Genomic DNA, 46,036 nt, shown 5'->3' on the forward strand with positions numbered 1-46,036 from the left:
GAGCGCGTGGGCGACCGATGCGGGGCCGGCCCGCCGCGGGCGTGACGATTCGGGCGATGTGCCGCAACCCGATACCGTGCCGTTCACGGCGCGCAAGATCACGCTCGGCCAGCGAACCGGCGGGGCGGGGCGCGCCTGCACGGCAGCGCATGACGATGGCGCGGACGGCATCGGTTTCGACGACAACGGCGCAACTGGCGGCTGCGATCCGGCCGCGCCACGCGATGCAACGGCGGATGACGCCCCGGCCGGTGGCGTGGTCCACGCCGACCGGATGCCGTACGAACTGCATCCGATCGACCCGTCGCGGCTGCCCGACCTGCCGGCCGCCGAGGCGCCGCCATTGCTGACGCAGCTGATGGGCGACGACCGCAACATGGTCGGCCTCGGCTGGCACTTCATCGGCACGACCGGCCGATCGACGCCCGTGACGACGCACACGGACGCCCTCGGGCTGAACAGCTTCCAGAACCAGGGTTCGAGCCTGTCGCTCAGCAATACGAACACGCTGGCTTTCACGTTCACCCACTTTTTCTCGGAGAACTGGGCGGCGGAAGTCGGTGGAGGCATTCCACCGGTGCTGACGCTGCGCGGGCACGGCAGCATCGCGCTGCCGCTCGACCGGATTTTTTCCGGCGTCCAGGGCCGCTTTCCGCTGATCGATCTCGCGAACACGCAAAGCAACCCGCTCGCGACCACGCGCGCATGGCTCGGCTCTGTCGTATTCAAGTATTACCTCGGCGAGCGCGACGATCGTTTCCGACCGTTCGCGGGCGTCGGCATCAGCTATACGCGCTTCACGAACACGAACCTGAATCCCGTGTTCCAGCGCAAGCTCGCGTCGCTCGGCGGGCTGCTCGCGGCGGGTGCGGACATCGGCAGCCTGCAGTCGCTGCTGCTCGACCCGTCGCTGTTCCAGCGCATCTGGGATGCCGGCGGCGACCTGCTGCTGTCGGGCAAGACCAACGTGTCGGCCAAGGTGAAGAGTGTGTGGGAGCCGGTGTTCACCGTCGGCGCGAGCTACCAGATCACGCGCCGGTTCTGGATCACCGGCATGGTGACCTATATCCCGTTACGTACGAAGATTACGCTGGACATCGACCAGCCGAACCGGCAGCTCGCGTCGAACACGTTCGATATTTCCGCGAACCCCGTGCTGGCCAGCGTACTGCTCGCATTCCGCTTCTGACCGGCGCGCCGGCCCTTTTTTCATGAATTTGACGCGCGACACTGGGATAATGTCGGAGTTTGGCTGCGTCAATGATGGAAGGAGGCCCCATGGGCGACAACGATACCCGCACCGAGACCGACGATCGCACCGATATGGAATCGATGGAGGCGCGCCAGCGCCGCTTCGAGGAAGATCTGGTCGACGCCTACGACGAAGAGCTCGAGATGGAGCTCGACGATCGCCGCTTCGACGACAGTGACGACCTGCTGTTTTCGCAGGAGCGCCGCGAGGCGCGCAAGGAGTATTTCCGCGAGCTGTTCCGGCTGCAGGGCGAGCTCGTGAAGCTGCAGGACTGGGTCGTGAGCACGGGGCACCGGCTCGTCGTCATTTTCGAGGGGCGCGATGCGGCCGGCAAGGGCGGTGCGATCAAGCGCATCACGCAGCGGCTGAACCCGCGCGTATGCCGGGTTGCCGCGCTGCCGGCGCCGAGCAACCGCGAGCGCACGCAATGGTATTTCCAGCGCTATGTCGCGCATCTGCCGGCTGGCGGCGAGATCGTGCTGTTCGACCGCAGCTGGTACAACCGCGCGGGCGTCGAGCGCGTGATGAACTTCTGTACCGACGAGGAATACGAGGAGTTTTTCCGTTCGGTGCCCGAGTTCGAGAAGATGCTGGTGCGCAGCGGGATCCAGATCGTCAAGTACTGGTTCTCGATCACCGATCACGAGCAGGAAGTGCGGTTCCAGAGCCGGATCGAGGATCCGCTCAAGCAGTGGAAGCTGAGCCCGATGGATCTCGAGAGCCGCCGCCGCTGGGAAGCCTATACGGCCGCGAAGGAAGAGATGCTGCTGCGTACGCACATCGAGGAAGCGCCGTGGTGGGTCGTGCAGGCCGTCGACAAGAAGCGCGCGCGGCTGAACTGTATTCACCACCTGCTCCAGCAGGTGCCGTATCACGAGGTGCCGCACGCACCGATCGACCTGCCGCCGCGCGAGCATCACGAGGACTACATCCGCCGGCCGGTGCCGGACAACATGATCGTGCCGGACACTTACTGAGCGGCCAGCGCGGATTCGATGCGATGAAGGGGCGCGCCGCGCAAGGCGGCGCGCGTGACTCCCGGATCAGGGATGCGGTGCGGTCGCGCCCGACGATCCAGGCGGGTGCGCGGCCGCGCCCGTTTGCAGGCACCGGGCGCGACGGGGCGGGCGGTTGCCGCGCGTCACAGATCGGGAAAGCCTGATCGCCCTTGCGTCAGGTCGAACAACTCGGTCCGCGCATTCGCGTCGGCGGTCTCGGGCAGCTTGATCACGAGCTTGACCGTCATCCCGTACGCGCTGTCCACCAGTTCATAACCCGCCTGTTCGATCCAGCGGCGCACGCGCGCCTCCTCCGGATAGCCGATCTCGATTGCGAGCCGCGTGTAGCGGATGCGCTCGATGCGCTCGGCATCGAGCAGCGCCGACGCGATTGCATCGGTGTATGCGCGCACCAAGCCGCCCGCGCCGAGCTTCACGCCACCGTAGTAACGCACGACCGCACCCAGCACGCCGTCGAGATCGTGATGGCGCAGCACTTCCAGGATCGGCCGGCCCGCCGTGCCCGACGGCTCTCCGTCATCCGACATGCCCGATTGGCCGCCCGCCAGCAACGCCCAGCACACATGCGTGGCCGTCGGGTGTTCTTCGCGCAGGCGCTGCAGCGCCTGCATCGCGGCGTCGCGGTCGTCGACGGGAATCGCGTACCCGATGAAGCGGCTCTTGCGGATCTCGAGTTCGCGGATGTAGGTGGTGGCGAGCGAGTACATCATGCGTCGCGACGGGGAAAGTGTAAGGAAATCAAGATGATGGTGGCGTGTCGGTACTTTGGGTGCTGGCCCGGGCAGGCATGGGGCGGCTGCATGGGCGGGATGAAGACAGAATTTTACCGTGGTGCGCGTCGATGCATTTCGATGCGACCTGAACGACGCGCAGACGATCTGCCAGGACGCGAAAGCGCCTGGGTTGGGATTGAGGGTTACCTCAGTTGGTGTGCGCGCACGGTGGTGAAAGGTTGAAGGCGGACCCGACCGCAGAATTCGCGGTCGGGTCCAGCCATGCCCGTCATCGCTGTATCGACGGGCAACGAGGTGGCTTCAGGTGTGCGATCAGGAGCAGCGCGGAACGGGCGGTCGAGCATTGACCTGAACCAAGCGCCATGCCCGACGCGCGCCGGCCAACGAGTCAGCGTGCGCGGCCGGGTGCCGACGCGTCGTCATTGGGGGCGGGTAGCGGCGAGTCGGGTGCCGCGAGCGCGCTGTGAAGGACATGCAGACTACCGAGCGCGGTTTGAAGGTGGGGCGCCGCCGGGCGAACCGCATCGGTGGTTCGCATCGTCCTTTGCAAGGTGGCGATGGCAATCCGTACCGCATGCGTGGCGGCGGTGCTGGCCTTCGGCGTCGGCGACTCGAACAGCATTCGAATCGCGCGGCACGCGGACGTGCAGTCGTCGAGCCATGCCGGCGCGGCCCGTGCTGTGTCGCCGGCCATCGCGCCGCGCAGGTCCACGACGGCCGAGCCGATCTCGATGACGGACAGAAACCATTCGACGGACTCGCCGTTTGCTGCCGGGTCGTCACGCGATATCGACCGAACCTGATACATGAGGTCGCGCGTGCGGCTTTCGAAGCGTGCGCGCAGCGTCGCGGCCGACTCGGTGCATGCGAACACGACCTGTCGGCGCAGGTCGGCCAGCAGGTGCTTGCGCAACCCGCGCATCGTCGGCGGCAGGAACAACTCGAACGCGACCGACGCCATCAGCATGGACAGGACCAGCGCGATCGCGTCGTTCATGAAGGACGTCGGATCATAGGCGACGACATTGTCGGGGCCTGTCAGGAAGCAGAAGTAGATGCAGTATCCGATGCCGTAGCCGGCCAGCGACGGGCGTGTCGTCATCCAGCATCCCAATGCGAGCGGCGCGGCGAGTACCACGCACAGCAGCGGGAAGCCGTCGATGACCGGGTAGACGACGAACATGACGATCAGCCCGATGACGGCCGCGAACGCCGTGCCGATCGCCATCTGGAACGCGGTGCGAGACGGGCGTGCCGAGGAGGCGACCAGTGCGCAGATGGCGCCGCCGTTCAGCACGAGCAGGGCGCCCGACGGCCACGCGGTCGCGATCCAGAACGTGCTCAGCACGAGCGTCAGCAGCATCGCGCGGATGCCGGCGACTGCCGCGATGAGCGGATTGGTGCGCGGTTCGTATGGCGGGGCCCACTGCTCGCGCTCGTGCGCGGCGACGTTCAGCGACAGATAAGTGCTCGTGTAGGCGATATAGCTGTCCAGGAACCGGTCGAGCAGGTCGACCGCCGTGTCGAAGTCGAGTGCGGTCGCGCTGCTGCCGAGCCGGTTGCGCGCCCGCTGCGCGCGGCCGGGCAGCGCTGCGCGACCGCGTTCCAGGGTGGCGGCCAGCGACGCGGCGAATGCGTCGACATCGTCGGTGTGCGCCGCATCCTGCCGTTCGTGTCGGAGCGGTGTCGCGATACCTGCCATCAGTGCGTCGATCTCCACCAGCACGACGTCGGCTCGCGCGGCACGCAGCCGGGCGATCAACTGACTCAAGGCGTGCAGGCGCGTCGACGTCGTCATGCGCTCCGCATTGAGACGCGTCAGGCGGCCGTTTCGCAAGCGTGTGTCGGGGCCTTCGAAAACCGCGGCGCTGCGAGCGGCTTCCGAGCTCACGGTTTCGTCGACGATGCGCACGCTCAGCGCTTCGAGAAACGCCCGGTCGATCCGGCCGGACAGAATCGCCAGCACGTCGTCCGCGAACGCGGTGAAGCGCGCCCGGTTCATGCGGCTGATCTGTTCGCTGACATGCTGGGGAAAGACGAGTGCGCTGACCGCGCCCGAACTCAGGATGCCGATCGTCACCTCCGTCACGCGCGTCATCGCCGAAATAAAGGCTGCGTCGGGATGCTGCCATGCAGGGATGCCGATGAGCGCGGCCGTGTAGCCGGCGAGCACGAAGCCATAGGTCCGGAAGTTGCGGTTTCGCGCGGCGCCTGCCGTGCAAATGCCGATCCAGAGCGCGGTTGCGCCGAGGAAGAGTTCCGGCGTTTGCCCGAACAGGCTGATCAGTACCAGCATCGCGAGCAGGCCCACGATCGTGCCGCAGATCCGGTACAGGCTTTTGGCGAGCACCATGCCGCTTTGCGGCTGCATCAGCACGAAGACCGTGGTCATCGCCGTGCGTGGCATCGGGAGTTCGAGCTTCATCGCCACGCCGAGCGCCAGAAGCGCGGCGAGGAGGGTCTTGAAGATGTACAGCCAGGTGACGCCGCTCGTGCCGGCCCAGTCGCGGGCGGCATTGGCGACGGCGACACTTGTTTTGGTATCCGAAATATATGACGTGAATCGGGAAGGCAACAGAGACATGATGGTGGTGGCGCGTAATGCGGGCGGGCGACGACAGGACGACCGTGATTGTATTTTCCGGCGGCGCGCTCGAGTGTTGCGCGTGGTGTTAAACGCTTTTACCGGATCAGGATCGACGTCGTCGCGTGACGGCCGGGCCCGGCCTGTTCAAGGAGATGGCAGGACTCGAAGGGCGCGCCGTGCGCCCGCATCGCGATCGTGACCGCGGGCGGCTGGACGACCGATCTTCCACACGTTTCGTGCTTGCGCGAGACTTGCACGAGACCAGCGGCGAACCACGCATGCGCCGCTGGGTGGGAGATCGCATCGTGCGTCAGGCGCGCGCGAGCATGTTCAACAGCGCCTGGGCGGCCGGTTCGGAGGACGCCGGATTCTGGCCGGTGATCAACAGGCCGTCGACGACCACATACGGTTGCCAGTCATCGGTTTTCGAATAGCGGCCACCCTTCGCCTTGAGTTCGTCCTCGACGAGGAACGGCACGACGTTCGTCAAACCGACCGCATCCTCTTCCGAATTCGAGAAGCCGGTGACGGTCTTGCCGGCGACGAGCGGCTTGCCGTCCGGCCCCTTCGCATGGCGCAGCACGCCCGGTGCGTGGCAGACGGCTGCGACGGGCTTGCCCAGTGCAATGGCCTGCTCGATCAGCGAGATCGACCGTGCATCTTCCGCGAGATCCCAGAGCGGACCGTGGCCGCCCGGATAGAAAACCGCGTCGAACGCGTCGACGGCAACGTCGGACAGCTTCTGCGTGGCCGCGAGCGCGGCCCGCGCGTCACGATCCGCTTCGAAGCGGCGCGTGGCGTCGGTCTGGAACGCGGGGTCCGCGCTTTTCGGATCGAGCGGCGGCTGGCCGCCGGCCGGCGATGCAAGCGTGATGTCGGCGCCTGCGTCTTTCAGCGTGAAATAGGGGGCAGCGAATTCCTCGAGCCAGAAGCCGGTTTTCTCGCCGGTCGAACCGAGGGTGTCGTGGGAGGTCAGGACGAACAGAAGTTTCATGATGTCTATGGATGAAGATGAATGATGGATGCGCGAATCCGCTTCACGCAGCGGCTTCGGCGACGCGCACGACCACCTTGCCGAAGTTCTTTCCCGCGAGCAGGCCGATGAGTGCGTCCGGGGCGTTTTCGAGGCCGTCGGTGACGTCCTCGCGTGGGATGATCTTGCCGGCCTTGATCCATCCGCCCATTTCGACCAGGAACGCCTGATAGCCGGTCGCATAGTGATCGAGGATGATGAAGCCCTCCATGCGGATCCGTTTCTTCAGCAGCGTGTCGGTCAGGAGCGGAAGCCGGTCGGGGCCGGGCGCCGGTTCGCTATCGTTGTATTGCGAGATCAGGCCGCAGAGCGGCACGCGCGCGCCGACGTTGAGGAGCGGCAGCACGGCGTCGAAAATCGCACCGCCGACGTTCTCGAAGTAGACGTCGATGCCGTCGGGGCAGGCTTGCGCGAGCTGTCGTGCAAGATCGGGCGCGCGCCGATCGATGCACACGTCGAAGCTGAGCGTCTCGGTGACATACCGGCATTTCTCCGCGTCTCCCGCAATGCCGACGACGCGGCAGCCCTTCAGTTTCGCGATCTGGCCGACGACGGCACCGACCGCACCGCTCGCGGCTGCGATGACGACGGTTTCGCCCGGCTTCGGTTGCCCGATGTGCAGCAGGCCCGTGTAGGCGGTGAAGCCCGGCATGCCAAGCACGCCGAGCGCATGGGACGGGTGGTCGAGATCCGAGCCGAGCGGCATGAGATCCGCGCCGTCGGAGCGCGCGTAGTCCTGCCAGCCGCTGTCGCCAAGCACCAGCTCGCCAACCGCAAATGCGGCATGCTTCGAGGCGATGACGCGGCTGACGGTGCCGCCGACCATCGCGTCGCCGAGCGCAACGGGCGGCGCGTAGGACGGCGCGTCGCTCATGCGCCACCGCATGTAGGGATCAAGCGACAGGTACAGCGTCTGCAGCAGGACTTCGCCTTCGGCGGGCGTCGGCACTGCCGTGGTTTCAAGCCGGAAGTTGTGTGCTGCCGGCGCGCCGACGGGGCGGCTGGCCAGGACGACCCGGCGATTGACGGAAGGGGACTGCGACATGAGTGACCTCGGTATGACGGTTTCGCCGCCCGGACAGGGCCGGTTGGCGGCGGTTTTTGCATGACGGTCGCGATGCGCGGGACAACGTGCCGGTGCACGTCCCACGATTAAGTAGACCAGTCGTCTAGTGCCTGGGCGCTTGCGGACAACGTCGCAGGGCTTGACCTGCGAAGGTGCGCCGGGGGCGCCAGGCATCGCATGAATGCGAAGGCCGACCACGAGGTCGAACCGTGAGGCGGATCATACGATCGAGTAGACCAGTCGTCTAGTAAGCGTGCGGCGCGATTCCGCACTTCGCGATCGGTTCCGTCTGCGGTTGACCGGGGCCGCACGGTCATGGCGAGACGGGCCTCCGTTCGCTGTAAGGGCCGTGTCATAAGGCGCTCGCCGGGATCGGGCGTTGCGGTGAATGACGCCATGCGAGCGCTGCCGAAACGCGTCGGCGATACGGTCCGCCTCCCCATTCGGGGGGGCGTGTCGGCTGCGTGAAACGCCGTAAGGTAGTCGACAAGGAGCCGTCCGAATCGATCCGGCCGGCGCAGTCATCATGTACGGAGCGGGAGGGAGCATGACCAAGACGGTGCTGATAACCGGTGCGGGGTCCGGATTCGGGCGAGGGGTCGCGTTCGCGCTTGCCGAACGCGGACATCGCGTGATCGCGGGTGGCCAGATCTGGCCGCAGGTCTGGGCGCTGCGGCAGGAGGCCAAGGCGCGCGGGGTAGACCTGCAGGTCATCAAGTTCGATGTGACGAACGAGATCGATCGTGCGCATGCATTGACCCACGACGTCGATGTCCTGCTGAACAACGCGGCCATCATGGAATCCGGCCCGCTCGTGGAGATGCCGATATCCGTGTTTCGTTCGGTGTTCGAAACGAATGTCTTCGCGGCGCTCGAAGTCGCGCAAGGATTCGCGCGCAGGATGGTCGTGCGCGGGCATGGCCGGATCGTCTGGATGTCGTCGGTCGCGGGGCTCGTCAAGGTGCCGTTCGACGGCGCCTACGCCGCGTCGAAACATGCGGTCGAAGGCATCTGCTCCGCGATGGAGGAGGAACTGAAGCCTTACGGAGTCGAAGTCGTGACGATCAACCCCGGCGCCTATCGCACCGGCTTCAACGATACCGGCATGGAAAGCATGGATCAGTGGTGGGACCAGGGCGAGCGCGTGGTCGCTCACTGGCCGACGCGTGAACTGAATCGGCAACACGATCCCGCGGAAATGATCGACGCCATCGTCACGGTGATCGAGGCGGAGGCGCCGCCGTATCGTACGGTCAAGCCCGCGTCCGCCGAGCAGCTCGTGCGCGATGAACAGGCAGCCGTATGGCAGCGGACGGCAGGCGGCAAGCCGTGAAACGCGCGAACGACAGCAACACCTGGCCGGATTGCCCGACACGCATGGACGTGCGTCGCCGGCGGCCCAGATGCGGCGCCGCTAGACGAAGCGGAGCAGCGAGATCGTGATCGTCAGGGTCACCGCTGACAGGAGGCTCGACGCGACCAGCGTCGCGCCCGCGGTCGGATCGTCGACGTCGTAGCCGAGCCCGAACAGGATGCCGAACGAACCGCACGGTATCGCCGCCAGCAGCACGAGCTGACCGGCCATCGGCGCCGGCACGGAGAAGAGGCGGACGCAGAACCACGCGAGCAGCGGCTGCACGATGTGGCCGAGCAACAGCTCGACGCCTACCTCGAGGTTCAGTCGGATCGGCAGCGCGGCCAGGATGAGGCCGGTGGAAAACAACGCGAGACCAGCCGTCGTTGCGCCGATGATGGCCAGCGATTGGGCGATCAGCGTCGGCAGGTGCCATCCGAGCACCGAGCAGGCCATGCCGCCGAGCGGTGCCAGGACCACCGGCTTCAGGAAGGTGTTGAGCAGCGCGCCGGCGAGAGGGGGCGCATTCGGCCGTCCGGGGCGTTCGGTGCCGCGAGCGCGTTCGAGCAGGATCAGGCACGCCGGCGACATCACGACCGACGCGATGGTGATCGCGAACGCGACCGTCAATGTGCTCGATTCGCCGTACACGGCGACGAGAAGCGGCAGGCCGATGGCCGCAAAGTTCGGCATGCCAACCGTGACCGCGCGCACGGCGGCACGACCCGGATCGACATGGAAGACATGTTTCGACAGCACGAGCGACGCGAAATACGGGACGAGCATGAAGATCACGATGACGGCGACGGGAACCAGATGGCTCACGAGTTCCGCACGCACCATCTTCGCCGTATAGACGAACAGCGCGAACGGCAGCGCGTAGTCGACCAGCATCTTGTTGATCGACCCGATCGGCATGTTTCCGGCATTGGTTTTTCCGGCGAAATAGCCCATTGCGATCGAAAAGAAAAACGGCACCAGGGCGGACGATAGTTGTGCAGTCATGGCAGTTCCAGAGCGGGGCGCGGGCGACACCGACGCGCCGAAACCAGCCGGCCCGCGAGTCGCAGCGTTGCCGCCAACATGAACGCCTTGCGGTCTTTTTTCACCCCCCCGTAGAGGGGGTAGAGCGGTCGGCTCGACAACGCTATCGTTGGCTCATCTTGACGACCGGCCGCAGCGATGCAGGCGGCGGGTCGCATCGAGCGGGGCCGTTGGGTGGTTCGATCCCGGAGCGAGGCCACGCGGCATGAAGCTGCGCGATCGTCCCGCGCCTGCCGTCACCTGCCGATGCGATCCCGCCTGGACAAAATGGCCAGGACTTCATGCCGAAGCGAGCATGCAGTCGTCGACGATCATCTCGCTTGACCGGACGCGTTCGTCTTTCCACGCGAGTCGGCAGCAGGGCAGCGCGCATGCGCGTGCCGCCCACCCGGAATGTCCGGCCCGGGACCGATGCCGGCATCGTGTCAATTGCACTGCGCGACTTTTCGCGTCGCGCGGAGAAACCCGCCATGATTTTTGAAATTGCCCAGATCGACATCCAGGAAAACGGCGAGCCGGGGTTTGAACGTGCGGTCGCCGAGGCGAAGCCGCTCATCGAACGCGCCCCCGGTTGCCATGGCTTGCGTCTGTATCGCGGTATCGAGCATCCGTCGCGCTATCGCCTGATGGTGCAATGGGAAAGCGTCGAGCTGCACGACGCGTTTCGCCGGACAGCCGATTTTCAGCGTTGGCGCGAACTGGCCGGCCCGTTCTTCGTGAGCCCGCCGTCGGTCGAGCACGTGCGCGAAGTCTGACGAAGCCTGCGTGCGAGGCCCGGTGCAATGCCGCATCCGTGCGGCGTTGCCCGGCCAGCATCGCCGGCCCCCCGGTTTTTTGCAAGGAGCGAGAGGCTGTGAGGTTCTCCACGATCAGCACGCAGATTCAACTGGCGAGGCGGCCGAACGGTCAGCCCGTTGCGGACGATTTCCTGACGGTCGGGGTGCCGCTGCCGGTGTTGTCGGACGGCGAGGTGCGCGTACGCAACGAATACATTTCGGTCGATCCGTATATGCGCGGTCGAATGGACGACCGGCCGTCGTATGTCGAGCCGTTCAGGCTGCATGAAACGATGACCGGCGCCGCCGTCGGCCGCGTGACCGACAGCGCGTCGAGCGCATTCGTACCCGGCGATCTCGTGGTGCACCGTTACGGCTGGCGCGATATCGCCCAGGGCGCGGCGGAGGAGTTCACCCGCGTCACGGACTTGCCGCACCTGTCGAGCAGCGTGCATCTCGGCGTCATGGGCGCAACCGGCATGACGGCGTATGTCGGATTGCTCGTGGTGGCAGGCATGCGCGAGGATGAAGTCGTATTCGTCTCCGCGGCGGCGGGCGCGGTCGGCTCGCTCGTCGGCCAGATCGCGCGACTCAAGGGGGCCGCGCATGTGATCGGCTCGGCCGGGAGCGACGAGAAGGTTGCCGCCATTCGCGAACGCTACGGATACGATGCGGCGTTCAACTACCGGCGCGCACCGGTGCTCGAGCAACTGGAGGCCGTGGCCCCCGCGGGCATCGACGTCTATTTCGACAACGTGGGCGGCGATCATCTCGAGGCTGCGTTGTCGACCTTCAATTACGGCGGACGTGCGGCGATCTGCGGTGCGATTTCGCAGTACGACCGCGTCGGCGTATCGCCGGGGCCGCGGTTCATGGAAAACATCGTCTATCGCAGCCTGACGTTGACGGGCTTCCTGCTGCACGACTATCGGCAGTATCGCGATGCGTTCGTCGACGAGATGACGGAGTGGCTGAGGGGCGGACAGATCGTGCATGACGAAACGATCGTCGACGGTATCGCGCGCGCGCCGGCGGCCTTTATCGGGCTGATGAACGGGACCAACACCGGCAAGATGCTGGTCAGGATCACGTGACCGATTGAACACGCGCGGTCGACCGGGCCAGGGTTCGACCGCGCCGCTTGCGAGTGGGACATGCCTGATGCGACTGTACGACCGGACGACGGGCTGCGCGTGGGTTCCGCCCGCGAGTTCGCGGGTGCCCAGGTGACGGTGCTGGAATGCGACGGAAGCGTGCTGGTGGTGCGTTGGGTCGAGCCCGGCGTCCGGCATTTCGGCGAGCAGCGCTGGCGGCGCGCCACCGCATCCCGCCGCGGCACCTGTGTGCTGTCGCATTTGCCCATCGCCCCCGGTGACACCGTGTTTCGTCCGGCGGAGCGGCCTAGACCGACCAATGCCGGCGCGATGATCCTCGCAAGCGATGCGCTGGGTATGCAGCCTGCCTGAATGCGTGCCGGCGTGAGCAGCGCCGGCACGACCGCATCACGATTGCGCGACGGTGTTCCGGAGTACGCCGATCCCTTCGATCTCGACCTCGCACACGTCGCCGGCGCGCATCCAGAGCTGGGGATTGCGCGCCATGCCGATGCCCGACGGCGTGCCGGTCGCGATCACGTCGCCGGGCTCGAGCGTCATGACTTCGCTGATGGTGGCGATCAGCGTGGCGATGTCGAAGATCATGTCGTTCGTATTGGCTTCCTGGACGACGACACCGTTGAGCCGGGTCCGCAGCGTGAGACCGGCCGCGCCCGCCGGCAGTTCGTCGACGGTCACCAGCTCGGGGCCCAGTGCGCCCGTTTCGTCGAAATTCTTGCCGACCGTCCATTGCGGCGTCTTGAACTGGTAGTCCCGCAGGGTCGCGTCGTTGAAGACCGTATAGCCGGCCACATGGCTCAACGCATCGCTTCGCCCGATGCGTCGGCCGCCGCGGCCGATGATCACCGCCAGCTCGCCTTCGTAATCGAGCTGCTCCGATTCCGTCGGCATGCGGATTGCGGCGCCGTGCGCGGTCAGGCTGCTGCGAAAGCGCGCGAACAGCGTCGGATAGGACGGGACCTCGTATCCCGCCTCTTGCGAGTGCTCGGCATAGTTGAGCCCGACGCAGATGATCTTCGCCGGCCGTGTCACGGGCGGGAGCAGCGTGCAGTCGGCCAGATCGAGCGGCCGGCCGGTCAGCAGGATGCGCTGGCTCGCTTGCGCCAGCGCGGAAGGACCGGCGGAGACGAGGGTGTCGAGATCGCCGGGATAGTCGGGATCGCTACGCGTCAGGGCGAGATAGCGGCCGTCGCCGGCCCGGATGGCGAGGCCGGTGGCGCCGTCGCGTACGAAGCTGATGAATCGCATGATGGTTTTCCGATAATCAAGTCAAACAAGCCGGAAGGCGTGCGGCCGTGCCGCGCAGCCTTTCGATCGCGTGCGGGAGGGTGAGTCCCGCGTGATGCGGTCAGGCGCCCGATGTCATTTGCCGGTCGGGCCGGGTGCGCCGTCGTCGGTCACTTCGTTCGTGACCGCAGCGCGGATCCGTTTCAATTGCGCCGGATCGACCTGCTGCCGGACTTTCGCGACGTCGGCGGCGCTCACCGGGCTGCCACGATTGCCCCAGCTGCTGCGTACGAACGTCGCGAGTTCGGCGACCTGCGGGTCCGACAGCCGCCAGCCGAAGGCGGGCATGGCCAGCGGCGCCGGATCGGAGCGGGTCGACGGCATCCGCGAGCCGGTCAGGATCACGTGAATGACCGACGACGGATCGTCGGACGTGACCACCGCATTGCCGGCCAGCGCGGGAAACGCCTTCATCGCACCGCTGCCGTCCGAGCGGTGGCACGCATTGCAGTTGTCGAGGTACAGCAAGGCGCCGCCTGTCGGCGTGACGCCCGAGCGCAGCGCCGTGGTCGCATCCGGCTTGACGGGTGGTGCCGCCGGTGTCGGTGGTGCACGGTCGGGGTGGAGGCTGCCGAGGTAGTCGGCAACCGCGTGCAGGTCGGCGTCGCTGAAATACTGCGTGCTGTTCTCCACGACTTCGGACATGCCGCCGAACGTGGCGCTGCCGTGCGATCGTCCGGTTCGCAGCAGCTGGACGATGCTGTCCCGCGAGCGCTCGCCGGTGCCGTGCCCGGCGCGCAGGTCGGGCGCATGCCAGCCCGCGAGCGTGTAGCCGCTCAGGTACAGGTCCGTTCCGCGCGCGTCGAATGCCTTCTCCTCGCCCATCACGCCGTGCGGCGTATGGCATGCGCCGCAGTGCGCGAGCCCTTGAACAAGATAGGCGCCGCGATTCCACGCCGCGCCTTGCGCCGGATCTGCGCGATAGGCGCCAGCGGGGCGAAACAGCAGATTCCATCCGGTGAGCATGACACGCAGGTTGAACGGAAAGTGGAGCCGCGTCTGCGGATTCGGCTGGTCGATCGGGCGGACGCCGTGCATGAAGTACGCATAGAGCGCACGGGTATCGGTGTCGCTGACCTTCGAGAAGGACGGGTACGGCATCGCAGGGTAGAGCAGGTGCCCGTCCTTCGCGACGCCTTTGCGCAGCGCGTCCGCGAAGTCGTCGTAGCTGTAGCTGCCGATCCCGTGCCGGAGGTCGGGCGTGATGTTGGTCGAATAGATCGTGCCGAACGGCGTTTCCATCGGCAGCCCGCCGGCGAATGGCTGATCGCGGCGCGATGTATGACATGCGACACAATCGCCGACGCGCGCCAGATAGGCGCCACGCGCGATCTGGGCGGCCTCCTGCGCGTTCGCCGCGGCCGGTTGCAACCACGTGGCTAGCGTGGCGAAGGTCAATAGCAGACCGAATGAAGTCATGGCCGGTTTCGTGCGTTGCTTATCCATTGCAATTCCTATGTCGGCAGCAGTGGACCGGGATGCTTCAGGTACTGCTCGCGGATCGCGCGCGCCGCGAAATACGCTTGCGCGCCGACCATGCCTGTCGGGTTGTACGCCCAGTTCTGCGGAAACGCGCATGCGCCCGTCACGAATACGTTGTGCACGTCCCACGATTGCAGGTACTTGTTGACGACGCTCGTGTCCGGACGATCGCCGCAGACCGCACCGCCGGTCGTATGCGTGGTCTGGTACGGCCGCATGTCGAAGTGATCGCCGATCTTCCCGGCATGGACCGACATCGATTTCGGCTTCATCGCACGCGCGACTTGCTCGGCCTTGTCGGTGACGAAGCGCGTCATGCGCATCTCGTTGTCGTGCCAGTCGAAGGTCATGCGCAGCAGCGGGAGGCCGTATGCGTCGCGATAGGTCGGATCGAGATCCAGGTAGTTCGTGCGGTATGACATGACCGAGCCCGCCGTACCGATGGAAAACGAATGCAGATAGTTGTCCTTGAGCGCCTTCTTCCAGGCGGCCCCCCATTTGGGGGTGCCTTCCGGCAGCAGGGTCTGGCCGATCGGGCGGCCGCCGGTGACCATCGCGCTGATGTAGGCGCCGCCGACGAACCCCGCCGCGGAATGATCGAAGTGATCCGCGTTGAAGTCGTCGAATGCCTGCCCCCCCGAGCCGGCGCCGATGAACGGATCGATGTGGACATCCTTGTCGAAGAACAGCGAGACCGCGCTGTTCTTCTGATAGGCGAAGTTCCTGCCGACGGTTCCCGTTCCTGTCGCCGGATCGTACGGCGTTCCGATCCCGGACAGCAGCAGCAGGCGCACGTTGTGCATCTGGAATGCGCAAAGCAAGACGATGCGCGCCGGCTGAAATACTTCCCGGCCCTGCGCATCGAGATAGGTCACGCCGGTGGCGCGCTTGCCGGACGAATCGAGCTGTACACGCGTCACATGGGATCGGTCGCGCAACTCGAAATTGGGTTTGGCCAGCAACGCGGGCAGGATGCAGGCTTGCGGCGATGCCTTCGCATACATGTAGCAGCCGAAGCCTTCGCAATAGCCGCAGAAGTTGCACGGGCCGAGCTGCATCCCGTACGGATTCTGATAGGCGATCGACGCGTTGGACGCGGGAATCGGAAACGGATGGAAACCCACTTCGCTTGCGGCGTGCCTGAACAGCGTCGCCGGATAGTTGTCGGCGAGCGGCGGGCACGGATAGTCGCGCCGGCGCAAGGCCTCGAAGGGATTGCCGCCGTCGACGATCCGGCCGTGCAGGTTGCCTGCCTTGCCCGACGTGCCCATCACGGCCTCGATACGCTCGAAGTACGGTTCGAGTTCGTCCAGTGAGTAGGGCCAGTCCTGGATCGTCATGTCGCCGGGGATGAACCCGGCGCCATAGCGCTGCACGTAGTGCGAGCGGATCTTGAGGTCGGCGGCATTGGCGCGCCAGGTCGTGCCGTTCCAGTGCACGCCCGAGCCGCCCACCCCGGTACCCAGCAGGAACGCGCCGAGCTGCCGGTAGGGCAATGCGTCTTCGTTCGGCGCATGCCGGATCGTGACCGTCTCGCGCGCAAGATTCTGCATCAGCTTGCGCCGCTGAATGTAAGCGAGCTCGTCGGCGATGGCCGGATACGCGAACTCGGGGCTCGTATCGCGGTTTTCCCCGCGCTCGAGGCCGACGACGGTCAGGCCGGCCTCGGCCAGCTCCATCCCCATGATCGCCCCTGTCCATCCCATCCCGACGACGACAGCGTCCACTTCCGGTTTCGTGACTTGCGGCATATGCATTTCAACCCTGTTGACCTTCGATGCTGACGGGCCCGTACGGGTAGCGCTTGCCGGTCCCGACCCAGTCGAGGAAGTCCGCCCTGGCTCCCGGAAAGCCGATCATCTTCCAACTGCCCATCGACTTGTTGCCGCCGTGTATCGGATCCGACAGATAGCCTTCGCGGGTGTTCTCCAGCAGAAACGCGAAGAAATCCGTCGACGAGATCGCGTCGAACGCCATCGCGCCGGACTCCAGGCGTGCGAGCACGTCGGTCCGTTCCGCGATGGCGAGATCGGCAAAGCGCTTGCCGGCGAAGTCGCGCATGCATCGTTCGTTCGTCGCCTGGATGCCGGCTCGGTACACCTCGCGCGGCGTCAGCCTCGACTGATAGCCGAACAACGGCGAGGCGGCGCGAAACGGTCCCTGCATATACCAGTGCGCCGCGTAGCCGTAACCGGATTCCAGTTGCCTGTCGATGAAGACGGGTACGTTCAGGTCCAGCGCGCCGGGCCCTTCGTCGTCGTGCGGGATCAGGCGATCCACTGCCGCGAGCACGAAGTGCCATTCGTCGGGCGTGAAGAACACCGGGCGATAGGTGTCGAGCCGGACGCCGCCGTCGGCGCTTTGCGTCGCCGTCGGTGCCGGCGATGCGTCGTCACCTGGATGGCACGCACCCATCGCAACGGCGGCGGGAACGATGGCGACGCGTTTGAGGAATATGCGCCTGGTGGACTCCGGCGCGGGCGGCTTGTCGTCGTGTGACTGGGCTTTGCTCATGGACGGTTTTTCAGGCCATTTCGAGGTGTCGTTACATGCGCCGGGCACTGTCGCTACAGGCCGCTGACGATGCAGCGAGCGCGCGTCGGATTGCATTTCAATCGGCATGCGTCGTGCGGATGCTCCCGGATGGAAGCGCGCGTCATGCCATGCGTCGAAGGGTGATGGAAGCAAACAGTACCGACAGCCCCGTGCAATGGCAGCCCCCTGTTTGGGGAGGACGGGCCGGATCGACGATGGACGACGCAGGCAGCGACGTGGCCCGCGCTCCGTCCGAGGCGCCGTATCGGTGAAATGGTCGGGCTGACCCGGATGCGCGACAGGGCGCCCGAGTTACTGCAGGGGCGATCGGGCAGCACATTGTCTGGCGGGCGTGATGCGCGTTGCTGAAGCATGTGTGCACGACGAGGTCCGCATGGCAGCGCAACGTAGATCCGCATGCCCCCCACTTGGGGAGGAATCTTGCATATGTCGCGACGGTACGAGGATCATTGCGTTGGCGAAGTGCGCGTCTTAACGCAGACGAATTCGCTTCAACGATGCAGGAATTTTTTGCGCGGTTACTGCTATCCGAGGTGCCCGGGAGAAGCCGCGGCGCCGTTGGATGGCAACCGCATCACTCGACTCCGCAGCGAATTGCGCGCCGAGCGTGGCTTTGCGGACGCGCGATGAAACCAACCAGGGAGTTTTCCATGTCGACCTTCTCAAGACGTTCGTTCGTCCAGTCAATCGGTGCCGCGACACTCGCGCCCGGCGTGTTGCTCGCATCGGCGGAGGGTGGAGCTGCACCTGCAAAGTCCACGCCAACGCAGGGAGGTGGCGCGAACTATGCCGATTACAAGCATATCCAGGTCACCCAGGACAGCGGTGTCGCCACGGTGACGTTGAACTACCCGCCGCTCAACCTGCTCGACGAGGTACTGTCGGAGGAGTTCGACTCGCTGACCCGACAACTTGAACAGGATACGAACGTACGAGTCGTCGTGCTGCAGAGCGCCGTGCCGAAGTTCTTCATTGCGCATTCGGGCCTGCATCGTGTCGGCTCCGCGCCGAAAACGACCTCGAATACCCGGACCTTCCGCCTGACACAGATGCTCGGCGAGCGTTTGCGCAACATGCCCAAGGCCGTGATTGCCAAGGTCGAAGGCATCGCGCGCGGCGGCGGCTGCGAGATCGCGCTGGCCGCCGACATGTGTTTCGCCGCGATCGGCGAAGCGGTGTTCGGCCAGCCGGAGGTCGTCTGCGGACTTGTCCCGGGCGGCGGCAACACGCAGCGCCTGCCGAGGCGGATGGGGCGCGCCCGCGCGCTCGAGGTGCTGCTGGCCGGAGAGGACTTCTCCGCGGAACTGGCCGACCACTACGGCTACATCAATCGCGCGCTGCCGGCCAGGGAGCTGGGGCCATTCGTGGACAAGCTCGCACGCCGCATCGCGACCTTTCCGCCCACCACGATCGCCCACCTGAAACGGTCCGTGGACATGGGATCCGACGTTTCCTTCTCCGAAGGCCTGTTGGTGGAAGCCCATGAGGCCGATCTCTGCGTAGCCAATGAAGCGATCCAGGCGCGTGTGAAAGCGATACTCGCGGCCGGCGCCGAGACCTACGAAGGTGAGCTCCGCTTTCCCGACCTCTCCGCGAACCTGCCGCCTGCCGATTGAGCGGTGTTCTTGCTTCCGGAAGCGGGGCAGAACCGAACCCGGGCGATGTACCGCATCGACGGGAGGGGGGCGGTATTGGCGAATGTGCGGTCGCACGCGGTGGCGAGCAAGCGATACCTGCCGATGCGCGGCGAGCAAGTCGGGCGCGCCTCGCGCCGACAGGTTGTCGTCTGCACCACCGGAAAGCGTGGCCGCCTCCGAATGAGTCGGGGGCGGCCATTCGAACGTTTCAGGCCGGTCACGATTGCCGTGACGCGACGGACCCGGGGTCGGCATGAAGCGCGTAGAGCTCGGACACGCTTACCGCCTTGCGGCTGCTGTGTTCCACCGATCCTTCTTTCGTCCACAGAAACGGATAGAAGCTGAAGCATTGATCCGTCGTCAGATGCTCGACATCCGCTTGCCAGCCGGGCCAGCGCAAGCTTGCATAGAAGTCATCCAGCTTTTCGCTGAGCGACCACCGCACGAAGTCGCTGTATCCGATATCAAGCGGCTCCCATCTCAGTGTGTCGGGAGCAAAGTAGTACACCGAACCGGTGTCGTCCCCAAATGCGCCTCCGTTCAATGCGAAGAATCCGCCGACGGTATCGTCCGCAATCAATAGAAAGCCGGACGATCGCCCATCATTCCAGCCAACGATGTCTCTAGGCAGCCTGGAATGGCCCGAGCCGAGCAGACGGAGGTAGCCTCCGTCCACCAGGATGCCGCCGGTCGAATAGGCGATTGCTCCCAGGGTCGATCGGGTGGATACCTGAAGCGCTGAAAGCACTTCGCCACTTCGATCGGATGGCGGCAGTATTTCGCAACGTTGGCCGGCTGCGGCAGCCCACTCGACTAAAGTCGGGAGCGCCGACTCGCGTTCGTTGATCAGTTCGTCCAGCGGACGCATTCTTTTTCTCCGGGTTGTTCAAGCGCGACCTCACCGCACGCCGACCGACGACCGCAGCGCCGCACCCAGCGTGCGCAGTGCTTGCCGGGCCCGCGCATCGGTCAGGTTCGAGTAGAGCACCACGTCGCGCATCGGCAAGGGCGGAAGCCCGTATCGCGCGCCCACGTCGACCGTCCCGACGGGCGCCACGCGATGCCCGAGCGCGGCGACGGCCAGCCCCGCAGACACCGCCGCGCCGATGGTCGCCACGCCGCCGCCGACGAATACCTCCGTCCACGCGACACCGGCTGCGTCCAGCGCGCCGATCGCCATGCGACGCACGCTGCACGGCTCGGCCTGCGTCGCGAGCCGCAGCGGTTGCGGCGGATGGTACTCGAAATCGGTTGCGGCCATCCAGCCGAACGACTCAGACAGGAGGGTTTCGCCGTCGAGCCGTCGGCTGTCGTGTTGTAGCGCGACGGCGGCGTCGAGCTGGCCCCGGTCGAACGCATCGAGCACGTCGCGTGACGCAGCGACCCGGATCTCCAGCACGAGCCCCGGCTCCGCTTCGCTCATGCGCCGACGCAGCAGCGGCAGATCGGCGCCGACGACGTGATGGCCCACGCCGATCACCAGCCGCCGCTGCCCGGCGCCGAACGCGCCGACCGCACCCTGGTGAGCGGCCACGAGCTCGCGCGCGGGTTCCAGGAACGCGGTGCCGTCGGCCGACAGGCGAACCTGCCGCGGCGTGCGTTCCAGCAGGCGGCGGCCGAGGCCGTCTTCAAGCCGCTTGATCTTCAGGCTCACCGCGGACTGCGTCGTGTCCATCGCCTCTGCGGCCCGGGTGAAGCTCTTGAGGTCGGCGGTCAGCACGAATGCCTGCACGGCTTCGATGTCGAGTGTTTTCATCGCGCATCCATCCATTTCGGAAATGAATCATTGAAATATTCTGCCATCGTCTTTTCAAATGATTCAAGGTCTTCTACGCTGTTTCCAAGCCGTTCGGAATCTCCCTTTTCAATCCCAGGAGTCGATCATGCTGACCGCGTACTACGTGCACCGCCTGCCGGCGGACTACGACCTCGACATCATCCGCAATCGCGTGCGCGAGCGCGGCAGGCTCTGGGACGACACGCCGGATCTGGTGTTCAAGGGGTTCCTGCTGCGCGAGGCGGGCCGCTACGGTGCGACGGAAAACGGCTATGCATCGCTTTATCTGTGGCGCAATGAACAGGCGTTCGCCGGGTTCGTCACGGACGGCCGCTACAGGGTCGTGACGGACAGCTTCGGGCGCGCGCCGATCGACGTGCAGGTCGCGCTCGATGCGCGCAAGGGCAGTGCGTCGACGGGGCGCTTCGTGCGGCTGGAAGCCATCGACATTCCGGCGGATGCCGACCTCGACGCGACGCTGGCACAGGAGGTCGCGCGCAATCGAGACGTGGCGGCGCGGCCGGGTACGGTCGCGGCCGCCGTCAGCCTCGATCCGCTGCGCTGGAGGCTGACGCGAGTACGCGTATCGGAGCACGAGCCGGACGACGGCGGCGCGGGCACGGTGTATCAGGTCCTGCATCTGGCCCGACCGTTGCTCGATACGCTCGAAGGGAGCGGGGTGTGATGGCCGGCGTCGCATTCCGATCGCGGGCCGGGCTGGCGGATGGGGCGAGCGGCCCGGCATCCGCGCGATTGCCGGCCAGCCTGGTGGTCGCCGCGCATCTGGCCGGGATGGCGGCGGGAATCGCCGCGATAGCCGCGCTCGCGACGTTGCTGGCGCTGTTGTTCCGGTAACGGATGCAGCGGATAGGTGAATACGGAGGAGCCGCGCACGACGTGCGCGGCTCCTCCGTCGGGCTATCGCCGCTCAGTGCCCCTGCAACCGGATATCCCGCGACGATGCACCGACATACACCGTCCCGCCCGGCACCATGCGCCAGCCGTTACGCGACGTATCCCACACGCTCTGCATGCGCGGCGACACGGTGACGCGCACGCGCCGCGTCTCGCCCGGATTCAGCCGGATCTTCTCCCAGCCGACCAGCCGCTTCGGCGGTTCGTCCTTGTACGGCACGCCGAGATAGACCTGCGGCGTTTCCGCGCCGGCCACGCGCCCGTCGTTACGCACGGTGAACGCGACGCTCAGCGCCCCGTCCCACTGCTTCGCCACCGACAGGCCCGAATACGCGAAGTGCGTGTACGACAGCCCGTAGCCGAACTCGAACATCGGCTTGATGTTGTGCGCGTCATACCAGCGATAGCCCATGTTCAGCTTTTCCGCATAGACGGGATCGTTGTCGAACGTGCCGTTTTGCCCCCAGGTCGGCGAATCCTGATCGCGCGCGGGGAACGTGACGGGCAGCTTGCCGGACGGATTCACCGCGCCGAACAGCACGTTCGCGATCGCCTTGCCGCCGGCTTCGCCCGGATACCACGCTTCGACGATCGCGGATACCTGTTCCTTCCACGGCATCAGCACCGGGTTGCCGCTCTGGACGACGACGATCGTGTGCGGATTCGCGTGCGCGACGGCTTCGACGAGCGCGTCCTGGTTCGACGGGTTCGCGAGGCTCAGGCTCTGGAGATCACCGAAATCCTCGCCGGCCGGCTGCGCGACCACGACGATCGCGACGTCCGAACGGCCCGCGAGCGCCGCGGCCTGGTCGATCTCCTGCTGCGTGTACGCGCGGAACGGCGATTGCTGATCGCTGTTGCCGGCATACGTGACCTGCGCGGCCGGTGCGAGCGCGCGGATCGCCGCGACGATCGGCACGTCGACCTTCAGCCACGGATTGCGCCACCAGCTGCATCCGGTCGACGACCCGAACGTCAGGCCGCCGCAGCCCGCGAACGATCCCGACACGGGGTCGCGCGTGTTGCCCGAGCCGCCGCCGGACAGCACGGCCGCATCGGCATGGCCGCCGATCACGGCGATATGCGACAGCGCCGACGCCGCAAGCGGCAACTGGTTGCCGTCGTTCTTCAGCAGCACGATCGACTGCTCGGAAGCAGCCTGCGCGAACCGGTTCGCAGCCGCGAAATCGATCGTGCCGCCGCCCTTGGCCGGATCGTCCATCACACCGACGCGGATCATCACTGCCAGCTTGCGTCGCACCATGTCGTCGAGTCGTGCAGTCGACACCGAGCCGTTCGCGATGGCCTGCTTGACGGCTGCCGGCGTCAGGTACACGGTCGATCCGACGTCTTCTTCCTCGTCGAGCCCGGCGTTGATCGCGGCGGCGGTGCTGTGCGTCGCGCCCCAGTCGGACTGTACCTGGCCCTGGAAGCCCCATTCGTTCTTCAGCACGTCGTTCAGCAGGTGAGGGTTCTCGCAAGCGTACGCGCCGTTCAGGCGGTTGTAGCTGCACATCACGCTGCCGGGCCGCCCGCGCTTCGCGGCGATCTCGAACGGCAGCAGGTAGAGCTCGCGCAGCGTGCGCTCGTCGATCTGCGTGTTGCCGCCCATCCGGCCGTGCTCCTGCTCGTTGCCGGCATAGTGCTTGATGGTCGCGATGACTTTCTGCCGCTGCGTGGCGAGCGTGCGTTCGGCGAGCAGGTCGCCGGCGAGCAGCGGATCCTCGCCGAGATATTCGAACAGGCGGCCGCCGCGCGGTTCGCGCGCGAGGTTGGTACCGCCGCCCAGGCCCATGCCGAATCCTTGCGCGCGCAACTGGATTGCGACCTGCTTGCCGTAGTCGTACGACAGGCGTCGATCCCAGCTCGCGGCCACGGCAATCGTCGCGGGGAACGTCGTGCTGGCCTGCGACGTGCTGCCGGAACCCGTCGCTGAATCGACCATGTTCAGGTCGGGAATGCCGAGCCGCGGCACGCCCTGGATGTAGCCGGCGCCGCCGCCCGGCACCTTGGACATTTCGTATTGCGAATGAATGAATTGAAGTTTTTCGTCGAGTGTCATCTTGCGCACGAGCAGGTCCGCGCGTCGAACCGCCGCGGCAGACGCAAACGCATCGGTCGCGTCGCCCTGCGCGTTGAAATCGGCGTCGCCCGCATAGGCGGTGGTGCAGAGGGTCGCTGCCAGCACGACGGCCGGCCAGAGTGTGTCCCGCATGTTGCTCTCCATGATCGTATTGCCGGTTGTTCGGATGATGTCTGGAGCTGCGCACGTCCGGTGGATTCGCACCGGACGCAATTGGCTGGCGATGCAGGGTGGTTGCGCGTCGGCATGCCAGGCCAGGCGGGGAATCGTTACGGCCGGTTGGGCCCGACCGGCGCACGCGGGCGGCGACGCACGGGCCGCCCGACGCTGCCGAATCGGATGTAGCGATTCTCTGCAGTGACAAATGGTATGAATGTAGTTTGACTACAGCATCGGTGTTTCTACTGATATGTCCGATCTTTCTTCGGCAGGGGCGCGCAGCGGGGTGGAAAGGTGGTCATCGTTCCCGATGGCGGGGGTGTGGTCGGGTAAGAAGTACCTGGGAGCGGGTGTATTTGCACAGCAGTCGTGTGGCGACGCGTGCGTTCTTTTTCGTTTCGTTGCGTGCGCATCGAACCGGGCTTCGGTGATTTCGCGCACTGTTTGTCGGGAACGCCGCTTCGATTCCGAGACTTGGGAAATAGCGATTGTGCCGAGCTCAACGAGGCAGCCCCGTCTTTGTGTGCGGTGTTGAGTGAGGTCGCTCACATATGTCCCGTGCCGAACGGTGTTCAATCGTGTATTGCCGTGCGGGTTGTCCCACCGTGACCGTCATGCGCGGCAGTGACAGCAATCGTGTGCCGATGACGCCACCAGAGGCAATCGACCGGGCGGGTTCGCGACCGGGGCGCTGGTGCGTGTCCATGCGGCAAGCGAGACGAAGGTATTCGTGCCGGGCGAAGTGCCCCGTCCGGCGATGCTTACCTCGACCGACGGACGAAGAATCCTGGCGAAGCGCTTGGTCACATGGGCGGCGTTGAACGTACGGCGGACCTGTACGGTGCGGCCACGGGGCCGGTAGCCGAGCCCAGGTCTACACGTTGACGGGCGCGCGTCACATCGTCCACCCGTGCCGGGCGGTCGGTCGGGGCGACCGTGCACGATCGGCGGCGAGCCTTGCATGACAGTGGCGCCGCAGGTCCGCGAAGGCACGTTGTACAAATGTAATGTGACGTACGAAATTTGTCGGGATTGAGTGGCCTAATCGTCGATATTCGAGCGGGCCGCCGTGTCTGGCGTGTCAGGCTGATCCGGGGGGAAGGAACGGAAATGTAACGTCATCCGACCAAAAAATTACCAAGACCAATCTCAACCCAGAGGCGCTTGCAGGTCAGGCGATCCTCGACAGGCACTCGCCGGACCCGGTCGGGCACGCGGGTGTTTTCACATACGGGCGTTTTTGTGGGAACCCAAATCGATACGCAAGGACGGAGCCGGTTACGGGGAATCGGCTCGCATCGTCGCAACGTCAGTCGTTCCCGATTTGTTTTGTGCGGCCGCGCGAACGGGCAGCCTCGTTGCGGCCGCAAGTTGAAGTTCACACGGATGCATGTGCAGTCGTTTCCGGTACCCGGATGCCTGCTTCGAGGTATCCGGCAGGCATCCAGCAGCGCATCGCGCCATCAGGTGTACAGCGCAAGGACCGGATCATGACACCCATTCAGTTCAACGGATGTGTCGGCTGGTTTCACGCAGGCAATCGCCCGCATGGCATCGTGATTTGCGAGCCGCTCGGTCACGAGGCGCTCTGGCTTCACAAACTCGTGCGCTCGCTCGCCGAGCATCTCGCCGATCGGGGCTTTCCGGTGCTGCGATTCCACTATCCGGCGAGCGGCGACTCGCTGGGCGACGAACACGATGCCGACCGCTTCGACCATATGCTCGCGAGCGTTCGGCATGCCGTCGATGCGTTGCGCGAGCGTGTCGTGTCGGACACGCTGACGCTCGTCGGCGTGCGCGCCGGCGCCGCGTTGGCGCTCCTCGCCGCGGACGGCATCCCCGGATTCACGCGCTTCGTTGCGCTGGCGCCCGTGGTGCGCGGCCGCGGCTACCTGCGCGAGCTTTCTCTCGTCGCGCAACGCTGGCTCGATAACGCGCCGCCTGCCGTGCGGGATGCGATTCGAGAGGAACGTCCCCTCCATGTGCTCGGGCACGCGTATCCCGATGATCTCGTCGCGGCCCTTCGAGGCATCAACCTGTGCGAGTCTGCGGGGCGGTTTCAGGCATTGCCGTCGCGCGCGTTGCTCGTCGATGCGCCGTACGGCGACGCGCCTGCCTTGTCGGATGCGCTACAGGCACGCGGTGTTTCTGTCGAAGTTCGGACCTGCCCCGATTGGGGCAGCATCATGAGGGAGCCGGTCTGGTCGCGGCTACCCGACGGATTGCTCGACACGATCGCGAACTGGATCGACGACGGTTCCAATGCGGCCGTTCGCGTTCCCGTGCGGGAATCCGAGTCGGCCGTGACGCTGGCCGGGGAGGGCTGTATCGAACGGTTGATCTCCGTGGGGCCAGGGCGATTGGCTGGCGTGCTGTGCGAACCGGCCGGCAGCATCCGACGCGCTGCCGCGCCGACCCTGCTGATTACCAATACGGCGGCCAATCCGCATGTCGCCGACGGTCGGTTTGCGGTTCGACTTGCCCGGTCGCTCGCGGCATCGGGTATCAGCAGCCTGCGCATCGATTCGAGCGGCATCGGCGACAGCGGCCCGCGTGCGAGAGACGATCAGTCGGACATCCCGTATTCGGATCAGGTGATTGTCGATATCGCATCCGCAGCCGACTGGTTGAAGGAGCAGGGGCATCGCGAAATCGTTGCGTTCGGGATTTGCTCTGGCGCGTACGCATCACTTCATGCCGCCGCGCGCGAGCATTTCGCCGGCGTGATTGCGGTCAATCTTCCGGTTTTCATCTGGCCGCGCGGAGCAACGCTCGCGGATGCCGTCAATAACCAGACAAATTCGATGCGCGGCTACTGGGCGTCGCTGCGCAGCCGCCACAAGCTGCGTCGTCTGATACTCGAAGGGCGCGATCCACGGCCGGTCCTGCGTGCGCTGTTCCGTTTGGTCGCGGGCATCATGACCGTGCCCGTCAAGCGGGTCGGTGAGCATTTCGGCTGGCGGCCGGGTAACGAGACGCCTCGTGGATTGCTGCATGGCATGTCGACTGGCGGCATCCGTACCCATCTCGTCTACGGCACGTTCGATACGGGCGTCGACGCGCTCGTTCGGCATTTTGGCCCCGCATCCCGTGCGTTCGGGCATTGGCCGAACGTATCCGTCGACCTGCAGGACACGCTCGACCATTCGTTGCACGGCAACGCCGCTGCGCAGTACGTGGTCACCCGTTGCGCCGAGCTGCTGGCCTCCTGGTACGCGCCGGCCGAATTCTCGGTACCCGCGCAACCGGAGCACGCGCCCTCATGACGTTCGAGCAGACGTCGCACGCAGGCCCGACCGGGCGGCGATCGCGACGTCTCTCTCGTGCGGGCGTCTCGGGAGCGCGGCAACGGGGCGTCGGCCGGTGGTGGTTTTGCCAAAGTCTCCCGCTAACGTAACCGGACGAACAGATCCGCTGCTTCGGTCACCTTATCCTGACCGTGTCGAATTTTCATGGGGTTGCCGGTTCGCAAGCGCCATCGCGACTCCGTCCAGGAATGACAATGAAGCAAGCGTGTCTGGCACATCGAAAGTGGGATAGGCGTCACCGCCAGCGGGTAACGCACGATCTTGCGCAGGCGACACGGGATGACGCCGGTTCGCGAAACGAACGAGCGAACGTCGGGCCCGGTCATGCCGGCGACGACGTGGCATCGCAATCGCGACATTGCGTCCACCGAGGTCGATCGTGATGCATGTGCTGGTGATCAACGACTTCGTTCGGAAGGGCGGGGGCGAGGAAGTGTACCGGGTGTCCGTCGACGTGCTTCGTGCTTGCCACGGCGTGGTGGTCGAAACCTTTGACGAGCGTGCATTGCCCGATGTCGCAGGCGGCGGCCGCGCACGTGCATGGTCACGTGCCGCAGCGCGTGCGCTCCTCACGCTGCTCGATCGATTTCGCCCGCAACGCATCCTCGTACACAATTACCACAACCTGCTGTCGAGCGCGATTCTGCCCGTGCTCGCTCGCTACAAGCGGCTCTCGGGATGTGGTCTGTTCATGACCGCGCACGATTACCATTTGCTGTTCTACAACCCGAGCCTGCTGATCTATTCCCGCGGGCGCGCGCAGCCGTTGCCGATCGACCAGCTGCATCGCGGCCGGCGCATCGCTCTCGTGGCGAGCCCGCGCGGCTTTGTTCACGATGTCGCGAAGAAGCTGCACTGGCATGCGGTCAATGCGCTGTTCGACCCGCTTGGCCTGTTTGACGAGATTCTCTGTCCGAGTCCGTTCATGCGCGACCTCATAGCGCAGGGTGGCCGAACACGCGCCACGCTGGTGCCGAACCCGATCGACTCGACGCTGGTTCCCCGTCCGCCCAAACCCGCCCGGGGCGATCGCCTCGATCTGGCATTCGTCGGTCGTGTGGACGCGGACAAGGGCCTCGGCCGGTTTCTCGCGCTCATGAGCGAATCGGCCGGCGATGCGATTGCGTCGCTGACTGTCTATGGCGACGGAGCGGAGCGGGCCCACCTCGAGACACATCACGCGACACTCGTCGAGTCGGGGCGGCTGCGTTTCGCCGGGCGCCTCGATCATGCAACGTTGTTCGCCGCGCTACCCACGCACGACGCGCTCGTGTTGCCGTCGATCTGGGTGGAAAATGCCCCGCTCGTAATTGTCGAGGCGGCGATGCTCGGCCTGCCGGCGCTCGTGCATGACATCGGAAGCCTGTCGACCTTTGGCGACGAGATCGGCAACAAGATTCTCTACCGAAACACGTCCGAAGGCTTCTCGCGCGCGCTCGCCGAACTGCGCGCGCACCTCGATAGCGAAAATCGTCACTACGACTGGTCGCGTTACTCGGTCGAATGCTACGCGTCGTCGCTGTGTGCCGTACTCGGCATCGGTAGGGATGTACCGTGAACGTGGGCACATTGGAAGTCGCGGCACACTGTTTACTCTCAGCCCAGAAAGCACGATGACCGCTGTCCGAAAAAATTTTGCGTTGTTGTTCGCGTTGCAAATCTCGACGTACGTCGTGCCGCTCGTCACGTTGCCCCTGCTGACGCGCGTACTCGGCCCACTGCAATACGGACGATTGTCGTTCGTGCTGGCGGTGACGACGTATTTCATCAACCTTGCCAATTACAGCTTCGACCTGACCGCGACGCCCCGTGTCGCGCTGGCGGACGGCAGGGTGGAACGATCCCGCATTTTCTGGGCAACGGTTTGTGCCCAATGGGCGATCACGGTCGCCGGCTTCGCCGTACTCGTTGCCCTGACCCTGCTCATTCCGCATTTCGCGGCAGAACGCACGGCCCTGCTGATCGGCTTCGGGATGGCGGTGGGCGCCGCGCTTACACCGGGCTGGTACTTTCAGGGCATCCAGAAGTTGAGCGTCTACAGTGCCACGGTGGTCGTGTACCGTGCATGCAGCGTCGCGGCCTTCTTCATGTGGGTGCGCACGCCGGACGATCTCCTGCACGCGGTTGCGATCAACGCTGCGGTGCCGCTGCTTTGCGGGGTGACGTTGCTTGCGTACCTGTTCTTCCGTCGCGAGATCGAAACCGTCCGCGTGCGGTTCGCCGACATCGCTGCCGCCCTGAAAGGCGGCTCACAGGTATTTCTGGCATCGACGTCGATCTCGTTCTACGCATCGACCAATACCGTTCTGCTGAGTATCGTTTCGGGAAGTGTCGCCGCCGGCTATTTTGCGGCCGGTGACAAGTTGATTCGGGCCGCGGTCGGCCTGCTTCAACCGCTGAGAGCCGCAACCTATCCGCACGTGACGTACCTGATGCATCACGCGCGTGACGACGCGTTTGCGTTCTTGCGAAAGCTGATCGTGCTGCAGGGCGCGCTGGTGCTGGCCATGTCGGCAACGATCTACGCCAGCGCACCATTCGTCGTGCGGATCCTGTACGGCAGCTCGTTTGCGCCGACGGTCGGCGTACTGCGTTGTCTGGCGCTGGTGCCGTTCATGGCATGCATGACCGACCTGTTCGGCGTTCAAACCATGTTGCCGATGGGCATGAAGCGCGCCTTCAGCATCATCCTGATCTCGTCAGGGGTGTTGAATGTGACGCTGCTGCCGCCGCTTGCGATGCTGTTCGCGGAGCGCGGGGCGGCTATCGCGGTGTTGATCGCCGAATCGGCCGTCGCTATCGCGCTCGCGTATGTACTCTGTCGTGACCGGGTCGGCCTGATCAATCTGTCGGCGCGTTCGGGTTGATGCGATTTGCGCGCTGCCGGGGCGGCGGCGCTGGCAGCGTGATGCGTTGGACTCGCGATCCTTCCACGCTGCTGCCGTGGCGGAATGCGAGTCGACAGGCGTCGCGGTTCCCGTCCTGCCGATCTTCCGGTTACTTGGTGACGAGCGCCCCGGTCAACCCCGCGCTGATCGCCGGCAGCAACAGGTTCAGCACGCGGCTTGCGCGGACCAGGCCGGTGTTGTCGACATACACGATATCCTTCGACGCGAGCGGAAACTGATTCGCGAGCAGCATCGAGACGGGCGACTTCAGGTCGAGGTGAAAGATGACCGGCTCGCTGTCGACGGCCTTGCGCAGCACGAAAACCTGCTGGGCGTTCGACGTCTGCTGATTGAGTTGCCCGGCCTCCGAAAGCGCCGCACTCAAGGTGAGCGAGCCATCGCGCAGGGGCGGCACGGCCAGCGGCTTGTTCACTTCACCCATGACATAGACGGGATTGTCGTCGCGAGCACCCACATGCAGCAGGTCGCCTGGCTGCAGCATGATGGCGGCGGGACTTTTGCCGGTCTTCATCATCTGCGCGACATTCACCGGATAGATCTCGCCGTTGCGCGTGACGGTCACGCGACTCTGATCCGCGGTCGGCGCAAAGCCGCCCGCGCGATTGACCGCTTCCACCAGTGTCATCGGAATGTCGTTGATCGTCTGCGAGCCAGGGGCGCGTACTTCGCCGTCCACATACACTTGCTCGGCACGGAACGATGCCACGCGAACGGTCACCTGTGGTTTGACGAACACTTTCCTGAGTTCGGTATCGAGTTCCCGCTGGACCTGCGCCGCGGTCTTTCCGGCCGCGTGGATCGGTCGCGTCACGTAGGGAAACTGCACGTTGCCGTCGCTATCGACAACGAAACCCGGCGCTGCGTCGGAGGGCTTCGTGTTCTGCGTCGGCTGGCCGACAGCGGCGGCGAATTCGGGGTGATCCCAAACCGTGATTTGCAACACGTCACCCGGGCCGAGCTTGTAGGCCCCCGGCTTGCCGAGCAAATTGCTCGGGATCGACCGCGCGGGAAGGTGCTTCTGTTCCGTGTGAATCTGGTTGATCAGCGTCAGATCGATCTGCTTGACCGCGACCTTCATGTCGCTGGTCACGTCGCCATTGTCGGCGGTCGTGACCGGCAACGCAGCCGGCTCTGCCATGTGCTGGCCGGGCGCAAACGCACACGCTGAAAGCAGGGTGGACATCGCCAGGGAGATCGCGGCGCGCATTCGACGCACGGCAGGGTCGTTCTTTTTCAGCGCGAGCGCATCGAATAGCTGGGGGGTGTTCATATCGTCATTCAGCATGGTAAGCCGGCCGATCTGCCGGCCGGGTAGGCCTGTATTCAGAAACAATTTAAATAAATTTAATGCTCGCCGTGCCTTCTAGATTGGAAGATTTTTCATCTCGACACCCCGATATCAATGGTCCTGTGTCGCCTTGTTTGATAAAGATCGTCAAATCGAGGTGACGCGATGAATGATATGAAAAGACGTATTCACGTCACATTTCTGATTGCGCCGTCAAGCCACAGTATTGTCATGGGTTGCCGGAAGCGGAAACAACAACGCGTACTTAACATAGCACGAGACAGGTTGGCAACCCAGTGATTTGCACCACCAGTGCTTATTAATGTAAGCCATCGCACTTAGCGTACCGGGCATTTATCGCATAGTGGCCGGGACAAACAGAATCATTGGTGTTCCCGGGGCGACGGTTCAGTGACGTACTTTTTGCCGATCTACGGCCGGATGCAGGGCCGGCGCCCGGGATGGCGCGACCTGGCATGCGTCGCGCGGCACGCATGGCCACGAGCACGCGCCGCCACGTGAAGCCCGGCAGGGTGGCAATTTGGGAGTTTATGCATGGCATTGGATCGACCTTCGCCGAATGAGTACCGGGACGGAGCGGGAAATATTTCTCGCGACGCGTCCCGCTTTACACTGGCCGAATTGCTCGAAAATGTATTTTATTATCGAGTGGCGTTTATTTCTGTTTTCATGGGGTGTCTGCTGCTGGCATTTGTTTATGCCATTTCGGCGACGCCGATTTACTCGGTTGATACACTGATACAGGTCCAGGAAAACAAGCATAGCGCGCTGGGTTCGCTCTCCGAGATTTCGAATGCACTGGATATTCAGAATTCTGCCGTAGTCGGCGAAATCGATATCGCTCGTTCGCGCACGGTCGTCACCCAGGCGATCGAGGCAACCGCCGCGCAGGCGGAAGTTTCAGTCAGTAACCGGATTCCGCTTGTAGCAGGTTTTCTGGGTTCGATCCTGTCGAAAGATGCGAATGGTCTCGTCATTCCGCTGTTCAATACGCCGTTCTGGGCGTGGGGCGGTGAACGAGTCGAATTCAGCAAATTCGATGTCCCGGAAGCACAGCTTGGCAAAAAGCTGGAGTTCGATTACCTCGAAGGCAATCGGTTCGTGTTGAAGGACAGCGATGGTCAGGAGGTGTTGAAGGGGGAAATCGGCACGCCGAGCGAGGGTAACGGTTATCGCGTGGATGTGTCGCGGATCGTGGCGCGCGCCGGTACGGAGTTCCGTGTCCGGCGGGTTGCCACGCCCGTGCGACTCGACGCCATCCTGACCAAGTTGAGCGGGGCCGAAACGAAGCGGCAGTCGGGCATCATGCAGCTCAATCTAGAGGATCCCGATCCGGTGTTTGCCGCGCGACTGCTCAACGCCATCGCCGCGGCTTATCTGGATGTCAACGCGAAACGGCGTTCGGAGGATGCCGAGCGCAGCCAGGCATTCCTCGACGCGCAGCTGCCGGCCGTGAAGGCGCGGCTGGAGCAGGCGGAGCAGGCGCTGAACACGTTCCGCAATTCGCAAGGGTCGATCGATTCGCAAGGCGATGTCAGGCTGCTCATTGACCAATTGGCGCTTGTCGACAAGGCGCGGCTCGAAGCCAAGCTCGAGTATCAGGACTTGTCATCCAAGTATGTTGCCGGGCAGCCCCAGATCGCGGCCGTCGTCAACAAGCTGAAGACGCTCGATCAGCAGTCGGCCGAATTGAAAAGCAAAGTGGCGCATTTGCCGTCGCAGCAGCAGACCTATTTGCGTCTGGCGCGAGACGTTGAAGTCAATAACCAGCTGTACGTCGGCTTGCTGAACAACACGCAGCAGTTGCAGATTGCGAAAGCAGGCACGGTCGGCAATGCGGCGATCATTGACAAGGCCGATGTGAGCGACAAGCCGATTCGGCCGAAGCGAATGCTCGTGATCGTGCTGGGCGCGGTGGTCGGACTGGTACTGGGCGTTGCCGTGGCGCAGGGCTATGCATTGTTTTTCAGGCGCGTTCGCGATCCGAAGCACCTGGAATCGATGGTGGGCGTCCCGATGCTTGGCGTACTCCCGTCATCGCGTCAACAGATCGAGGCCGACTTGAACGACAGGTCGGCTTTCATGGCCGTGAGGGAGCATCCGGATACGCCGCTCGCCGAAGCAATTGCGGATCTGGCCTTGCTGTTGCATTGCAGGATGACCACCGAGCGAGGCAGCGCAAAGACCGTTCTGATTACGTCTCCCGAGCCGGGGCAGGGCAAGTCGATGATCTCCGCCAATCTTGCCTGCTTGTCCGCGGATAGCGGCATCAAGACCTTGCTTGTGCGTGCGAGTGCGGGCCAGGCGAGCATTGAGCGATGCCTGCCGTTGAAAGCCGAGAAGTGTTTGTCGGATGTGCTGACAGGCCCGCTCGATCTCAAGAAGGCGATCTCGCGCGTTCATGACAATCTTGACGTGCTGCCTGCCGGAAAAGGGGGCAAGCCTTTGCGGAACCTGTATGGCACCGACAAGCTGGACGCGCTGTTCACTTCACTGCGAGGTGCATACGACCTGATCATCGTGGATGCGCCAATGGCCCATCCGGCCGCAAACGTCGCCATGTTGTCGAGGTTCGCCGACATCACGCTGATGGTGGTGAGGCAAGGGTCGGTCAGCTACGCCGGTGTGGAGGAAGCGATCGAGAACCTGAAGAAGTTCGGCGCGGATGTGGATGGCCTGGTGTTCAATGGCTTCGAGCCCTCACCGTTTCGCTACGGCTATTACGCGAACGCCAGTCGACAGGCGAAGGAAACGCGGACGCAGGTCAGTCCTCGCCATGTGGCATCCGATACGTTTTTGTTCAGGGCATGGACGCGAGTCAGAAAGGAGCTGCTCAGAAACGTTGCGTGATATTGACGGGCGCGGAGCGTGGCAGATGAGCAATCGGGCCGTGGTGGGAAGCAAACGTCAGGTCGATACGGATACGGCGCGAGCGATGTCGTTCGTTGCGCCCGAGCCGGCCATGCGTTCCCGGATGCAGTGCGCCACGTCCCTGATCTCCTGCGATCGGCTCGCAGCTGCATGGTGCAGGTGCGTGAAGGAAGGAACGAATTTCGGGTTGCGGCACGATGGGTAAGACGACGGGAACATTGGGAGGCAGCGGCGGCTTCGTATCCGCCACCGGCGTGATTGGTTTGACGCTATTCACGCTGGCATTGCTGTTCAACGCGGCGATGCCGGCGCTCGGAATGGCGAAATCGAGCGCCCTGTGCACGTTGCTGCTGGCAACACTGGGGCTCGTCGGCCTGGTCAGAACGCGCCCGGTGTTTGCCGTGTCGATGCTTTACGTGCTGGCGATCGCCATGACCGCATTCCTTGCGGGCGTGGGATTGGAGGACGGTGGCTATCTGACGGAAACCGATGTCATCGGCGACGCGACCGGGGCATTCAGCCGGCTCCTGTCGTTCTACGTGGTTTTTGTCGTCTGTGCGCTCGTTGCCTTCGGTCGATTTCTGGACGAACGCCCGGTGCGGGCGTCGATCCGGGCGCGGATAACGTTGCAACCGATCAGCATCGCGATGGGGTTCGGACTCGCGGCCACGATTATCGCGATCGGTGTGATCGCCGGTCTGACGTCGGGGTTCTCGTTGTTTTCCGGCATCAATCGATATGCGCTGCGGAATGATTCATCGAACGGGATGATGTTCAACCTGTTCCTGAACAATCAGTCCTTCATGGGCTTTCTGCTGGGCACCATCGCCACCAGTTCCGACAAGCGCATCCGGGTGGCGGCGATCCTGACGATGGCCGTCGACCTGGCGCTCAACGTGATGCATGGCGAGCAATTCATGGCAGTGCTGCACATCGGGCTGTGCTCGCTTGCCCCGTTCATTTCGATTCATGCGATGAACGGCAAGCCGGTCGTTCGTTATCTGGGTATCGGTGCGGGATTGGCGCTATTGCTCGGTGCCGTTTCCATCGTCTACTCCTACAGGGGGCAGGGGCTTGAAGTAACCGACATGCTCTCTTCGCGCTTCCTGCTGCAGGGCCAGCCGTGGTACGTGGTCGACAACGACGCGCAATTGTTCACGGCGCCGAGGCTCGGTGGCACGGATGCATTCTGGCGATTCGTGCACTCGCTCGGCTCCTGGACCATGCCGACGTTTTTCGACGACTCCGAACCGAGCGGCTTGCGTGACCTGATGAAGTCGTACACCGAGCCAAGCGTGCTCAGGGCCTACATGTTCGACGACGTCACCTTCACGATGGGGAACATGGCGGTGCCCGTGTATTGGTTCGGCTATGCCGGGGGCGCGCTCTTCGTCGCGATGACCGGCCTGGTGTACGGCGCGCTCGGCGCGCTGCAGATCGTGGTTGCGATGCGCGGCGGGGTCGTGATGCTATGGCTGATGGCGAAGGTCTTTTCATATGCGACCTTCGCCGTCCAGCAAGGCGAATACTGGATGATGTTCGGCTCGCGCACGGTTTTTTATGCGCTTCTCGCACTCGCGTGGTGGTATTGGGTCGATGCGAAGCATTCAGACGTCAAATGAACCACGCCGGGCCATCCCGAGGCCTTTCGCCAGCGTGTGTTTTCGTCGTTCAGCGGTGCGGGCCGCGAGGAAGTTGTCGAAGCCCGCTCGGCGATCGCTTGATTGTGAGCATGTGCAGTGCGCCTCTGTCTGCTTCGTCAAGGTCGGAAATGGATGGTCCGGTCTTGCAGGCGGGCAGTCTTGTACCTTGAGTCTTCATCATTCCAGTCATGTCAAAAGCGAAGGATTCGGAGCGGTTTGACCATATCGACGCAATGCGTGCCGTTGCGGTGATCCTCGTCATCTGGACGCACTTTGCCGAACGGTTCGTCCCCCTTGCCGGCTCACAGTATGTGCTCGACACCCTGCAGCGTTCCGTGAATTTCGGAAGAATCGGGGTAGTCGTTTTCTTTGCGATCAGCGGCATGCTGATTCCAACCAGCCTGCACGGCGAGATCGGCGCGGGCACGAAGCGGTTTCTCGTTCGACGATTCCTTCGGCTGTATCCGGCATATTGGCTGGCGCTTCCTGCCGGGTATTTTGTTCACTGGTATCTGTTCGACAAAAGAATGGACATCCATGGCTTTCTGGCCAATGTGACCATGATTCCGGCCGCGTTTGGGGAAAGTCTGATCCTGCCTCATGGCTGGACGCTGGAAACGGAGTTGTATTTTTACGGGTTGTGTCTGATTTTGTTCTGGTGCGGGGCGCTTCACCGGATGCTCCATTTGTGTCTTGTCACGATCGGGCTGTGCGGGCTGTTTGTGCTGACCCTGGAGTTGCGACTCTTCCCGGCGGATCTTCTCAGTCAGTACAAGACCATGCCGTACCACCTCGGCATCATGTTCTGGGGCGCCTGCTTTCGGATGGCGTATGACAATCCTTCGCAATTGCTGCGTATCAGGTTGGCCAGGAGCGGTGCGCTGTCTCGACTATCGCTGACTTACAGGTCGGCGGTCGCCTGCGTGACGATACCGGTCGTCGGCATTGCGCTGGTGGGGGCCATCGAGGATTGGCGTCATCACAACGCGTTTCATCTTCCTATTTCGCTCGCTTACATGATCGGCATCGCGACATTCGCGATACTGGCAACCTTGCTGAAGCTTCGCATCCGTCTGCTTTCGTGGATCGGAAAGATCAGTTACTCGGTCTACCTGTTGCACAGTCTTCCGCTTTTCGTGGCTTTCTGGTTGTGTCAGCGTTTCCACATCGTTGGATGGCCGCTTGGCCTTTACATGATCGTACCGATCGTGCCTTTGATTCCATTGGCGTGGGCCGGCTACCGACTGTGTGAAGCTCCGTTCGTGAAGCTTGCGCGTACGCTCACGTCGCGTCGGGGAAGCCGTGTGTTCGCATCGGGCGATGCGACCGGCTGATTCCGCCGGGCGGATTCGCGGACGTGTGGGTCAGCTCGTTCCATGGAAATGATTCGATATGCGCGGATCGCAATACCTGTCTCGCGTATGCACCGGTATAGCCGGCCTGATGATCGCTGGCGGGCTGTCGTGGCCGGGATGCGCCGAAGCCGTATCCGCCGCACCGGCACCGCGTGCGATTCATGCGGACCTACCGGATGCGTACATTCATCCCGCCCCGGATGCAGCCGATCAGGCTGATGCCGTGCAACGCGCGCTGGACGCGCTGCGGCCGGGCCAGCGATTGGTGTTCATGCCCGGACGGTATGTTGTCGGCCGTTCGTTGGTCGTGCGGCAGCGGCATGTCGTGCTGTCGGGTTTCGGCGCAACGCTGATTGCGACCGATCCCGGTAATCAGACGATCGAGATGCAGGCGGACGGTACGACGCTCGTCGGGTTTCATTTCAAGGGAACCGGCACGACGCGTCTCGACACGCCGGAGTCGACCAAGGTCGAGGTGACGGGGCACGACGTGCAGGTGCTCGACAACGTCATCGACGGCGGTGCCAGCGCGGGCATATTCGTGTTTGGCGGATCGGACGTCGCGATCGTCGGCAATCAGGTGCACTCGACACTCGCGGACGGCATTCACATGACGCACGGCACGCGCAACGTGCTGGTCCAGGGCAATGTCGTGCGCGGTACCGGCGACGACATGATCGCCGTGGTGAGCTACCAGGCCGACGGGGCGCTGAGCCGCAACGTGCTGATTACCGGCAACTCGCTCGAAGGCAACACGTGGGGGCGCGGGATCACGGTGGTCGGCGGCGCGGACGTGACGATCTCGAACAACATCGTGCGTGACGTGCAGGTCAGTGCGGGGATCCTCGTTGCGCAGGAGGATAGCTACCGAACCTACGGCGCGTCCGACGTCCGGGTCGAGAACAACGTGATTTCGTCCATCCAGACCGAGGCGGGCCGGACCGATCCGCGCCCGCTCACACAGCAGGCCGCGATCGACGTCAGTACGTGGTCGGGCTCGGTGACGCGCGTGGTCGTCATCGGCAACCGCGTGTCGCACGCGCGGTTTGACGGCATTCGCGTGTGGGGAAACGTGTCGCAGTACCGGATCGCGGATAACCGGTTGTTCGCGATCGGCGGGGAGCCGGTGCAGGTGGGTGGGGACGGAGGCTGTTCCTCGGATGGCGCGAAGGCCGAGCAGTGCAAGGCGGCGGTCATGCAGCTGGCGTCGGTCGACGTGGTCGGGGCCGACACGTCGGCGTTGCCCCATGTGCGCGAAGCGCTCAGGCAGGCGCGCCCGCCGCAGCGCGGCATCGATTGACGCATCGATGCACGCGCCGGCTTGCGCGGCACGCGATTACCGCACGACGTCTCCCTCTGTCACTTGCACCTGCGGTTCCGGTGCAGCGAGCGGCACCGCGTGCGTTTCCGGCAGCGTGTCGACGACCGGACGCCCGTACTGGTCGTCGAAGCGCACGATATCGTCTTCGCCGAGATAGTTGCCCGATTGCACTTCGATGATTTCGAGCGGAATGCGGCCGGGATTCTCGAGACGATGGACTTCGCCGACGGCGATATAGGTCGACTCGTTCTCGCTGAGCAGAAAGGTCTCGTTGCCGCGCGTCACCTTTGCCGTGCCGTGCACGACGATCCAGTGCTCGGCGCGGTGATAGTGCATCTGCAGCGACAGCCGCTTGCCCGGTTCGACGACGATCCGCTTTACCTGGAACCGCTCGCCGAGATCGATCGAATCGTAATGTCCCCACGGACGCTGCACCTTGCGGTGTTCGCTCGCCTGCGGGCGCCGGTCGCTCTTCAGGCGCGCGACGATGTTCTTCACGCGCTGCACGTCGTGCTTGTTCGCGACGAGCACCGCGTCGGGCGTTTCGATCACGACGACATCCTTCATGCCGACGCACGCGATGAGACGGCCTTCCGAACGCACGAGGCTGTCCTGCGTATCCTCGAACACGATCGGGCCGCGGGCGACGTTGCCGTGGTCGTCCTTCGGCATGATTTCCCAGATCGCATCCCACGTGCCGACGTCCGACCAGCCGGCCGAGAGCGGCACCACGATGCCTTCGATGCCCAGTTCGCTGCTGTCGGCCAGGCGCTCCATGACCGCATAGTCGATCGAGTCGGACGGGCAGGCGTCGAAGGCCGCGGCGTCGATCCGGAAGAACGGATCGTCTGCGACGCCCGCACGCCACGCCGACTCGCAGGCCGCATGGATCTCGGGCGCCAGTGCGTGAATCGCCTTGAGCCAGACCGATGCGCGTGTGACGAAAATGCCGCTGTTCCACCAGTAGTCGCCCGACTGCAGATAGCGCTCGGCGAGCGCCGCGTCGGGTTTCTCGACGAAGCGTCCGATCGAATAACCGCCTTGTCCGCCGTGGCGGCTCGTCCGCGGCTCGCCGACCCGGATATAGCCGTAGCCCGTTTCCGCGCGGCGGGGCAGCACGCCGAGCGTCACGATCGCGCCTTCCTGCGCATAACGTGCCGCGCGCGCAATCGCGTCCTGGAACGCGCCGACATCGGCGATCACGTGATCGGCCGGCATCACCGCGAGCACGGGATCGTCCTCGAGCTCGCTGGCGTCGAGCGCGGCAAGCGTGAGCGCCGGTGCCGTGTTGCGCGCCGCGGGTTCGAGCAGGATGCGGGCGGGCGCCGCACGGTCGACCACTTGCGCGGCGCTCATGATGCGATGCTGTTCGCCGCACACCAGCAACAGCGTGTCGCCCAGCACCGCGTTCGTGATGCCGTTCAGGCGGCGCGCCGTCGCGGACAACGGCGATTCGTTCGAGGTCAGCTCGATCAGCTGCTTCGGATACTGTTCGCGCGACAGCGGCCAGAGGCGCGTGCCGGACCCGCCGGCGAGGATGACCGGCAGGATGCGTGGAAGGTCGGGGGCGGGAACCGGGCGTAGGGTGCGTGTCATCGGTTGGCTCCGGTATCGGCGGGCAGCAGGTTGCGTACGCGGCCGTCGGCACGCGCGTCTTCGTTTCCGGGCCGGGCTGCCGAAATGGTCCGGGACAGCAGCTGGCGCAGCGCGCCGGCGGTGCGGTCGGCAGGCCGGATCATGCCGACGAACGGCGCACCCTGTTCGAGATACGGCCCGTATGCCTTGCGGAATCCGAAGCGTTTGTAGAACGCCTGGCGCGGCGCGGGAACGTGCATGCGCAGCGCGGCGTCCGGCCATGCGGCCAGCGCGGCGGTCAGCGCGCGTTCGAGCAGGTGTTCGAGCGTATCGCCGTCACGGCACGCTTCGCTCGTCAGTACCTTGTCGATCACGACGTCCGGATCGATGTCGTCGCCGGGCAGGAGCCGTGCGTAAGCCGCGACTTCCGCCACGTCGCCGTTGCGTACGGTCGCATAGACGTGCAATGCGCCCGCGTCCTTGCCGTCGATGTCGAGATGGGTATGCGCATCCTCCACGACCAGCACGGCGTTGCGTGCGCGCAGGATTGCATAGAGATCGACGGCGCTCAGATGTTCGAATTCACAACAATGCCATTCCATGATGCGGTCCTCGTGTGAAACCTTCAGCACGCCGTGCCGCACGAATACGTTCGTCCAGTGCGAAGCGGCGATGATCATGATGCGGATACCGCGCGCGCCGGTCTGTTCGAAAGCTTACCCACGCTCGGGGTTCGCACGAGCATGGCGTCGTCCGCCAACAGCGTCGTAATGTCCGCTAGCACACATCGGCGGTGCCGGTGCTTTCCGATAATTGCCACGGCATGGCGGCTGCGTCGCGCGGCTCGCCTTTATCGAACGTCAATGGAGAATCGGGAGCGGTACTTGAAGATTGCGATCGTTCACGACTGGCTGGTCGTGCCTGGCGGCGCCGAACGCGTGCTGGCGCACATGATCGACTGCTTTCCGCAGGCCGATGTCTACAGCCTCGTCGATTTCCTCGAGGATCGGGACTGCCTGCGCGGCCGCGCGGTGCGCACGTCCTTCATCCAGAAGCTGCCGTTCGCGCGTAAGCGCTACCGCAGCTACCTGCCGTTGTTTCCTCTGGCCATCGAACAGTTCGACCTGTCGGCGTACGATGTCGTGCTGTCGAGTTCGTATGCGGTTGCGAAGGGCGTGCTCACCGGCCCGGACCAGTTCCACGCCAGCTACGTGCATTCGCCGGTGCGCTATGCGTGGGACCTGCAGCACCAGTACCTGAACGAGGCCGGGCTCGCACGCGGGCTGAAATCGGCCATCGCGCGCGCGCTGTTGCATTACATCCGCAATTGGGATGCGCGTTCGGCGAACGGCGTCGATCGCGTGGCCGCCAATTCGAACTTCATCGCGCGCCGCATCCGCAAGACCTACCGGCGCGAGGCGACGGTGATCTATCCGCCGGTCGACGTCGACCACCTGTCGCTACGGCCGGACAAGGAGGCGTTCTACCTCACCGCTTCGCGGCTCGTGCCTTACAAGCGGATCGACCTGATCGTCGACGCGTTCTCGCGTACGCCGGAACGCCGCCTCGTCGTGATCGGCGACGGGCCGGAGATGGCGAAGATCCGCGCGCTGGCCGGGCCGAACGTCACGCTGCTCGGTTACCAGCCGTTCGATGTGCTGCACGACCACCTGCAGCGTGCGCGTGCATTCGTGTTCGCTGCGGAAGAGGACTTCGGCATTTCGCCGGTCGAGGCGCAGGCATGCGGCACGCCCGTGATTGCGTACGGGAAGGGCGGCGTGCGCGAGTCGGTGCGCCCGTGGCCGGTCGCCGGCGCAACGGGCCTGTTCTACCGCGCGCAGACGGTCGACGCACTGGTCGATGCGCTTGCCAGATTCGAAGCGCTGCCGCGGGGGGCGATCGATCCGCATGCGTGTCGCGCGAATGCCGAGTTCTTCGGCTCGGCGCGCTTTCGGGACGAGTTCACGCGCTTCGTGATGAATGGCTATGTTGCGTTGCAGGAGGAGATGGCCGGTCCCGCCGGTTTCACGCCGCGCGACGAGGCGTCGACCGAGGACGGCACGCGCGATCGGCCGGTCCGGGAGGGCGAGACGACGCTGCGAACCTGAGCGGCGATCGCGCGGGTTGATTACGGAGTGTAACGGCTGGGCGGCCGGTGCGCCGTGCCCGGGCGGCGCAGCCGGCCGGCTGCGCGCGCGATTATGCGGCGTGTGGCGTGCGGTGCCGGTTTTTTTAAAGGATTTCGGTGAAAATCACGCGCAATCGAGGGGGCCTTTCTGGCGGAAATGTAGTATTTGCCACTGATTGACGTGAATGCTGAGAGAGAATCAAATCTCAGTAGCCAAAGGTGTGTCGCGCGGGGCGACCGGCTGCGTAACCGGATGATTCAGGATTATCTTTTGGTAACAAGACCATCTCGAAACGGGGTGTAAATTCACGAACGGATGAAGTGCGACGGTCATTCCGCTTAGGGGTTGGCCGCGATCTGGTTCAGCATCGGGCGCGACTGTCGTGTACGACGCGACGCACATGCGGACGGATGCTCCGTTTGCCGACGTGCCCCGCCTGCCGGCGGGTCGCGTCAAAGCGGGAACGTCGTGGCTCCCGCAGCCGCGCGTTCCCTTCGAGTTCGATGACAACGAGGCCGGATGACAGCCGGCTCGACCTCCGGGGGCTCTCGCCGTGTGCAGTTTCGATCTTCGCCAAAGCTGCGGAAACGCGGCGCGGAAAGGTGGCCACGCGCCGCCGGCCGCAGCGCACGCGAACGGTTCGCGGAGTGGAGAAAGTGATGGTTCGTTATGAATATGCCAATAACGCGCGATAAGATCGCCGACGCGGGGAGTGGTAACGGGCAGCGTCCGCTGATTTACTGGACGCAGTCGCCGTCCGTCATGCTCCGAAAGGAACTGGCGCGACGCGACTGGAAGGTATCGATCGTCGCGCAGGCGAGCGAGTTGCGCGACACGTCCGGCGAAATCACCTGCGGCATCCTCGACCTGAGCGGCGGCCATGCCGACGCGATCGGCAGCATCGCGTCGACCTGTGCGTCGATGCGCGACGTCGTCTGGGTCGCACTCATCGACGTCGGCCAGACCGCTGCGCCGAACGTGCGTGCGCTATTGCGCGATTATTGCTTCGATTACGTCACGTTGCCCGCGTCGCATCAGCGGATCGCCGATACGGTCGGCCACGCGTACGGCATGGAATGCCTGTTCGCGCGCGACCGCGAACGGCTCGAATCGGAAGAGAAAGGCATCGTCGGTACCTGCAGCGCGATGCTGCGGTTGTTCGATACGGTGCGGCGCTTCGCACGCACCGACGCACCGGTGTTCGTGTTCGGCGAAACGGGGACCGGCAAGGAGTTGACGGCGGTCGCGATCCATCGCCATTCGGAGCGCCGCAACGGCCCGTTCGTCGCGGTCAACTGCGGCGCCATTCCGCCGCATTTGCTGCAATCCGAACTGTTCGGCTATGAGCGCGGTGCGTTTACCGGCGCGAATGCACGCAAGATCGGCTATGTCGAAGCGGCGAGCGGCGGCACGCTGCTGCTCGACGAGATCGGCGACCTGCCGCACGAGAGCCAGGCGAGCCTGCTGCGTTTTCTGCAGGAGCGCGCAATTCATCGCTTGGGCGGCAGCGATCCGGTGCCGGTCGATGTCCGGATCGTGTCGGCCACGCACGTCGACCTGCGCGAAGCGATGGAGGAAGGGCGCTTTCGGCCGGACCTGTTCCACCGTCTGTGCGTGATGCGCATCGACCAGCCGCCGCTGCGCGCGCGCGGCAAGGACATCGAGCTGCTTGCGCATCACATGCTCGAACGCTTCCGCGGCGATGCGCGCCACCGCGTGCGCGGCTTCTCGACGGATGCGATTACCGCACTTTACAAGCACGACTGGCCGGGCAATGTTCGCGAACTGATCAACCGTGTGCGCCGCGCGGTCGTGATGACGGAAGGGCGCCTGATCACCGCGCAGGATCTCGAGCTCGAATACTGTCTCGACGCCGCGTCACCGTCGGTGGCCGACATTCGCAAGTCGATCGAGCGCGAGGCAATCGAAACCGCACTGCTGCGCACGCGCGGACGCGTCGCGGCTTCAGCGCGCGAGCTCGGCGTGTCGCGCGCGACGCTGTATCGCTGGATGGAGGCATACGGGATCGAGCGACCGCGCGGCACGGGCTCGTCCGACTGAGATTCGACAGGGGCGCTCGCGGCTTTCAGCCACCGCGAGCGTCGCGTCAACCGGCCTGCGTGGCGCGCACCGTGCGCGCGGCGTTCACGGCGCGGATTTCCACGGCCGGCGGCCCATTGGCTGCGGCCTCATTCTTGCCGATCATTTCAAGCGGAACGAGCGCGACGCGCGCCGGCGTGCCGGGCGCGAGATGGAACCAGTCGTCGCGCGGCACGAAGCCCGGCGCATCGATTTGCACATGGCGCGCGACGTGCCGTGTGTCGATGTCGACGTGCCACGTGTCACCGGTGCGCGACACGCACGCTTCCAGCCCGAGTTCACGGCGTGCCAGCACGGCCGGATGCGTGCGGGACGGGAAATGGAACGCCTGTGACAGCAGCGTGCCGTCGTCGGCGCGCAGTGTTGCGACGACGGTGTCGTGTTCGCAGGGCCCGAAGCGGTACGCATAGGTCCAGTCGAAGAACCGGCCGAGCAGCTCGGCCGAGCCGATCCGCACCGCGTCGTGTGCCGCGATCCGCACCGGGCAGCCGGCCCGCGCGACCGGTGTGCGGCCGTCGCGCAGCGCGACCAGCTCGAGCGCGGCCGACAGCGGCGCCGGGCGCTCGTTGACGACATGCACGTCGAGCCCGTTCAAGCCTTCGTCGACCAGCAGCACCTGCACGGGCTGCAGGACCTGGCGCAACGCATGCCACGCCGATTTCGGCCGATGCGCGGCGTCGATCACCCCCCAGCCGGCGCCCGGCATCACATCCTGGAACTGCCAGACGAGCGCGCCGGCGCAGTGCGAGCCGGTGCGCCGCCATTCGGAAAACGTTTCGCGCATCAGGTCCGCGACCACCGCGCGCGACAGCTCGAAGTAGCGCGACGGATCCTCGCGCCGCAGCCGGTCGGGCACGACGTCGTAGAGCGTCTGCAGATAGTGGTCGCGGATGTCCTCGAAATCCCACGACGTGCCGGGGTCGCGCGGCACGGCTGCCTTCCAGCGCGGCTCGTGCACGCCGGGCCAGCCGAGCTCGGCGAGCGTGGCGTCGCACGGCACGTTGGAGAACGCGAGGCATTCGCTCGCGAAGCGCACGTCCGCGCGGCGCGCGTCGTCGAGCGGACGCAGGTATGCACCGACGCCGTAGTAGTGCGACACGCGTTCGCGCGGTGCGAACGGCAGCACGCCGCCGTCGGGCGAATCGGGCACATACGGGACGTCGGGCCGGCATGCGGCCGCATGGCCGGCCAGCCGGTCGGCGGTCAGCTCGAGGAAGCGCTGCTTCGGCCCGAGCCCGGACATCGCGGCCTGTTGCGCGATCTCGCTGCCGCCGCACAGTACGGCGAGCGACGGCGATGCGCTGTGACGCGACAGGAACTGCCGGGCTTCGCGATCGACGTTGTCCGCGAATGCGGGATCGTCGAGCGCGTAGTCGAAGTTCGCGAACATGAAATCCTGCCAGACCAGCAGCCCGAGCCGGTCGCACCAGGCGTGAAAGGCATCCGCCTCGTAGGTCATCGTGCCGCCGACGCGGATCATGTTGAAGCCCGCGTCGCGCGCGAGCCCGAGCAGGCGGGCGTAGGTGGCGTCGTCCGCGTGCAGTGCGAGCGGCGCGGCGCTGCTCCAGCATGCGCCGCGCGCGAACACGGGCACGCCGTTGATGCGCAGCCCGAAGCCCTTGCCGTCGGCGCCGGCGTCG

General features: G+C 64.8%; 34 protein-coding genes. 18 read left to right on the plus strand and 16 right to left on the minus strand.

All coding sequences use genetic code 11. The features are described from left to right. The coding region (locus tag G3N93_RS04110) for an OmpW family protein (protein ID WP_206132321.1) at positions 1-1,189 on the plus strand (1,189 nt) is incomplete at its 5' end. Between the two features lie 89 nt (positions 1,190-1,278). Further along, positions 1,279-2,229, plus strand: coding sequence for a polyphosphate kinase 2 (ppk2, locus tag G3N93_RS04115; protein WP_174935667.1), 951 nt, complete (start codon positions 1,279-1,281; stop codon positions 2,227-2,229). 164 nt (positions 2,230-2,393) lie between these two features. On the opposite strand, the gene G3N93_RS04120 is transcribed toward ppk2, so the two are convergent. From G3N93_RS04120 to G3N93_RS04135, 4 genes are all read right to left on the minus strand, one after another. Beyond that, a complete protein-coding gene (locus tag G3N93_RS04120; protein ID WP_206132322.1) occupies positions 2,394-2,981 on the minus strand; it encodes a YigZ family protein in 588 nt (195 codons plus the stop codon). A gap of 412 nt (positions 2,982-3,393) precedes the next feature. Beyond that, positions 3,394-5,589 (minus strand): FUSC family protein, encoded by a 2,196-nt coding sequence (locus G3N93_RS04125; RefSeq protein WP_206132323.1) that lies wholly within the window; start codon positions 5,587-5,589, stop codon positions 3,394-3,396. A 313-nt stretch (positions 5,590-5,902) separates the two neighbouring features. Continuing rightward, the gene (locus tag G3N93_RS04130; protein WP_174935661.1) at positions 5,903-6,586 is read right to left on the minus strand and encodes a type 1 glutamine amidotransferase domain-containing protein; all 684 of its coding nucleotides are present in this window, start codon (positions 6,584-6,586) and stop codon (positions 5,903-5,905) included. Between the two features lie 43 nt (positions 6,587-6,629). After that, complete coding sequence (locus G3N93_RS04135) at positions 6,630-7,670, minus strand: NADP-dependent oxidoreductase (RefSeq protein WP_206132340.1); 1,041 nt, start codon at positions 7,668-7,670, stop codon at positions 6,630-6,632. Between the two features lie 568 nt (positions 7,671-8,238). Here G3N93_RS04135 and G3N93_RS04140 point away from each other — a divergent pair. Continuing rightward, positions 8,239-9,024: an SDR family oxidoreductase gene (locus tag G3N93_RS04140; RefSeq protein WP_206132324.1), complete on the plus strand. Its 786-nt coding sequence runs from the start codon at positions 8,239-8,241 to the stop codon at positions 9,022-9,024. A gap of 81 nt (positions 9,025-9,105) precedes the next feature. Here the strand turns inward: G3N93_RS04140 and G3N93_RS04145 are convergent, their stop codons facing one another. Beyond that, positions 9,106-10,050 (minus strand): AEC family transporter, encoded by a 945-nt coding sequence (locus G3N93_RS04145; RefSeq protein ID WP_206132325.1) that lies wholly within the window; start codon positions 10,048-10,050, stop codon positions 9,106-9,108. 410 nt (positions 10,051-10,460) lie between these two features. Here G3N93_RS04145 and G3N93_RS04150 point away from each other — a divergent pair, with 410 nt between their 5' ends. The 3 genes from G3N93_RS04150 to G3N93_RS04160 all read left to right on the plus strand — a co-directional run bounded on the left by G3N93_RS04150 (position 10,461) and on the right by G3N93_RS04160 (position 12,331). Continuing rightward, positions 10,461-10,844 carry an antibiotic biosynthesis monooxygenase gene (locus G3N93_RS04150; protein ID WP_374196405.1) on the plus strand — a complete coding sequence of 128 codons (384 nt, stop codon included), beginning with the start codon at positions 10,461-10,463 and terminating at the stop codon, positions 10,842-10,844. Between the two features lie 98 nt (positions 10,845-10,942). Beyond that, positions 10,943-11,959, plus strand: a complete 1,017-nt coding sequence (locus tag G3N93_RS04155; RefSeq protein ID WP_206132326.1) for an NADP-dependent oxidoreductase — start codon at positions 10,943-10,945, stop codon at positions 11,957-11,959. Positions 11,960-12,019: 60 nt separating this feature from the next. Beyond that, positions 12,020-12,331, plus strand: coding sequence for a DUF3331 domain-containing protein (locus G3N93_RS04160; protein WP_206132327.1), 312 nt, complete (start codon positions 12,020-12,022; stop codon positions 12,329-12,331). 36 nt (positions 12,332-12,367) lie between these two features. Here the strand turns inward: G3N93_RS04160 and G3N93_RS04165 are convergent, their stop codons facing one another. The 4 genes from G3N93_RS04165 to G3N93_RS04180 form a co-directional block, all read right to left on the minus strand. Then, the gene (locus G3N93_RS04165) at positions 12,368-13,228 is read right to left on the minus strand and encodes a fumarylacetoacetate hydrolase family protein (protein ID WP_206132328.1); all 861 of its coding nucleotides are present in this window, start codon (positions 13,226-13,228) and stop codon (positions 12,368-12,370) included. A 114-nt stretch (positions 13,229-13,342) separates the two neighbouring features. Next, positions 13,343-14,686 (minus strand): cytochrome c, encoded by a 1,344-nt coding sequence (locus G3N93_RS04170; RefSeq protein ID WP_241026390.1) that lies wholly within the window; start codon positions 14,684-14,686, stop codon positions 13,343-13,345. A 35-nt stretch (positions 14,687-14,721) separates the two neighbouring features. Further along, complete coding sequence (locus G3N93_RS04175) at positions 14,722-16,506, minus strand: GMC family oxidoreductase (protein ID WP_374196406.1); 1,785 nt, start codon at positions 16,504-16,506, stop codon at positions 14,722-14,724. 1 nt (position 16,507) lies between these two features. Further along, positions 16,508-17,263 carry a gluconate 2-dehydrogenase subunit 3 family protein gene (locus G3N93_RS04180; RefSeq protein ID WP_174942456.1) on the minus strand — a complete coding sequence of 252 codons (756 nt, stop codon included), beginning with the start codon at positions 17,261-17,263 and terminating at the stop codon, positions 16,508-16,510. Positions 17,264-17,931: 668 nt separating this feature from the next. Between G3N93_RS04180 and G3N93_RS04185 the strand changes: the two genes are divergently transcribed. Further along, positions 17,932-18,921 (plus strand): enoyl-CoA hydratase/isomerase family protein, encoded by a 990-nt coding sequence (locus G3N93_RS04185; RefSeq protein ID WP_241026392.1) that lies wholly within the window; start codon positions 17,932-17,934, stop codon positions 18,919-18,921. A 238-nt stretch (positions 18,922-19,159) separates the two neighbouring features. Here the strand turns inward: G3N93_RS04185 and G3N93_RS04190 are convergent, their stop codons facing one another. Next, positions 19,160-19,810, minus strand: a complete 651-nt coding sequence (locus tag G3N93_RS04190) for a DUF2625 domain-containing protein (RefSeq protein WP_206132330.1) — start codon at positions 19,808-19,810, stop codon at positions 19,160-19,162. Positions 19,811-19,840: 30 nt separating this feature from the next. Further along, positions 19,841-20,698 carry a LysR family transcriptional regulator gene (locus G3N93_RS04195; RefSeq protein WP_206132331.1) on the minus strand — a complete coding sequence of 286 codons (858 nt, stop codon included), beginning with the start codon at positions 20,696-20,698 and terminating at the stop codon, positions 19,841-19,843. A gap of 127 nt (positions 20,699-20,825) precedes the next feature. On the opposite strand from G3N93_RS04195, the gene G3N93_RS04200 reads away from it, so the two are divergent. Both G3N93_RS04200 and G3N93_RS04205 read left to right on the plus strand, forming a co-directional pair. Beyond that, positions 20,826-21,404, plus strand: coding sequence for a DUF4865 family protein (locus tag G3N93_RS04200; RefSeq protein ID WP_206132332.1), 579 nt, complete (start codon positions 20,826-20,828; stop codon positions 21,402-21,404). Beyond that, complete coding sequence (locus G3N93_RS04205; protein ID WP_174942325.1) at positions 21,404-21,574, plus strand: hypothetical protein; 171 nt, start codon at positions 21,404-21,406, stop codon at positions 21,572-21,574. Before G3N93_RS04200 ends, G3N93_RS04205 begins: the two co-directional genes overlap by 1 nt. A gap of 73 nt (positions 21,575-21,647) precedes the next feature. Here the strand turns inward: G3N93_RS04205 and G3N93_RS04210 are convergent, their stop codons facing one another. After that, entirely contained in the window at positions 21,648-23,849 is a 2,202-nt protein-coding gene (locus G3N93_RS04210; RefSeq protein WP_206132333.1) for a glycoside hydrolase family 3 C-terminal domain-containing protein, read from the minus strand. A gap of 1,517 nt (positions 23,850-25,366) precedes the next feature. Between G3N93_RS04210 and G3N93_RS04215 the strand changes: the two genes are divergently transcribed. The 3 genes from G3N93_RS04215 to G3N93_RS04225 all read left to right on the plus strand — a co-directional run bounded on the left by G3N93_RS04215 (position 25,367) and on the right by G3N93_RS04225 (position 30,051). Further along, positions 25,367-27,142 (plus strand): serine aminopeptidase domain-containing protein, encoded by a 1,776-nt coding sequence (locus tag G3N93_RS04215; RefSeq protein WP_206132341.1) that lies wholly within the window; start codon positions 25,367-25,369, stop codon positions 27,140-27,142. 424 nt (positions 27,143-27,566) lie between these two features. Further along, a complete protein-coding gene (locus G3N93_RS04220) occupies positions 27,567-28,742 on the plus strand; it encodes a glycosyltransferase (protein WP_206132334.1) in 1,176 nt (391 codons plus the stop codon). A 55-nt stretch (positions 28,743-28,797) separates the two neighbouring features. After that, entirely contained in the window at positions 28,798-30,051 is a 1,254-nt protein-coding gene (locus G3N93_RS04225; protein WP_174942349.1) for a flippase, read from the plus strand. A 130-nt stretch (positions 30,052-30,181) separates the two neighbouring features. Here G3N93_RS04225 and G3N93_RS04230 read toward each other — a convergent pair whose 3' ends face one another. After that, positions 30,182-31,363 (minus strand): polysaccharide biosynthesis/export family protein, encoded by a 1,182-nt coding sequence (locus tag G3N93_RS04230; protein ID WP_206132335.1) that lies wholly within the window; start codon positions 31,361-31,363, stop codon positions 30,182-30,184. Between the two features lie 573 nt (positions 31,364-31,936). Between G3N93_RS04230 and G3N93_RS04235 the strand changes: the two genes are divergently transcribed. From G3N93_RS04235 to G3N93_RS04250, 4 genes are all read left to right on the plus strand, one after another. Next, positions 31,937-34,252 carry a GNVR domain-containing protein gene (locus G3N93_RS04235; protein ID WP_206132336.1) on the plus strand — a complete coding sequence of 772 codons (2,316 nt, stop codon included), beginning with the start codon at positions 31,937-31,939 and terminating at the stop codon, positions 34,250-34,252. A gap of 218 nt (positions 34,253-34,470) precedes the next feature. Further along, positions 34,471-35,895, plus strand: coding sequence for a DUF6418 domain-containing protein (locus tag G3N93_RS04240; protein WP_206132337.1), 1,425 nt, complete (start codon positions 34,471-34,473; stop codon positions 35,893-35,895). 209 nt (positions 35,896-36,104) lie between these two features. Continuing rightward, positions 36,105-37,250: an acyltransferase gene (locus tag G3N93_RS04245; protein ID WP_174983011.1), complete on the plus strand. Its 1,146-nt coding sequence runs from the start codon at positions 36,105-36,107 to the stop codon at positions 37,248-37,250. Between the two features lie 58 nt (positions 37,251-37,308). Continuing rightward, a complete protein-coding gene (locus G3N93_RS04250) occupies positions 37,309-38,571 on the plus strand; it encodes a nitrous oxide reductase family maturation protein NosD (RefSeq protein ID WP_206132338.1) in 1,263 nt (420 codons plus the stop codon). Positions 38,572-38,607: 36 nt separating this feature from the next. Here G3N93_RS04250 and G3N93_RS04255 read toward each other — a convergent pair whose 3' ends face one another. Both G3N93_RS04255 and G3N93_RS04260 read right to left on the minus strand, forming a co-directional pair. Further along, the gene (locus G3N93_RS04255; RefSeq protein ID WP_174942365.1) at positions 38,608-40,188 is read right to left on the minus strand and encodes a mannose-1-phosphate guanylyltransferase/mannose-6-phosphate isomerase; all 1,581 of its coding nucleotides are present in this window, start codon (positions 40,186-40,188) and stop codon (positions 38,608-38,610) included. Then, entirely contained in the window at positions 40,185-40,847 is a 663-nt protein-coding gene (locus G3N93_RS04260; RefSeq protein ID WP_174935619.1) for a GNAT family N-acetyltransferase, read from the minus strand. Before G3N93_RS04260 ends, G3N93_RS04255 begins: the two co-directional genes overlap by 4 nt. Before the next feature lie 204 nt (positions 40,848-41,051). Between G3N93_RS04260 and G3N93_RS04265 the strand changes: the two genes are divergently transcribed. Together G3N93_RS04265 and G3N93_RS04270 are read left to right on the plus strand one after the other, a co-directional pair. Beyond that, on the plus strand, positions 41,052-42,275 hold the full coding sequence (locus G3N93_RS04265) for a glycosyltransferase family 4 protein (RefSeq protein ID WP_206122430.1): 1,224 nt from the start codon (positions 41,052-41,054) through the stop codon (positions 42,273-42,275). A gap of 690 nt (positions 42,276-42,965) precedes the next feature. After that, positions 42,966-44,357: a sigma-54 dependent transcriptional regulator gene (locus G3N93_RS04270; RefSeq protein ID WP_174935615.1), complete on the plus strand. Its 1,392-nt coding sequence runs from the start codon at positions 42,966-42,968 to the stop codon at positions 44,355-44,357. A 46-nt stretch (positions 44,358-44,403) separates the two neighbouring features. Here the strand turns inward: G3N93_RS04270 and G3N93_RS04275 are convergent. Further along, positions 44,404-46,036, minus strand: a 1,633-nt coding sequence (locus tag G3N93_RS04275; protein WP_206132339.1) for a glycoside hydrolase family 2 protein, incomplete at its 5' end; no start/stop codon positions are given.

Source organism: Burkholderia sp. Se-20378 (genome assembly GCF_017104665.1).
Lineage (GTDB): Bacteria > Pseudomonadota > Gammaproteobacteria > Burkholderiales > Burkholderiaceae > Burkholderia > Burkholderia lata.

What these genes read in the sequence shown, in the direction of transcription:
- ppk2 (WP_174935667.1), top strand. Translation starts at nt 1,279, where the DNA reads ATGGGCGACAACGATACCCGCACCGAGACCGACGATCGCACCGATATG.
- G3N93_RS04120 (WP_206132322.1), bottom strand. Translation starts at nt 2,981, where the DNA reads ATGATGTACTCGCTCGCCACCACCTACATCCGCGAACTCGAGATCCGC.
- G3N93_RS04125 (WP_206132323.1), bottom strand. Translation starts at nt 5,589, where the DNA reads ATGTCTCTGTTGCCTTCCCGATTCACGTCATATATTTCGGATACCAAA.
- G3N93_RS04130 (WP_174935661.1), bottom strand. Translation starts at nt 6,586, where the DNA reads ATGAAACTTCTGTTCGTCCTGACCTCCCACGACACCCTCGGTTCGACC.
- G3N93_RS04135 (WP_206132340.1), bottom strand. Translation starts at nt 7,670, where the DNA reads ATGTCGCAGTCCCCTTCCGTCAATCGCCGGGTCGTCCTGGCCAGCCGC.
- G3N93_RS04140 (WP_206132324.1), top strand. Translation starts at nt 8,239, where the DNA reads ATGACCAAGACGGTGCTGATAACCGGTGCGGGGTCCGGATTCGGGCGA.
- G3N93_RS04145 (WP_206132325.1), bottom strand. Translation starts at nt 10,050, where the DNA reads ATGACTGCACAACTATCGTCCGCCCTGGTGCCGTTTTTCTTTTCGATC.
- G3N93_RS04150 (WP_374196405.1), top strand. Translation starts at nt 10,461, where the DNA reads ATGCGCGTGCCGCCCACCCGGAATGTCCGGCCCGGGACCGATGCCGGC.
- G3N93_RS04160 (WP_206132327.1), top strand. Translation starts at nt 12,020, where the DNA reads ATGCCTGATGCGACTGTACGACCGGACGACGGGCTGCGCGTGGGTTCC.
- G3N93_RS04165 (WP_206132328.1), bottom strand. Translation starts at nt 13,228, where the DNA reads ATGCGATTCATCAGCTTCGTACGCGACGGCGCCACCGGCCTCGCCATC.
- G3N93_RS04170 (WP_241026390.1), bottom strand. Translation starts at nt 14,686, where the DNA reads ATGACTTCATTCGGTCTGCTATTGACCTTCGCCACGCTAGCCACGTGG.
- G3N93_RS04175 (WP_374196406.1), bottom strand. Translation starts at nt 16,506, where the DNA reads ATGCATATGCCGCAAGTCACGAAACCGGAAGTGGACGCTGTCGTCGTC.
- G3N93_RS04180 (WP_174942456.1), bottom strand. Translation starts at nt 17,263, where the DNA reads ATGAGCAAAGCCCAGTCACACGACGACAAGCCGCCCGCGCCGGAGTCC.
- G3N93_RS04185 (WP_241026392.1), top strand. Translation starts at nt 17,932, where the DNA reads ATGAAACCAACCAGGGAGTTTTCCATGTCGACCTTCTCAAGACGTTCG.
- G3N93_RS04190 (WP_206132330.1), bottom strand. Translation starts at nt 19,810, where the DNA reads ATGCGTCCGCTGGACGAACTGATCAACGAACGCGAGTCGGCGCTCCCG.
- G3N93_RS04195 (WP_206132331.1), bottom strand. Translation starts at nt 20,698, where the DNA reads ATGAAAACACTCGACATCGAAGCCGTGCAGGCATTCGTGCTGACCGCC.
- G3N93_RS04200 (WP_206132332.1), top strand. Translation starts at nt 20,826, where the DNA reads ATGCTGACCGCGTACTACGTGCACCGCCTGCCGGCGGACTACGACCTC.
- G3N93_RS04205 (WP_174942325.1), top strand. Translation starts at nt 21,404, where the DNA reads ATGGCCGGCGTCGCATTCCGATCGCGGGCCGGGCTGGCGGATGGGGCG.
- G3N93_RS04210 (WP_206132333.1), bottom strand. Translation starts at nt 23,849, where the DNA reads ATGCGGGACACACTCTGGCCGGCCGTCGTGCTGGCAGCGACCCTCTGC.
- G3N93_RS04215 (WP_206132341.1), top strand. Translation starts at nt 25,367, where the DNA reads ATGACACCCATTCAGTTCAACGGATGTGTCGGCTGGTTTCACGCAGGC.
- G3N93_RS04220 (WP_206132334.1), top strand. Translation starts at nt 27,567, where the DNA reads ATGCATGTGCTGGTGATCAACGACTTCGTTCGGAAGGGCGGGGGCGAG.
- G3N93_RS04225 (WP_174942349.1), top strand. Translation starts at nt 28,798, where the DNA reads ATGACCGCTGTCCGAAAAAATTTTGCGTTGTTGTTCGCGTTGCAAATC.
- G3N93_RS04230 (WP_206132335.1), bottom strand. Translation starts at nt 31,363, where the DNA reads ATGAACACCCCCCAGCTATTCGATGCGCTCGCGCTGAAAAAGAACGAC.
- G3N93_RS04235 (WP_206132336.1), top strand. Translation starts at nt 31,937, where the DNA reads ATGGCATTGGATCGACCTTCGCCGAATGAGTACCGGGACGGAGCGGGA.
- G3N93_RS04240 (WP_206132337.1), top strand. Translation starts at nt 34,471, where the DNA reads ATGGGTAAGACGACGGGAACATTGGGAGGCAGCGGCGGCTTCGTATCC.
- G3N93_RS04245 (WP_174983011.1), top strand. Translation starts at nt 36,105, where the DNA reads ATGTCAAAAGCGAAGGATTCGGAGCGGTTTGACCATATCGACGCAATG.
- G3N93_RS04250 (WP_206132338.1), top strand. Translation starts at nt 37,309, where the DNA reads ATGCGCGGATCGCAATACCTGTCTCGCGTATGCACCGGTATAGCCGGC.
- G3N93_RS04255 (WP_174942365.1), bottom strand. Translation starts at nt 40,188, where the DNA reads ATGACACGCACCCTACGCCCGGTTCCCGCCCCCGACCTTCCACGCATC.
- G3N93_RS04260 (WP_174935619.1), bottom strand. Translation starts at nt 40,847, where the DNA reads ATGATCATCGCCGCTTCGCACTGGACGAACGTATTCGTGCGGCACGGC.
- G3N93_RS04270 (WP_174935615.1), top strand. Translation starts at nt 42,966, where the DNA reads ATGAATATGCCAATAACGCGCGATAAGATCGCCGACGCGGGGAGTGGT.